The organism is Mesorhizobium sp. M1004, from assembly GCF_040318795.1.
Lineage (GTDB): Bacteria > Pseudomonadota > Alphaproteobacteria > Rhizobiales > Rhizobiaceae > Mesorhizobium.
The window spans coordinates 1-56107 of sequence record NZ_JAMYNB010000023.1 but is presented as its reverse complement, the minus strand read 5'-3'; the positions used below and the strand labels follow the sequence as shown (position 1 = coordinate 56107).

Here is a 56107-nt window from a genome sequence, read left to right as displayed (position 1 = left end):
AAAGCGCCGCGCGATGCAGCCGCACGGCGCGACCCGGAGCGTAGAGGGCGGCCTTCTTTTGTCCGGTGCAACCGTGATAGTCGTCTTTGGGGCTGAATCAGATCGCGAGACCATGAGCATCCATACCGCACCCCCTGGAGATCAACTGAAGCGAGATCAACCGAAGCGCATCGTCGCCATCGATGTCGTACGCGGCATCGCGCTGATCGCCATGGCGAGCTACCACTTCACCTGGGATCTCGAAAATTTCCACTACACCGATCCCGGCCTCACCGCCGTCGGCTGGTGGAAGATCTATGCGCGCTGCATCGCCTCGACCTTCCTGTTCCTGGTCGGCGTCAGCCTGTTTCTCGCGCATGGCAGGCAGATCCGCTGGACCGGCTTCTGGAAACGTTTTGCCATGGTCGCCGTCGCGGCCGCCGCCATATCGGCGGTCACGTACTTCATCACGCCGGACAGCTTCATCTTCTTCGGCATCCTGCATCAGATCGCGCTGGCCAGCCTGCTCGGCCTTTTGTTCTTGCGGCTGCCGTCCTTGCTGGCGCTTGTCGTGGCGGCGGTGGTGATCGCCGGGCCGATCTATTTCCGATCCGAAGCCTTCGATCATCCGGCGCTGTGGTGGGTCGGCCTGTCGGCGATCAACCCGCGCTCCAACGATTACGTGCCGCTGTTTCCCTGGTTCGGCGCCGTGCTTCTCGGCATCGCCGCGGCAAAGTTTGCGTCCACCACCGGCCTGCTGGCGCGGCTGGCCACGCTGGGATCAGGAAGCTGGACCAGGCCGCTCACCTTCATCGGCCGCCACAGCCTGGCTTTCTATCTGATCCACCAGCCGCTGCTGTTCGGCTGCGTCTGGCTGTTCTCGCAGATCGCGCCGGCGCCGGTCGAGACACGGGAAGTAGTCTTCCTCAAGGAATGCCAGGTATCCTGCGAACAGCAGCGCGACACGGAGTTCTGCACCAGCTATTGTGTGTGCATGCTGGACACGCTGCAAAGCGAAGCGGCATTCGACCGGCTCTACAATGGTGACCAGACCCCGGAGTTCAAAGCGCATCTCGGTGAACTCGCCGGCATCTGCACCGCAAGGACGGAGGAGAGTCCGATGACGCAGGGAGGGCAACAATGACCGACAAGCTCACAAAACCCGGGCTGGCAAAACCCGATCTACCGAGACCACGGCTGATCCCATGGCCGCCGCTGATCTACATCGCCGCCATCGCCATCAGCATCGTGCTCGGCCTGTTCTATCCCCTGCCCTGGATCGGCGACCTCTTGGGCGACCTTTTGTTTGCCGCCGGCTTTGTGGTGCTGTTTGCCGTCGCAGCCCTCTGGTTCACCGCTATCCGCGCCATGATCCGGGCCAAAACGACGATGAACCCCAATGGCGTGCCGGAGCATCTGGTGACGTCTGGCCCGTTCGGCGTCACGCGCAACCCGATGTATCTGGCCAACACGCTGCTTTTGATCGGCGTCGCCTTCGTCTCGGGGATCGTATGGTTCCTGCCGCTGGCCCTGATCGCGGCTTTTGCAACGCAGAAGGTCGCCATCGAGAGCGAGGAGAAGGTGCTGTTCGCCAAATTCGGCAAGAAGTACCGCGACTATGCGAAGCGGGTCGGGCGCTGGATCTGAGGCGACGTGGCAGGGGTGTATACCTTGGCGATTAGCTGGCGCATCCGTCTCTTCGTCATCCACGGGCGGAGCAAGGAGCGTAGCGACGCAGCACAGACCCGAGGATCCATGCCGCGACTCCAGAGCGTTGCTATGGTCCAGAATTCGCTACCGCTGCACTCCACGACCGATGTCACGGAATGGATTCTAGGGTCTCCGCGACGGAGCTTCGCTCCTGCTTCGCCCTAGAATGCCGAAGTGGGAAGGGCTCCGGCTAATCGCGAACGTTTGCGACGGGCGCGCAAACGCTCGGGGGTCCGCTCAGGTATTAACCCCCAGCTCCACCAGCCGCTCGACGCATGACTCCTCAGCCTGGTCGAGCTCCGCCAGCGTCTCCTCGAGATCGCGGCGCTTCTGGCGCAAATCCTCGCGCTTCTCCTCGATGCGCTTGATCATCAGCTTGAGTTGACCGACCTCGCCGGGCGGTTCCTTGTACATCTGGATGATTTCGCGGATCTCGTTGATCGAGAAGCCGAGCCGTTTCCCGCGCATGATCTGACGGATCAGATGCCGGTCCGACGGACGAAACAGCCTTGTGCGGCCCCGCCGCACGGGTTGCACCAGCCCCTCATCCTCGTAGAAGCGCAGCGTCCGCGTCGACACGTCGAATTCGCGGGTCAGTTCGGTGATCGAATAATATTCCCGCATCTTTGCTCCAAATGTCGGAACATCGGAAAACGCCCGGTCGCCCGGGATTTCCAACGCATTCCGATCAACCCCGTTCCAAGCCGGACTCGGCATGAAACCCCGCGCAAGCCTCGCACCACATTTACGTAAAAGTCAATTGAGCCCGCAACGCCTCTTTCTCAAGGGATAGCGAACCACCAGGTGGCCAGCCCCAGGAAGGCAAAGAAGCCAACGACGTCGGTGACGGTGGTGACGAAAACCGCCGACGCCACCGCCGGATCGATCTTGAACCGGTCGAGCAATAGCGGGATCAGGATACCGGCAAGGGCTGCCACGAACATGTTGATGATCATCGCCGCCGCTATGATGCCGCCCAGATTGGCATCGCGGAACCAGACGGCCGCGACGATGCCGATCAGCACGGCGAAGATGATGCCGTTGATGGAACCCACGCCCATTTCGCGGCGGATGATGCGGCCGGCATTGTAGATGTCGAGATCCCTGGTCGCCAGCGCGCGTACCGTGACGGTCATGGTCTGCGAACCGGCATTGCCGCCCATGCCGGCCACGATCGGCATCAGCACGGCCAGTGCCACGATGTGCTCGATGGTGCGGTCGAACAGGCCGATCACCGACGCCGCCAGGAACGCCGTCAACAGGTTGACCAGCAGCCAGGGAACTCGCGAGCGCGAGGTCGAAAGAATGCTGTCGGACAACTCTTCGTCGCCGACGCCGCCCATGCGCAGCAGATCTTCCTCGGCCTCCTGCTGGATGACGTCGACGACGTCGTCGATGGTCAGCACGCCGACCAGCCGCTCGTTCTCGTCGACGACGGCGGCGGACAGAAGATCGTATTGCTCGAAGTCCCGCGCCGCCTCTTCCTGGTCCATGGTGGCCGGAATGGCGTGCCTCGTCTCGTGCATCACGTCTCCGACCTTGGTCGTGCGCTTGGTGCGCAGGATCTGGTCGAGGTCGATGGCGCCGAGCAACTTGAAGCTTGGATCGATGACGAAGATCTGGCTGAACCGCTCGGGCAGGTTCTTGTCTTCGCGCATGTAGTCGATGGTCTGGCCTATGGTCCAGAACGGCGGCACGGCGACGAACTCGGTCTGCATGCGGCGGCCGGCGGTCTCTTCCGGGTAGTCGAGCGAGCGGCGCAGCCTGATCCGCTCGGTGAACGGCAGCTGCGACAGGATCTCGTCCTGGTCTTCCTTTTCAAGATCTTCGAGAATGTAGACCGCGTCGTCGGAATCGAGGTCCTGCATGCCCTGGGCAATTTGCTCATTGGGCATATTGTCGACGATATCGCGGCGGATCGCCTCGTCGACCTCGGTCAGCGACGAGAAGTCGAAGTCGGCGCCGAGCAGTTCGACAAGGGCGCGACGCTGTTCGGGGTGCAGGGCCTCGAGCAGATCGCCAAGTTCCGACTGGTGCAGGTCGTCGACTTCGCGCTTCAGCGTCAGCGTATCGCGATCGGCGATCGCCGCCCCGATCTGGGCGAGGAATGATGACAGAACGGCGCCGTCCTCGCCATAGATGTCGGCGTGGGCATCGTCAGCGGCTTTGGCGCCGGTCGTGTGGTCGTCCTGGCGTTCCACCAGCGGCTCCCGCCATGGGAATTTCGGAAAAGGTGCCTGTCAGGTCTAGCGCGCAACGCACGGTAATATCAAACGAAATGCGCCCCGCCCTGCATATGGGCGAGAGCGATTTCATCAGGATATGACGCCGCCCAGGATTCAGGCGGCGCGACAGCGCATGTCGCTGGGGAAAGAGCACCCCAGCACGGTTGGGGCAGAATTGTCATGATGCAGGTTCAGGCAAAGGCCGGACCCGCCCAGGCGACAACCAGAACAGCCGGAAGCCCTTGAAGATCAGGTCGCAGACGCAGAAAGCAATCGAGGAACGGCGCGTGCGCGTGGTCGTGGCCGAACGCAATCCGCTCGTGATATCGGCGCTGCGCGACATGCTGGACTGCGACGGGCGCTTCGAGCTCCTGGCCTGCGTGCAAAGCGGCAGGCATTTTCTTGAGTTGGCAGCGGAAGGCGAATTCGACGTCGCAATCATCGGGTGGAAGCTTGCCGACATGGACGGCGCCGATGTGCTGGCCGAGGTTCACAGCCGCAAGCTCGGCGTGCGCATCGCGGTGTTTTCCAACGACCACGACATCGGCATCCTGAAGCAGTGCGTGCGCCTCGGCGCCCAGGGCTACTGCTTCCAGTTCGACGATCCAGCGATCATCTTCGAGACCATCCTGGCCGTCGCGCATGGACGCATCTGCATCCCCTACATCGACATCAATAAGGTCAACGACACGCCCTTGTCGCTGCTCACCGTGCGCGAGCGCGAACTGCTGGCCGTGCTGTCCGACGGCTGGACCAATTTGCAGATCGCGACGCGTACGGGGATTTCCGAGAACACGGTGAAGTATCACCTCAAGAATCTCTACGACAAGCTCGACGTCCGCAACCGGGCGATGGCCGTCGCGCTCTATGCGCGCGAGCGGCGTACCCAGAAGCAGCCGTTCGGGTAGGAAAGCGATGAGCCGCGGGTAGGTCACCCGGGTAGGCAACCCCCACCCGCGCGCGGCAAGATGTTACCTCTTGAGGTGTTGTTGCCATTAGCCGTCGAAACGAAACTCCCCATCACCGCTTTGCTGGATCAGGAGGAGTTCGCGACATGGCCGGTTTCACCCATCTTTTCATTCCCGGACCGACCAACATTCCCGAACAGGTCCGCCAGGCGATGAACCTGCCGATGGAGGACATGCGTGCAGCATCCTTCCCCGATCTCACGCTACCGCTGTTCGAAGACATCAAGACGGTGTTCAAGAACGAGACCGGCCGCGTCTTCATCTATCCCTCCTCCGGCACCGGCGCCTGGGAAGCGGCGATGACCAATGTGCTCAGCCCCGGTGACCGCGTGCTGATGTCGCGCTTCGGCCAGTTCTCGCATCTGTGGGTCGACATGGCCGAACGGCTCGGCTTCGAGGTCGATGTCATCGACTGCGAATGGGGAACCGGCGTGCCGCTCGAGCTCTATGCCGAGCGGCTCAGGGCCGACAAGGCGCACCGCATCAAGGCAGTCTTCTGCACCCAAAACGAGACCGCGACCGGCGTGACCAGCGACGTCGCCGGCTGCCGCGCCGCGCTCGATGACGCCAACCACCCTGCTTTGCTCTTCGTCGACGGCGTCTCGTCGATCGGCTCGATCGACTTTCGCCAGGAGGAATGGGGCGTCGATTGCGCGGTCAGCGGCTCGCAGAAGGGTTTCATGCTGCCCGCCGGCCTCGGTTTCCTCTCCGTCAGCAAGAAGGCGCTGGTGGCCTCGCGGAGCGCCACCCACCGCCGCTGTTTCTTCTCCTTCGAAGATATGATCCGCGCCAACGACGCCGGCTATTTCCCTTATACGCCGGCTACTCAGCTGCTGCGCGGCCTGCGCGCCTCGCTCGACCTGATCGCCGAGGAAGGGCTGGAAAACATCTTCGCCCGTCACCATCGCCTCGCCGAAGGCGTGCGCAAGGCGGTCGACGCCTGGGGCCTGAAGCTCTGCGCCAAGACGCCTAAATGGCACTCCGACACCGTCAGCGCCATCCTGGTGCCGGACGGCGTCGACAGCGGCGATGTGGTCAAGCGCGCCTACCAGAAATACCAGACCGCGCTCGGCGGCGGCCTCAACAAGGTGATCGGCAAGGTCTTCCGCATCGGCCATCTCGGCTGGCTGAACGAGGTGATGGTGCTGGCCTCGCTCTCGGCCGCCGAAATGGCGCTGCTCGACTGCGGCGTACGGCTGGCGCCCGGCTCCGGCGTCGGCGCCGCCATCCAGCACTTCCGCGCCTCGGCCGCCGTGCCGGTCGCCGAAGCCGCCTGAGGAGCCGACAATGAGCCACACCATCAACCACCTCAAGAAATTACGGCTGCAGCGCAGCGAGCTGGCGGTTCCAGGCTCCAGCCCGGAAATGATCGACAAGGCGGCCAACAGCGCCGCCGACTTCATCTTCCTCGACATCGAGGATGCGGTCGCCCCGCCCGACAAGGAACGCGCCCGCAAGAACATCATCCAGGCGCTCAACGACATCGACTGGCGCGCCAAGGGCAAGACCGTCTCGGTGCGCATCAACGGCCTCGACACGCACTACATGTACCGCGACGTGGTTGACGTCATGGAGCAGGCCGGTGACCGGCTGGACACCATTTTGGTGCCGAAGGTCGGCGTGCCGGCCGACCTCTACATGGTCGAGGCCATGGTCAACCAGATCGAGATGGCAAAGGGTTTCAGGACCCGCGTCGGCCTCGAAGCGCTGATCGAGACCGCGCTCGGCATGGCCAATGTCGAGGCGATTGCCGCGACACCCGGCCGGCTGGAAGCCATGCATTTCGGCGTCGCCGACTATGCGGCAAGCTGCAAGGCGCGCACGGTCAACATTGGCGGCCTCAACCCCGACTATCCCGGCGATCAGTGGCATTTCGCTCTGTCGCGCATGACCGTCGCCTGCCGCGCCTATGGCTTGCGCGCCATTGACGGGCCGTTCGGCGACTTCTCCGATCCGGAGGGCTACATCGCTGGCGCCAGGCGCGCGGCGGCGCTGGGCATCGAAGGCAAGTGGGCGATCCACCCCTCGCAGATCGCGCTTGCCAACGACGTCTTCTCTCCACCGGAAAAAGAGGTCACCCGCGCCCGGCGCATCCTCGAAGTGCTGAAGGAGGCGGAGGCGCAGGGCAAGGGAGCGGCCGCACTCGACGGCAAGATGATCGACGCAGCGTCGGAACGCATGGCGCGCAATGTTCTGGTGGTCAACGAGGCAATCGAACGGGCCAGCCAATTCTCTAGCGAGCCGCGCGTCGCCACGCATTGACTGTTCAGGGAGGACAAAATGGACATCCACGAATATCAGGCCAAGGAACTGCTGGCACGCCACGGCGTGCATGTGCCGCGCGGCGGGCTGGCCTACAGCCCCGAGCAGGCGACCTACAGGGCCCGCGAGATCGGCGGCGCCAAATGGGTGCTGAAGGCGCAGGTGCATTCCGGCGCCCGCGGCAAGGCCGGCGGCATCAAACTGTGCGCCAATGACGAGGAGATTTCCAGCGCGGCCGAGGGCATGCTCGGCCGCAAGCTGGTGACACAGCAGACCGACCCGCGCGGCAAGCTGATTTCGCGCCTGTATCTCGAGGAAGCCGTCGATATCGCGCAGGAGCTCTATGTCGGCTTCGTGCTCGACCGCAAGGAAGAGCGCGTCATGATCGTGGCGTCCGCTGCCGGCGGCATGGAGATCGAGGACATCGTCGAGAAGGCACCGAACTCCATCCTGCGCACATCGGTCGATCCCGGCGTCGGCATGCAGCGTTTCCAGGCGCGCGAGATCGCCTTCGGGCTCGGCCTCGACCACAATCTGATCGGCAAGGCGACCGAAACCATCTTCGCCTGCTATCAGGTGTTCCGCGACTACGACGCCTCGATGCTGGAGATCAATCCGCTGGTGGTGACCCGCGACGGCAATCTGATCGCGCTCGACGCCAAAATGTCGTTCGACGAGAACGCGTTGTTCCGCCGGCCGGAAATCTCCGAGCTGCGCGACAAAAGCCAGGAAGATCCGCGCGAAACTTTTGCCAGCGACCGTGGCCTCTCCTATGTCGGCCTCGACGGCAACATCGGCTGCATCATCAATGGCGCAGGGCTCGCCATGGCGACCATGGACATGATCAAGATCGCCGGCGGCGAACCGGCCAACTTCCTCGACATCGGTGGCGGCGCCTCGCCGGAGCGGGTGGCGAAATCCTTCCGCGCCGTGCTCGGCGACAAGAATGTCGAGACCATCCTGGTCAACATCTTCGCCGGCATCAACCGCTGCGACTGGGTCGCCGAAGGCATCATCAAGGCGATACGCGAGGTCGGCGTCAACGTGCCGCTGGTGGTCCGTCTCTCCGGCACCAAGGCCGAGGAAGGCCGCCGCATCCTGGCCGATTCCGGCGAGGCGGTAATCGTTGCCGACACGCTGGCCGAAGCCGCCGAAAAAGCCGTCGCTGCCTGGCGCGCGGCCACCAAGAAAAAAGCAGCCTGAGGGAGGTCGAGAAAATGGCAATCCTGCTCAACCGCAGCACCCGCGTCATCGTCCAGGGGTTCACCGGCAAGATCGGCAGCTTCCATGCCGACGACATGAAACGCTATGGCACCAAGCTGGTCGGCGGCGTCACCCCCGGCAAAGGCGGCCAGAAGCATCTCGGCCTGCCTGTCTTCAACACGGTCAAGGGCGCGGTGCGCGAGACCCGCGCCGAGGCCAGCATCGTCTTCGTGCCGCCGCCCTTTGCCGCCGATTCCATCATGGAAGCGGCCGACGCCGGCATAAAACTCTGCGTCTGCATCACCGACGGCATCCCGTCGCAGGACATGATGCAGGTCAAGCGCTACATGCTGCGCTACCGCTACGAGGACCGCATGCGGCTGATCGGCCCGAACTGCGCCGGCGTCATCACGCCCGGACAGGCGCTGATGGGCATCATGCGCGGCAGCATCTATCTGCCTGGCCGCGTCGGCATTGTCGGCCGCTCCGGAACCCTGGGCTACGAGGCGGCGTCGCAGATGAAGTCGCTCGGCATCGGCGTCTCGACCAGCGTCGGCATTGGCGGCGACCCGATCAACGGCTCGTCCTTCAAGGACATGCTGAAACTGTTCGAACAGGATGACGACACCGACGCGGTGGTGATGATCGGCGAGATCGGCGGACCGCAGGAAGCCGAAGCCGCGATCTGGGCGCGCGATAATATGCGCAAGCCCCTGATCGCCTACATCGCCGGCCTCTCCGCCCCCAAAGGCCGCCGCATGGGCCACGCCGGCGCCATCATCTCGGCCTTCGGCGAGTCGGCGCAGGAAAAGGTGGAGATCCTCAAGGACGCCGGGGTGATCATCGTGCCGACGCCGTCGTCGTTTGGTGAGGTGGTTGCAGAGACGCTGGCGGGGATGAAGAAGGCCGCCTGAACAGCGGCCTTCGCGTTCGACCGCGCCTCATGCCGCCTTGTCGGCTGCCGGCTTCGCGACCTTGGTGCGGGTGGCGCTGCGGCGGCCGTCGACGCTGACCGGAATGTCGCCGTCGACCGTGGCGCGACGCACCACCCGGTGCTGGTCGCCGTAATCGTTGACGGCGTAGTGCTGCGTCGCGCGGTTATCCCAGATCGCCACATCGCCGGCCTTCCAGCGCCAGCGCACGGTGTTCTCCGGCGCCGTGACATAGGACTGGAACACCTCGTAGAGCTTCGCCGAATCGCTTTTGGAAAGACCGATCAGCCGTTGCACGAAATTGCCGAGCAGCAGCGAGCGCTCGCCTGTTTCGGGATGGACGCGGACAACGGGATGCTCGGTCTCGTAGATCGTCGAGGTGAAGATTTCCTCGAAGTGCTTCTTTTCCGCGGCGCTCGCACGCGGCCGCACCGCGGCGTAATCGTAGGCGTTGCTGTGCACCGCCCAGAGATTGTCGGCCAGCAGCTTCAACGGCTCGGGCAGGTCCTGATAGGCGGCCGCGGTGTTCGACCAGATGGTGTCGCCGCCGGCCGGCGGTATGACGACGCCGCGAAGAACGGAGAATTTCGGATAGGCGTCGACGAAGGTGACATCGGTATGCCATTGGTCGGCGCGACCGCCGCCACGGCTGGAATCGAGTTCGAGAATGGACGCCGTTCCCTTGACGGGACCTTGGGTCGGATGCGGGACGAGGTCGCCGAGACGCTGGGCAAAGCGCTCCTGCTCGGCATCGTCGAGATGCGCCTGGTCGCGGAAGAACACCACCTTGTGCCGCAACAGGATCTGGTTGATCGCCGCGACCGTCTGCTGCGGCAGGTCGCCGGAGAGCCGAATGTTCCTGATCTCTGCGCCGACGCGTCCGGTAAGCGGGACAATATCGGCATCCGGGATGATCTGCTCTACGGGGGTAAGTCTGGTCATGGGAACCTCTTCCTCTAAAGCCGCGGGCTGGTGGCAATGCTCCGCCGTCTGCCGGCCGCATAGCGATCGGCGGAGCAACTCCCTCATCGGGAGCCGACTTGCTTGGCAACGAGAGCACTGATCTCAACTCAGGAGGCGAAGGCCGCCAAGGCTTGCGAGCAGTACCGAGATCCCATTCAAAGCGTAATTCTACAAATTCCATAGACATTTCTTTTCAAAGTTCGGCGGCCCTGAGAAAAATGCCTTCTGTCCAATTCGTTCGTGAGCGGCAGGCGGTGGAGCGCTGCGCGACGCGGCCCGCACCAGTAGTGACGCTGTCGTATCCCCTTCGATATTGGAGATGGCGGGTGAATTGCATGCCTGATATTGATGGCTTCCACGCATCACGCAGGCGCCGAGATGACAGACTCCGATAAGGCTGACGCTGTCGAGCAATTGCTCGATACGCCTGACCTCGCCACCGCGCTGGAAAGCGACCAGTTCAAGAAATTTCTCGACCAGATGCCGATCGCGATCGCCGTCTCGGAATTGATCGCGAAGGAACGTGTCGTCTACGCCAATCCCGAATTCGAGAAGCTCTCGGACCTCAAGGCGCCGAAGCTTGCGCGGGAAAACTGGGCGGCCCTTTCCGGCAGGGGGCTTCATCGGCAGAAGGACAGGCCGCTCGCCGAGGCTGTCGTTGAAGACACCGATTTCGTCGGCACGTTTCGCCTCGAGCGCGGCGAGGACAAGCCGGCAATCGTCGACGTTTATTCCAACGTTATCGAGGACGACAACGGCAAGCTCTGCTTCCGGCTGGTGGCGCTTGTCGACGTCACGGCACACGGTGAGACCGAGGACGCGCGACCCGCGGAGGAGCTCATCCGGGAGAAGGACACCCTGTTGCGCGAACTGCAGCATCGGGTGAAAAACAATCTGCAGATGATCACCGCTTTGATCCGGATGGAAACCCGCAACGCCACCGAACCGGACCAGAAGCGTTTCGAAAGGCTTGCCGGCCGGGTAGACGCATTGGCAATCCTCTACCAGACATTGTCGGCTGACCAGCAGAAGGATGAGGTGGATCTTGGCGTGTACCTTAGCCAGATCGCGTCCGCCGTCATGGCGTCGCACGGCGTCGAAGGTATCCGCCTCGACCTTAAGGTGGATACCTATCCGGTATCCATCAACGTTGCCATGCCGACAGGCCTGGTCGTCAATGAGTTGCTGACCAACGCTCTCAAACATGCATTCGTCGGGCGCGATGGCGGCACGATCACGCTGCACAGCGTCGTCAGCGGCGATGGTTGCCGGGTGACTGTCGCCGATGATGGGATCGGTCTGCCGACGGGTGAGACCTGGCCCAGGCCCGGCAAGCTCGGCTCCTTGATCGCGCGGTCGCTGACCGAAAATGCCAAGGCGCAATTCGACGTCAAGTCGAGTGCCGGCGAGGGAACCAGGGTCACCATCGTCTTCAAGCGATCGGCGGCGACGGACTGAGGCTATGCAACGGCGCGCCGGCAAATCCCGGCCGGACAGGTGCTTCGGGCGCTCGCGGGTGTGGCCTTAAGTCGCAAACGATTTGGCTGCAGAAGCGGGGCGCCGGGCTTCTTTGACGGTGCTATCAGCACCATATGTGGTCCACAGCCCTCCAAAACGAGAGAAGCTCGCTCCGACCGGTCGCATCGCGGCCGTCAGCCGGCAATGGCTATGAACCAGGAAACTGAAAACCATCATGCGTGAAAATATCAGACCAGCGTCGAGAGACGTCCCCCTCATTCAGCTAGGCCTGCACCAGTGCCGCTTCCCGGTGAGCGAAGACCGGTCGGTACCCGGTGGTTACCGGTTTTGTGCCGGGCCGACGTCGCCGGATCGCGTCTACTGCGATCACCACCACACCGTCGTGACGGCCGTTGACCCTCGTCGAGCCCGTCCGGGTCTCCATTTCCCGCAACGACGCGCCGCTTAGGTCAACCACATCCCCTGCCCCGCCACCGGCAAAGCCGGGGACTCAGGTGCAGGAGGCTGGCCGGTGCGAGCCAAGCGGCGTTCGCGTGCGGCTCTGCGACCTCTTGTTGCAACTCTGCTGCGGCCGGTTCAAGCGCCAAAGGCGATGATTTGGCGTCGACGGCCTGAGAAGCCGCAATGATTTCAATGGCCGAAAAATTATGGTGCGGTCGAGAAGACTCGAACTTCCACGGGTTGCCCCACAGCGACCTCAACGCTGCGCGTCTACCAATTCCGCCACGACCGCCCGTGGTAGGAGCCGGAACGAACCGGCTCGCGGCGTGTAGCAAATCGTTTCCTGCGAAACAAGGGCGCGGCGCGCAATAATCGCCGCGAATTGGCATATCGGCCTCTACAGCGCCGCGCGTCCTGTGGGACGCGCAAAGGACGCTGCAGCACTTTGATTTGGCGCATGATCCTTTCCGAAGATCGTTCCTATCTTCGGGGTCGTGCGCGAAGGCCGAAATGCGTGGCGAACTGGACGTTTCAGCCGGATACCGCCATATGAAGGGCAAATGCATTTGGCCCCAGAGCGCAAGGCGGTTTCGCCAAGCCGGCGTGCATCACGCGAAAAACGAAAAAGCCATGACCGAACGCAGCCAGATCGCCACGTCGTTCCTGCCCTTGCCGGGTTCGGCGCCGGTCGAATGGCGCATCGAGCCCGGCCTGACCGGCTACACCGATGCGCTGGCCCTGATGGAAGCGCGCGCCGAGGCGATCCGCGCGGGTGCAGCCGCCGAGATGGTCTGGCTGGTCGAGCATCCGCCGCTTTACACCGCCGGGACCAGCGCCCGCATCGAGGACCTGATCGACCCCGACCGTTTCCCGGTCTTTGCCGCCGGGCGCGGCGGCGAATACACCTATCACGGGCCGGGGCAGCGGGTTGCCTATGTCATGCTTGACCTGAAGCGCCGGCGTGAGGATGTGCGCGCCTTCGTCGCCGCGCTCGAGCAGTGGATCATCGGCACGCTTGCCGCCTTCAATGTACGCGGCGAACGCCGCGAGGACCGCGTCGGCGTCTGGGTGGTGCGGCCCGAGCGCCCGTCCCTGCCCGACGGCTCGCCGGCTGAAGACAAGATCGCGGCCATCGGCATCCGGCTGCGGCGCTGGGTGAGCTTTCATGGCATTGCCGTCAATGTCGAGCCGGATCTCAGCCATTTCAGCGGCATCGTGCCATGCGGCGTGCCGGATCACGGCGTCACCAGCCTCGTCGACCTCGGCCTGCCCGTAACCATGGCCGATTTCGACCTGGCGCTGAAATCCGCCTTCGAGGATGTTTTCGGGGCAGCGAAGTCAACTTCTACAGAACCGGCTCGCAAGGCCGGCTGAGTCTCGCCTCGACCAACGCTCAAAGCAACCGCGCCGAGGCCCACAACAGCCCGAAACCGTGAATGGCGAAGACGGCCAGCAGCGCGCCGGCCATGGCGAAACGATCGAAGATGCGGATCGGCTTCAATTCGTGGCGCGGTTTTACCCCGCTACCCACTGTCATCAGGCTGAGGATGGCAAAGACGGCGCCCGCCACCAGCAGAAAGCTTTGGGAAAAGCCGGCCAGCCAGCCAAGCCACAGCAAGGCCGAGAGCAGGGAAAACGAGGCGAGCGCCAGGGCGGCCGGCCCCGGGCAGATCTGGCGCAGCACCTGACCGCCGTCGAATTTCCAAACCGGCACCAGATTGGCGATGTTGAACAATGCGGCAAAGCCGGCAAGCGTCGCCAGAAGGGCCGCGGCAAGCCGATGTCCCTCGCCGGATGCGAGCCCGCTGGCGACGATCAGCAGCGGAACCAGGAACGCGGAAAAGCCGGCGCCCATCAGCGCCACGAAGGCGACCTCGAAGCGGCTGTCATAAGGCCGGCCACCAATGGCGAGGCCGCCGAGCAGCGGGATAAAGATCATCCGCGCCTTGCGATGACCGGTCAGCCGAAAGGCCGCCATGTGGCCGAGCTCATGCAGGGCGACCACCGAGGTCAGGATCGCGGCCAGCGCCAGGCCGCCGAGATTGAGCCCGAAGAACGGCCACAGGATGAAAGCCGAAAGAACGGCGAAACCGACCTGGCTCAGCGGATGCTCGAACCAACCGCCCTTGCGATATTGTCCGGTCCTCGCCCAGACCTCCAGCTTGCCGAGCTCGCGGCGCATGGCGAAGTAGCGGAACACCAAGAAGGCGACGCCGCGATAGCGATCGGTCTGGCTGAGCGTCACCCGCGTGCCGGCACCTTCCGAGGTGAGTTCAGTGGTCTCATAAAAATCCTTCCAGAACGACGCGTCGAGCGCGGTATCCTCGATGACCCGCATCGAAAAACGACTGCCTTCGACGACGTCCTCGAAGCGCGACCTTCGCTCGATCGGCTGGCCGTCCCGGCCCTCCCAGGACAGCAGGATGCGGGCCGTGCCCTGCCCGTCCAGCGGCTGGGCCGAGAGTATCTCGCCGGACCAGCCGGCATCGCTGCCGAGCGGCCACAGCGCCTGCCAGAGGCGCTGCCGGTCCATTGCGACCACGCGGCTGAGCCTCACCGTGCGCAAACCGAGCGGCGCAGTCATCAGAAGGAAAATCAGTCCGAGATTACCGGCCACCAGAAGGGCCGTCACGATCGGCGACACCTGAGGTTTTTGCTCCCTGTCTTGGCGGGGCAGCCTAGCGTCATGGCGGCAAGAAAGGCTTAACGGCACAGCGCCTTCCTGCCCGCCTAAAACAGTGCGGCGAACCGCAGTTGCATCACATGGCGCCGATCCAGACAGCCATGGAAACCAGAAACGCACTCATGCACACCAACGAAACGACGTCCTGAACAAGATCGCTCATAACTCTCTCCTGTTGTTGATATGTTCGTATTTTGTTCTAACTTTGTTCGAAAGTCAATGAGCGGAAAGCGGCAGGCCGACGAATCCTGACAGCCGGTTTGGGCAGGGTTAAGGAAAGGTTGACGGGGTGACGGCAGTGCTGACGCAGGGCGCATCGCATGCCTTTGCGATCGGGACACGCACCAATCACTTCGTGATCCTAGGGCGGAGCAAGGAGCGCAGCGACGCGGCGCAGACCCTAGGATGAGGAAGTTGGGGCCTACAACGGAACGACCTTGCCATCCGCCAACGTCACCCGGCGGTCCATGCGCGAGGCGAGTTCGTGATTGTGGGTCGCGATCAGCGCGGCAAGGCCGGACTGCTTGACCAGCGCGCCAAGCGCCTCGAAGACATAGGAGGCGGTGACCGGGTCGAGATTGCCGGTCGGCTCGTCGGCGAGCAGCAGCAAGGGCGCATTGGCGACCGCGCGGGCAATGGCGACGCGCTGCTGCTCGCCGCCGGACAGCTCCGACGGACGGTGCGACGCGCGCTTGCCGATCTGCATATAGTCGAGCAGCTGTGCTGCGCGCTCCGACGCCTCCTTGCGCGAAAGCCCTTTGATCAGCTGCGGCATCATGATGTTTTCCAGTGCCGAAAACTCCGGCAGCAGATGATGGAACTGATAGACGAAGCCGACATCGTTGCGGCGGATTGCCGTGCGTTCGTCGTCGGAGAGCCGTCCGCAGGCGCGGCCGGCCAGAATGACGTCACCGGCGTCGGGGCGCTCGAGCAGGCCCGCCGTATGGAGCAGCGTCGACTTGCCGGTGCCCGACGGCGCCACCAGCGCCACCATCTCGCCGCGCTTCAGCGAAAAGTCGGCGCCGTTCAAAATGGTGAGCTTGCGCGGCCCCTGGACATAGTGCCGCTCGACGCTCTTCAGCTCGATAATGATCTCGGACTTCATTCGTATCTCAAGGCCTCGACCGGATCGAGCCGTGCGGCGCGCCATGCCGGAAACACCGTTGCTAGGAAGGACAGGCCGAGCGCCATCATGATGACATAGGTGGTCTCGCGCGGGTCCATCTTTGCCGGCAGCTGGCTGAGGAAATAGAGCTCCGGGTTGAACAGCACCTTGCCGGTCATCCAGGAGAAGAACTGGCGGATCGATTCGATGTTGGTGCAGATGAGCACCCCGAGCAGCACGCCGGCCAGCGTGCCGGTGACGCCGATCGCAGCACCCGTCATCAGGAAGATGCGCAGGATGGCGCCGCGCGAGGCGCCCATTGTGCGCAGGATGGCGATATCGTGGCCCTTGTCCTTCACCAGCATGATCAGGCCGGAGATGATGTTGAGCGCCGCCACCAGCACGATCAGCGTCAGGATCATGAACATGACGTTGCGCTCGACCTGCAGCGCCGAAAAGAACGTCTCGTTGCGCTGGCGCCAGTCGACCATGTCGATCGGGCGTTGCGCCGCCGCATCGACCAGCGGTTTCAGCGCGTCGACATTATCGGGGTTGTCGACATAGATCTCGATCGTCTGCGCCCTGCCGTCCATGTTGAAATAGAGCTGCGCTTCGGAAAACGGCATGTAGACGATGGAGCTGTCATACTCCGACATGCCGACCTCGAAGATCGCCGCCACCTTGTAGCCCTTCAGCCGCGGCGTCGTGCCCATCGGCGTCACATCGCCGTCCGGCGAGATCAGCGTGATGGTGTCGCCGAGCACAAGGCCGAGATTCTCCGCCATGCGCTTGCCGATGGCGACGCCATCGCCGGAGTCGAAGCCGTCAAGCGTGCCTTGCTTGACGTTCTGGGCGACGATGGCGATCTTGCCGAGGTCTTCGGCCCTGATACCGCGCACCAGCGCGCCCATGCCGCCGCCGACATTGCCTTGCGCCAGCACCTGGCCGTCGATCAGCGGGATCGCGTATTTGACGCCGGCCACGCCGTTGATGCGGGCTGCGACCTGCGCATAGTCCTCAAGCGGCGAATCCAGCGGCTGCACGATCAGATGGCCGTTGACGCCGAGGATGCGGGTCAGAAGTTCGGCTCGAAACCCGTTCATGACAGCCATGACGACGATCAGCGTGGCGACGCCCAGCATTATGCCAAGGAAGGAGATCGAGGCGATGACCGAGATCACCGTCTCCTTGCGGCGCGACCGCAAATAACGCCAGGCGACCATGCGTTCGAACATGGAGAACGGGCCGGCGACCGGAGACTTGGCGACCGGAGATTTGGCGACCGGAGACTTGCCAACCGGAGACTGGGCTACCGAAGACTTCGCTGCCGCGGCTTCGCTCATGCGGTTGCACCGAAGCGTTTCCTGGCCTCCGCGACCGGCAGCGTCTCGCGCTCGCCGGTCCGGCGGTTCTTGATCTCGATCTCGCCGGCGGCCACGCCGCGCGGCCCGACGATCACCTGCCAGGGCAGGCCGATCAGGTCGGCGGTGGCGAACTTGCCGCCCGGCCGCTGGTCGGTGTCGTCGTAAAGCACATCCTTGCCGGCGCCGGTGAAGGCGGCGTAGAGCTCGCCGCAGACGCGGTCGCACTCGGCGTCGCCGGCCTTCATGTTGATCAGGCCGATGTCGAACGGCGTCACCGCTTCCGGCCAGATGATGCCGTTATCGTCATGGCTGGCCTCGATGATCGCCGCCACCAGCCGCGACGGACCGATACCGTAGGAGCCGCCGGAAACGAAATGATCCTTGCCGTCGGGCCCGGTCACCTTGGCGCCCATGGGCTTGGAATATTTGTCGCCGAAATGGAAGATGTGGCCGACCTCGATGCCGCGTGCCGAGACCCGGTCGGCTTCGCCAAGCTTGTCCCAGGCCGCCTCGTCATGCATCTCGTCGGTGGCGGCGTAAGGCGTCGTCCACGTCTTGACGATGTCGGCGATCTCGCCGTCATTGCCGAAGTCGGTTTTCTCGCCGGGCACCTGCAGCGACAGATATTCGCGGTCGCAATAGACCTGGCTCTCGCCGGTGTCGGCCAGGATGATGAATTCATGGCTGAGATCGCCGCCGATCGGCCCGGTGTCGGCCCGCATCGGAATGGCCTGCAGCCCCATGCGCGTGAACGTCCTGAGATAGGATACGAACATGCGGTTATAGGCGGCCTTCGCGCCCTCGAAATCGAGGTCGAAGGAATAGGCATCCTTCATCAGGAATTCGCGCGAGCGCATAACGCCGAAGCGCGGCCGCACCTCGTCGCGGAACTTCCACTGGATGTGGTAGAGGTTTAGCGGCAAGTCCTTGTAGGACTTGACGTAGGCGCGCACGATCTCGGTGACCACTTCCTCATTGGTCGGACCGTAAAGCATGTCGCGGTCCTGCCGGTCCTTGATGCGCAGCATCTCCTTGCCGTAATCGTCATAGCGGCCGCTTTCGCGCCACAGATCGGCCGACTGGATGGTCGGCATCAGGATTTCCAGCGCGCCGGCGCGGTTCTGCTCCTCGCGGATGATGCGGCAGACCTTGTCGAGCACCAGCTTGCCCAGCGGCAGCCAGGAAAAGCTGCCCTGCCCCTGCTGGCGGATCATGCCGGCACGCAGCATCAGCCGGTGCGAGACGATCTCGGCCTCGCGCGGATTTTCTTTCAGGATGGGCAGGAAAAACTGCGACAAACGCATGGACAGGTCCGTGAGAGAGGAGGCTGCGCCGGAATCGGCGCGGCTGGCTTGCTTGCCCCGGCTTCATAGCTATTTCGTGACGGAATGGAAACCCGACCGGTCGCATCGGTCCGAAATCGCAAAAATCGATTCTTCTTCCAAAGACCTTCGCACCGAAAACGATAATGCTTCTGACGCAAAGTGATCGCCTGACTGCAAAGTCCTCACACACGCTTTGCGCGTCCGGGCTACGCGGCACACCTGGCCCCATTAATGCGGCAGCCCCGGCGTTGTTCGTTTCGCAAGCAAAGCCTGCCGCACTATTGTGCACTGCAGCACAGATTGCCCGATTGCGGGCAAAATTCTGCGTGACAATTTCATCAGGGTTAGGCTAGTGTGCCCCGATAACCGAGAGGGTGGAGAAAAATCTGCTCTCCTACGCGGTCAAAGTCTTGGGAGGATGCGATCTAGGCGCGGTTACCCGCTGCCGCCGGAAACCGGAAAACAGATCGGAACGCGTTTAAATTGCAAGGCCTTGTGCCTTGCATTTTTTTTGCCCGATCATCTGGTTAGATCAACCTGTTCCCAAATCACGTGAGCTTGCGTCAGCCTGACACCAAGGCGTGATTCTAATGCGGGTGGGCCATGCCTGGCCGCCTATTGCGCATCGCAGGCTGGCGAGACAAAATCTGAGTTTGGCGCTCCGAAACAAACACAAACATCCCAGCCGATCTGCCGGCGGGAAAGTGGTTAGTTAGCCGGGTGCCTGGCTGGCTTCGGGGATGATGTGCGGGACTTCGTCGAGGCTGTAGCCCAGCCCGTGCGTCAGGCTGTAGAAAACCCCCATGACGACAGCCGTGACGATAGTGGTGCGGATCACGGCGCGCAGCATATGCGGTCCGCGCGGCGCGCTCGCAACCGTGCCCAGCGTCACGTCATGGTCGTCATCCTGCGTCTTGACGCTGAACGGCAGCACGATGAACAGCATCAGCCACCAGGTGATGAAGAACAGCGCGGCAAACGAAATCCAGCTCATGCCTGCTCCAGTTCGACCAGCGTGCCGAAGAAATCCTTGGGATGCAGGAACAGCACCGGCTTGCCGTGGGCGCCGGTTTTGGGATTGCCGTCGCCCAGCACGCGGGCGCCGCTCGCTTTGAGGTGATCGCGCGCGACAAGGATGTCGTCGACCTCGTAGCAGACATGATGCATGCCACCCGAGGGGTTCTTCGCCAGAAAGGCCGCGATCGGCGACCGTTCGCCCAGCGGCTCCAGGAGTTCGATCTTGGTGTTGCCGACATCGACGAACACCACCGTCACGCCATGCTCGGGCAAAGCCTGCGGCGCAGTCACCCGCGCGCCAAGTGTATCGCGATAGGCCGCAATCGCCGCGGCCAGGTCCGGTACGGCAAGTGCTACATGGTTCAGGCGTCCCAGCATGAAGTGCTCCACAAGTTAAGGGAGTAGGGAATAGGCAGCAGGCAGTAGTGATACATCCGCATTTTTCTCCACTGCCTACCGCCTACTGCCTATTCCCTCACCTCGTCACAAACACCGTCACCAGCGGCTTCTTGCCCCAGGCTTCGTTGGCGGCGCCGCGCACGGCGCGGCGCACCGCTTCCTGCACCAGATCGAGGTCCTTGCGGCGCTGGCGAGGGATCGAGTCAACCGCGCCGACGGCCGCGTCGAGCATCAGATCTTCCATGTTTTCGCCACGGGCATCGGCCTCGGCGACGCCGATGGCGACCAGATCGGGATCGCCGGCGAGCTCATATTTGTCGTCGAGCACGACATTGACCGCGACATGGCCGGCAAAGGATAGCTTCCGCCGGTCGCGTATGCCCATCGCCTGGTCGGTGCCGATCAGCCTGCCGTCCTTGTAGATGCGGCCGAACGGCACCTGGTCGATGATCGTGGCCGGACCCGGCGCCAGCCGCAGCATGTCGCCGTCGCGCACTTGCGCCACCTGGCCGATGCCCGACGTCGACATCAGCGACCCTTGCGCCACCAGATGCGCGGCTTCGCCGTGCACGGGAACGCCGATCTGCGGCCGCACCCATTCATACATCCTGCGCAATTCGCTGCGGCGGGGATGGCCGGAGACATGCACAAGCGCGTCGCCATCCTCGATGATCTTGATGCCGAGGTCGATGAGGCGGTTCTTGATCTCGAGGATCGCCTTCTCGTTGCCGGGAATGGTGCGTGAGGAAAACACCACCGTGTCGCCGGCCGTCAGCGACACCGATTTCATCTCGTCGCGCGACAGTTTTGCCAGTGCCGCCAGCGCCTCGCCCTGGCTGCCGGTGCAGATGATGACCAGGTTCTCGCGCGGGATGAAGCCGAAATCCTCCTCGGCGATGAACTCCGGCAGCCCGTCCATGTAGCCGAGTTCGCCGGCGACATCGATGACCCGCTTCAGCGAGCGGCCGAGCACCAGGCACTGGCGGCCGGCATCGCGCGCCGCCTTGGCGATGGAGACGATGCGTCCGACATTGGAGGAGAAGGTGGTGACGGCGACACGGCCGACAGCGCTCTGGATGACGCCCCTGAGGCCTTCGCCCACCGCCACTTCCGACGGCGATTCGCCTTCGCGCAGCGCATTGGTGGAATCGCAGATCAGCGCCAGCACACCCTTGTCGCCATAGGCGCGAAACCGCGCCTCGTCGGTTTTCGGACCGATCGTCGGTTCCGGATCGATCTTCCAGTCGCCGGTATGGATGACGGTGCCGGCCGGCGAGGTGATCGCCAGCGACATCGGCTCGGGGATCGAGTGCGCCACCGGAATGGCCTCGATCGAGAACGGGCCGACAGTGAATGTTTCGCCTGCCCGGTAGATCGTCACCGGAATTTTCTTCGGCGCGCCCTGCTCGCCCTGGCGCTTGGCGTCCAGCAGTCCGGCGCTGAACGGTGTCATCCACACCGGCGCCTTCAGCTTCGGCCAGATGTCGAGCAGCGCCCCGTAATGGTCTTCATGCGCGTGGGTGATGATGATGCCGCGCAGGCCGGCGAGGTTCTCCTCGATGAAGCGCGTATCGGGCAGGATCAGGTCGACGCCAGGATGCGCCGCATCGGGAAAAGTCACGCCGACATCGACGACGATCCACTCGCGCGCGCTAGGCGGCCCATAGCCGTAAAGGGCGAAGTTCATGCCGATCTCGCCGACGCCGCCGAGCGGCACGAAGACGAGTTCGGCGTTTTGCGCTTTCGCCATCAATTTTCCCTTCCCGGCCCTTGCGACCAGCTCTAAATCTTTGCCGACGCGACGGCGCCGAAATGCACGTCGCCGGCGGCTACCGTCACGACCGACCCCTCATCATCGCGGATCACGAAACGGCAGTCCGCGTCAATGGTCTCGAAGGTACCGCGCACCACATTCCCGTCAATCCTGACAGCAACCTCGCCGCCAAGCCCCGCCGCGCGCGCCAGCCAGCGACGCCGGATGGCGTCGAGCCCGCGTCCGTCATCCCACAGCCGGGCATTGTCGGTCCAGGCATCGGACAGCGCCAAGAACAGCGTTTCGGCGTCGCATGTCGCGCCCAGCGCCTGAAGCGATGTCGCCGGATACGGCAAATCCGGCGGATGCGCCACCACATTGACGCCGATGCCCACCGCCACCGCGAAACGGCCGCCATCGAGAATGGCCGATTCCAGCAGGATGCCGGCCAGTTTGGCGCCGGAGGCAAGCACATCGTTCGGCCATTTCAGCTCGAAGCGGTTCTGCCCTTGGCTGGCGCCGTCGAGGCCGATGGCGATCCTGCCCTTCGGCACCACGGCGTCAAGCGCATCGGCCAGCGACAGGCCGGCGACGAAGCCCAGCGTCGCCGCCAGACGCAACTCACCGCCGGTGATGACCAGCAATGTCGCCGCCAGATTGCCCTCGGGAGATACCCAGGCCCTGCCGCGGCGGCCACGGCCGCTTTCCTGCTTCTTGGAAACGACCCACAATTTGCCGGGGTCGCCTGCCCTTGCATGGTCCAGCGCAAGCGTGTTGGTGGAACCCACGCTGTCATGGGCCTCGAGCCGGAACCCTTCCGTCTCAGAGGTTGGAGCCAGCCGAAATGCCATCCGGTCAGAAAAATGTCTTGGCGGCGGCTTCGGCGTAGGTCGCGATCGGACCGCCGATCAACACATAGAACAGCACGAAAGCGCCGGAGACACCAAGCACGAGGCGCAGCTCAACCGCCATCGGCACGAAGCCACCGGCCGGTTCGTCGAACCACATGATCTTGATGATACGCAGATAGTAGAAAGCGCCCACGACGGAGGCCAGCACGCCGATGATCGCCAGCGCATAGAGGTTGGCGTTGATGGCGGCGAGGAACACGTACCATTTCCCCCAGAAACCGGCGAGCGGCGGGATGCCGGCCAGCGAGAACATCAGGATGGTCAGGATCGTCGCCATGATCGGGTTGGTCGACGACAGACCGGCGAGATCGCTGATCTGCTCGACATTGCCTTCCTTGCGCCGCATGGCGAGGATGAAGGCGAAGGTGCCGAGCGTCATGACGAGATAGATCAGCATGTAGATGGCGACGCCGCGCACGCCGGCCTGGCTGTTGGCGGCTAGGCCGACCAGCGCGTAGCCCATATGGCCGATCGAGGAGTACGCCATCAGCCGCTTGATGTTGGTTTGGCCGATCGCGGCGAAGGAGCCGAGCGCCATCGAGGCGATCGAGATGAAGACGATGATCTGCTGCCAGTCGGAAGCGATCGGCTTGAAGGCGCCCATGGTGACGCGCACGATCAGCGCCATTGCCGCCATTTTGGGGGCAGCCGCCAGGAAGGCGGTGACCGGCGTCGGCGCGCCCTCGTAGACATCGGGCGTCCACATGTGGAACGGCACCGCGGAAATCTTGAAGGCAAGACCGGCCAAAACGAAAACCAGGCCGACGACGAGGCCGAGCTGGCGCTCACCGCTGCCAAGCGCCGAGGCGATTTCCTGGAAGCCGACATTGCCGGTGTAGCCGTAAATGAGGCTGATTCCGTAAAGCAGCATGCCCGACGACAGCGCGCCGAGCACAAAATACTTCAAACCGGCCTCGGTCGAACGCAGATTGTCGCGATTGATCGCCGCCAGCACGTAAATCGCCAGCGACTGCAGTTCGAGGCCGAGATAGAGCCCGATCATGCCGTTGGCCGAGATCATCAGCATCATGCCGAGCGTGCACAACAGGATCAGCACCGGGTATTCGAACTTGTCGAAATGCTCCTGCCTGGCGAAGCGCATCGACATCACCAGCGTCACCGCCGAACCGATCAGCGACAGCACCTTCATGAAGCGGGAGAACGGATCCTGGATGAAGGCGTTGCCATAGGCTGCGCCCTGCCCCGTGGGAAAGATCAGCCATAGGCCTGCGATCACCAGCACGGCGACGGCAAGGACAGTCACCAGAATGGCAGTGTTGGCGCGCGAATAGGCGCCGACCATCAACAGCGCCAGCGCGCCGATGGCGAGGATCAGCTCCGGCGTCGAGAGCGAAAGGCTGGAATAAAGGTCCGGCGTCATGGTTCGCAAAACCTCTGGTCAGTTCGCCGCCGCGGTCTGCGCGGCGCCGATGGATGCGGTGACATTGGTGACGAGCGCCTTGACCGACTGGGCCGTGGCATCGAAGACGGGAGCGGGATAAACGCCGAAGAAGATGACCAGCACGACCAGCGGGTAGATGATTGCCTTCTCGCGCGTCGACAGATCGAGCAGGCCCTTCAGGCTTTCCTTGGTCAGCGCGCCGAAGATGACCCGGCGGTAGAGCCAGAGCGCGTAGGCCGCCGACAGGATGACGCCGGTGGCGGCGAAGAAAGCCACCCAGGTGTTGACCCGGAACACGCCGAGCATGGTCAGGAACTCGCCGACGAAGCCTGACGTGCCGGGCAAGCCGACATTGGCCATGGTGAAGATCAGGAACACGGTTGCGTATTTCGGCATGTTGTTGACCAAGCCGCCATAGGCGTCGATCTCTCGCGTGTGCATGCGGTCGTAAATGACGCCGACGCACAGGAACAGTGCGCCCGAGACGAGGCCGTGGCTCAGCATCTGGAAGATCGCGCCCTGCACGCCTTCCTGGTTCATGGCGAAGATGCCCATGGTGACGAAGCCCATATGGGCGACGGAGGAATAGGCGATCAGCTTCTTCATGTCCTCCTGCATCAGCGCCACCAGCGAGGTGTAGATGATGGCGACGACCGACAGCGTGAACACCAGCGGTGCGAACATTTCCGACGCCAGCGGGAACATCGGCAGGGAGAAGCGCAGGAAGCCGTACCCGCCCATTTTCAACAGTATGCCCGCCAGGATCACCGAGCCCGCCGTCGGCGCTTCGACGTGCGCATCGGGCAGCCAGGTGTGCACCGGCCACATCGGCATCTTCACCGCGAAGGAGGCGAAGAAGGCCAGAAATAGCCATGTCTGCATGTGGGCCGGGAAGTTGTGGGTCAGCAGCGTCGGGATGTCGGTGGTGCCCGCCTGGAAGAACATCGCCATGATGGCGAGCAGCATCAGCACCGAGCCGGCCAACGTGTAGAGGAAGAACTTGAACGAGGCATAGACGCGGCGCTTGCCGCCCCAGACGCCGATGATGATGAACATCGGGATCAGGCCGGCCTCGAAGAAGACGTAGAACAGCACGATGTCGAGCGCGCAGAACACGCCGATCATCAGCGTTTCCAAGAGCAGGAAGGCAATCATGTAGGCCTTGACGCGCTTGTCGATCGCTTCCCACGACGCCAGGATGCAGGGCGGCATGAGGAACGTCGTCAGGATGACGAACAGCATCGAAATGCCGTCGACGCCCATATGGTAGGAGATGCCGGAATCCAACCAGGCAAACTTCTCGACGAACTGGAAGCCGGCTTGCGAATTGTCGAAGCCGGTCCAGATGAACAGGGAGATGATGAAGGTGGCCGCTGTCGTCGTGAACGCGATGGCGCGGATGTTGCGACGCGCATTCGGGCTGTCATCCCTGATGAACAGGATCAGCAGCACACCTACGAGCGGCAGGAAGGTGACCAGCGAGAGGATTGGCCAGGCGGTCATCAGAGCATCATCCAGGTGACGAGTGCGGCCACGCCGATCAGCATGGCGAATGCATAGTGATAGAGATAGCCGGTCTGCAGCTTGACGACGCGGTCGGTGACGTCGACGACGCGCGCCGAAATGCCGTCAGGACCGAGCCCGTCGATGATGGTGCCGTCGCCGGTCTTCCACAAGAACCTGCCCAGCGCCTTTGCCGGCCGCACGAACAGGACGTCGTAGAGCTCGTCAAAGTACCATTTGTTGAGCAGGAAGGCATAGAGCAGCCGATGGTTGGCGGCGACGCTCCGGGGCAGTTCCGGCGAGCGGATGTAGAACTTCCAGGCGACGGCAAAGCCGATGACCATGGCGACGAACGGTGCCAGCTCGACCCACAGCGGCAATTCATGGATCTCGTGCAGGATGTGGTTGTCCGGCAGCGTGAACAGCGACGCCTTCCAGAATTCGGCATAGGCTTCGCCGATGAAGGCGCCATGAAAGATAACGCCGGCAAACAGCGCGCCCGCGGCCAGGATGAACAGCGGCACCAGCATCACCGGCGGCGATTCATGGACATGGTGCATGACGTCGTGGCTCGCCCGCGGCTCGCCGTGGAAGGTCATGAAGATCAGCCGCCAGGAGTAGAAGGAGGTGAAGCAGGCGGCGATGACCAGCAGGACAAAAGCGAGGCCGGCGACCGAATTGTGGCCGGCAAAGGCAGCCTCGATGATGGCATCCTTGGAGAAGAAGCCGGCGGTGCCGATGACGGTCACCGGAATGCCGACGCCGGTCAGTGCCAGCGTGCCGATCACCATCATCCAGTAGGTCTTCGGAATGAGCTTCCGCAGGCCACCCATCTTGCGCATGTCCTGCTCGTCGGACACGGCATGGATGACCGAGCCGGAGCCCAGGAACAGCAGCGCCTTGAAGAAGGCATGCGTGAACAGATGGAAGATCGCCGCGCCATAGGCGCCGACGCCGAGCGCGACGAACATGTAGCCGAGCTGCGAGCAGGTCGAATAGGCGATGACGCGCTTGATGTCGTTCTGGACCAGGCCGACGGTCGCCGCGAAGAAGGCGGTGAAGGCGCCGATGAAGGTCACCACGGTCAGCGCCGAATGCGACAGTTCGAACAGCGGCGACAGCCGGGCCAGCATGAACACGCCGGCCGTAACCATGGTGGCGGCATGGATCAGCGCGGAAACCGGCGTCGGGCCTTCCATGGCGTCCGGCAGCCAGGTGTGCAGCGGCACCTGCGCCGACTTGCCCATGGCGCCCATGAACAGCAGCAGGCAGACGATGGTCATGGCCGCCTGCTTGTCCAGCGCATAGCCGAGGAAGGTCAGCACGGCGGCGCCTTGTGGTGCGCCTTCGGCCGGAATGAACGTCGCGGCATTGGCGAAGATGGTGCCGAGATTGACCGAGCCGAACAAAACGAAGACGCCGAAAATGCCGAGCGCAAAGCCGAAATCGCCGACGCGGTTGACGACGAAGGCCTTGATCGCAGCGGCATTGGCCGACGGCTTCTTGTACCAGAAGCCGATCAGCAAATAGGAGGCGAGACCCACCCCTTCCCAGCCGAAGAACATCTGCACCAGATTGTCGGCCGTCACCAGCATCAGCATGGCGAAGGTGAACAGCGACAGATAGGCAAAGAAGCGGGGCCGGTTCGGATCGTGGTGCATGTAGCCGATCGAATAGATGTGGACCAGCGCCGACACCGTGTTGACCACCACCAGCATGACCACCGTCAGCGTGTCGATCCTGAGCGCCCAGGACGCGTCCAAGCCGCCGGATTGGATCCAGCGCAGTACCGGCACGGTGAACACCTCGCCTTCGCCGAAGCCGACGGAGAAGAAGGCGACCCAGGACAGCACGGCCGAGATCACCAGGAAGCCCGAGGTGATGTATTCCGATGCCTTGGCGCCCAGCGAATTGCCGAACAGACCGACGATCAGGAAGCCGAGCAGCGGAAGGAAGACGATCGCTTGATACATGTTAGCCCCGTCAACCCTTCATCTGGTTCACGTCTTCGACCGCGATCGAGCCGCGGTTGCGGAAGAAGACGACGAGAATGGCAAGACCGATGGCCGCTTCGGCGGCGGCGACCGTCAGCACGAACAGGGCAAACACCTGGCCGACGAGATCGCCCAATGCCGCCGAGAAGGCAACGAAATTGATGTTGACCGCCAAAAGAATCAGCTCGATCGACATCAGGATGACGATGATGTTCCTGCGGTTCAGGAAGATGCCGAACACGCCCAGCGTGAACAGGATCGCCGATACGGTCAGGTAATGTGCGATGCCGACGACCATGGCCAGATCAAACCTTTCCCGGCATTTGTTGAATCATTGAACGCGCGGATACGATGGCGTCCAAAAGGCTGTCTATGGCAGAAGGCTCGAAGATAACTGTTGCATCATTCCGGCCTGCCCCCTGAACGTATGTGAAATCTTCGCTCTTGATGTTCAGCGTAAGATTCCCGTCGCGATTCCAGACGAATACCCAGGCCTTCTCAGTCGAATCAACCCGCCAAGAGGCAACCTGCTCTCCCCAGTATTTTTTCTTCAAACGACCGAACATCGTCAGAGCCCCTCGCCCGACTTGACCTTGCGGATTTCCATGCCTGTCGCCGGCGTGCGGCCGACCTGGGCTGCGATCGACTGCCGCTTGATCCCTTCCTTGTGGCGCAGCGTCAGCACGATGGCGCCGATCATGGCGACCAGCAGGATGAGGCCCGAAATCTGGAAGTAGTAGAGGTAGTCGGTATAGAGGATGTCGCCGAGTGCTGCGGTGTTTGTCCGCGCGGCAAGATCCGGGATGGGTTTGGAGACCGTCGAGGCCAGTTGCGGCGCGAAGGTGTAGCCGCCGAGCACCACGATCAGCTCGGCCGCCAGGATCAGCCCGACCAGCGCGCCGATCGGCGCATATTGCAGGGCGCCTTCCTTCATCTCGGCGAAGTCGACATCGAGCATCATGACGACGAACAGGAACAGCACCATGACCGCGCCGACATAGACGACAAGCAGGATCATCGCCAGGAACTCGGCGCCGGTCAGCATGAACAGGCCGGCGGCGTTGAAGAAGGTCAGGATCAGGAACAGCACGGAATGCACGGGGTTGCGCGACGAAATGACCATGAAGGCCGACGCCACCGCGACAAAGGCGAAGAGGTAGAAAAAGGCCGCCTCTAGTCCACTCAGCATTGGGGATCCCCCGGGTTCCTGTCCAAACAGGACATCCGTCCTGTTTGATTTCTGCGACCGCCTCCGGTCGGCAAGTTGCGTTGTCCTTAGACGAGGCCCCTCGCCCCGTCCATGCGTCAAATGTCAGCGATAGGGCGAGTCCAGCGAGATGTTGCGCGCCAGTTCGCGCTCCCAGCGGTCGCCATTCGCCAGCAGCCTGTCCTTGTCGTAGTAAAGCTCCTCGCGCGTCTCCGTCGCGAACTCGAAATTCGGCCCCTCGACGATGGCGTCGACCGGGCAGGCTTCCTGGCAGAAGCCGCAATAGATGCACTTCACCATGTCGATGTCGTAGCGCACGGTGCGGCGAGTGCCGTCATTGCGGCGCGGGCCGGCCTCGATGGTGATCGCCTGCGCCGGACAGATCGCTTCGCACAATTTGCAGGCGATGCAGCGTTCCTCGCCATTGGGATAGCGGCGCAGCGCATGCTCGCCACGGAAGCGCGGGCTGGTCGGCCCTTTCTCGTGCGGATAGTTGATCGTCTCCTTCGGCGCGAAGAACTGGCGCATCGACAGGAAAAAGGCGCTGACGAAATCCTGCAGCAGCAGCGATTTGGCGGCCTGGCCAAAAGCGGACATCACGCAAACCCCGTGATCTTGAGGAAGGCCGCGGTGGCAACGACCATGAATAGCGAAATCGGCAGGAACACTTTCCAGCCAAGGCGCATCAGCTGGTCGTAGCGGTAGCGCGGCACGAAGGCCTTCACCATCGAGAACATGAAGAACATCAGGCAGATCTTGAGCACGAACCAGATCACGCCGGGCACCCAGGTGAAGGGGGCGAAGTCGAAGGGCGGCAGCCAGCCGCCGAGGAACAGGATGGTGGCCAGCGCGCACATCATCACCACGGCGACATATTCGCCGAGGAAGAACAACAGGAACGGCGTCGACGAATATTCGACCATATGGCCGGCGACCAATTCGGACTCGGCTTCCACCAGGTCGAAGGGCGGGCGGTTGGTCTCGGCCAGCGCCGAGATGAAGAAAATGACGAACATCGGGAACAGCGCCAGCCAGTGCCAGTCGAGGAAGCTGTTGGGCAGGCCAAGCTTGGTGCCCAGCCCATCCTGCTGCGACAGCACGATGTCCGACAGGTTGAGCGAGCCGACGCAGAGCAGCACGGTGACGATGACGAAGCCGATCGAGACTTCGTAGGACACCATCTGCGCCGCCGAGCGCAGCGCGCCGAGGAACGGGTATTTCGAATTGGACGCCCAGCCGCCCATTATCACGCCATAGACCTCGAGCGAGGAGATGGCGAAGACGTAGAGGATGCCGACATTGACGTTGGCGATCCCCCAGCCGGCATTGACGGGAATGACCGCCCAGGCCGAGATTGCCAGCACGGCCGACACCAGCGGCGCCAGCAGGAACACGCCCTTGTTGGCGCCGGACGGAATGACCGGTTCCTTGAAGACGAATTTTAGCAGATCGGCGAAAGCCTGCAGCGTGCCCCACGGGCCGACGACGTTCGGGCCGCGGCGCAATTGCACCGCCGCCCAGATCTTGCGGTCGGCGTAAAGCAGGTAGGCAACCCCGATCAGCAAAACGACGATCAGCACGACCGACTTTAAAAGGATGATCAGCGTCGGCAGCACGTAGAAGGAGAAGAAGGTGTCCATGTCTACTCTGCCGCCTGCCTGAAGCCGTTTTTCGCCAGCGCCGAGCATTCCGCCATGACGGCGGAGGCCCGCGCAATCGGGTTGGTCAGATAGAAATCCGTGACCGGCGAGGTGAAAGTGCCCTTGTTCAGCCGCCCGCCGAGCTTCGCCACCCTGGCGATGTCGTCGGGGTTGCCTGAGACAACATGATCGATGCGGGCGAGATGCGGGTATTCGCCATAGAGTTTGGCGCGCAACTGCTGCAGCGAATCGAAGGGTAGTTTCTTGCCCAGCACATCGGACAATGCCCTCAGGATCGCCCAGTCCTCGCGCGCATCGCCCGGCGCGAAGCCGGCGCGGTTGGTCTGCTGCACGCGTCCCTCGGTGTTGACATAGGTGCCGGACTTTTCGGTGTAGGCGGCTCCCGGCAGGATGACATTGGCGCGGTGCGCACCGGCGTCGCCATGCGTTCCGACATAGACAACGAAGGCGCCGCCGGTCTTGGACATGTCGATCTCGTCGGCGCCGAGCAGGAACAGAACCTCGCTCTCCCCCAGCATGCCGGCAACGTTCTTGCCGCCCTTGCCAGGCACGAAGCCGACATCGAGACCGCCGACGCGCGCGGCCGCAGTGTGCAGCACGGCAAAGCCGTTCCAGTCGGCGCGGGCAGCGTTCACGGCCGTGGCGAGTTTCGCCGCCTGGCCGAGCACCGCCGCGCCGTCGGCACGCGATAGTGCGCCCTGGCCGACGATGATCAGCGGATGCGTCGCCTTCTTCAGCACCTGGAAGAACTTGCCGTTGCCATCGGCCAAGTCTTTCAGCGACTCCGGACCGGCGCCGAGCTGTTCATAGTCGTAACGCGTGTCGCCGACCTCGCCGATGACGCCGACCGGCAGATTGCCGATCCGCCAGCGCTTGCGGATGCGGGCATTGAGCACCGAGGCCTCGAAGCGCGGATTGCCGCCGATGATCAGCACCGCGTCGGCCTGCTCGATGCCCTCGATGGTGGGGTTGAAGATGTAGCTGGCGCGGCCGAGCGCGGGATCGAGTGCGGCGCCGTCCTGGCGGCAATCGGTGTTCTTCGAGCCCAACGCAGCCATAAGCTGCTTAAGCGCGTAGATTTCCTCGACGGCGGCAAGATCGCCCGCAATCGCGCCGATTTTCTCGGGCGCCGCATTCGACACCGCATCCCTGATCGCAACGAACGCTTCGGCCCAGCTGGCCGGCGCCAGCTTTCCGTCCTTGCGGACATAGGGGCGGTCGAGGCGCTGCGTGCGCAATCCGTCCCAGATGAAGCGGGTCTTGTCGGAAATCCACTCCTCGTTCACCGCTTCATTGACGCGCGGCAGGATGCGCATCACCTCGCGGCCACGGCTGTCGACGCGGATTGCCGAGCCGACGGCGTCCATGACGTCGATGGATTCTGTCTTGGTCAGCTCCCACGGCCGCGCCTGGAAGGCGAACGGCTTCGACGTCAGCGCGCCGACCGGGCAGAGGTCGATGACATTGCCCTGCAGCTCCGAGGTCATGGCGCTTTCGAGATAGGTGGTGATCTCGGCATCCTCGCCGCGGCCGATCAGGCCAAGCTCGGAAATGCCCGCAACTTCCGTGGTGAAGCGAACGCAGCGCGTGCAGTGGATGCAGCGGTTCATAACCGTCTTGACCAGTGGGCCGATATACTTGTCTTCGACCGCGCGCTTGTTCTCGTGATAGCGCGAGGAATCGACGCCGAAGGCCATCGCCTGGTCCTGCAGGTCGCATTCGCCGCCCTGGTCGCAGATCGGGCAATCCAGCGGATGGTTGATCAGCAGGAATTCCATCACGCCTTCGCGGGCCTTCTTGACCATCGGCGTGTTGGTGAAGATTTCAGGCGCCTCGCCATTGGGTCCCGGACGCAGGTCGCGCACATTCATGGCGCAGGAGGCCTGCGGCTTGGGCGGCCCGCCCTTCACCTCGATCAGGCACATGCGGCAATTGCCGGCAATCGACAGCCGCTCATGGAAGCAGAAGCGCGGCACTTCCGCGCCGGCGTCCTCGGCCGCCTGCAGCAGCGTGTAGTGGTCGGGTACAGTGATCTCTTTCCCGTCGACCTTGAGCTTTGCCATCAATTGCCCCCGGCGGTCTGCGCCGTCTCATATGCCTGAAACAGATCGCTCAGCCTGATGCCATTGATCATCATGCCGGCGACTTCAGCGTTTTCTATCTTCAGATTGCTCATATTCACATTGCTGAAAAACGCGTTCGAGAGGTTCGCGTCGTCCACCACGGCCGCCGACAGGTCGACGTTGTGAAACTGCGTGTTCGACAAGTTCACATCGTCAAATCTGGAGTTGCTGACGATGGCATTGCGCACATCGAGAACATCGCTCCTGTCGTGGATCTCCATGCCTGCCACCCCTACTTCTTCGCCTTGGCAGCCAGCGTCAGCGCCGCGGCCTGGCGGGTCCACTCGTCGCGGCCGATGCGGCCGGTGAGCGACAGGTAGTCCTCGACCCAGGCGATCTCTTCCGGCGTCCACGCCGCGATCTGGGCAAAGGTCCAGATGCCGAGGCCGTTCAGCACCTTTTCCAGCTTCGGCCCAACGCCGGTGATCGCCTTGAGATCCGACGGCTTGGCCGGACGCGCCATGGCCTTGGGCTGTCTGAAATCCTCCGGCATCAATCCGATCGTCGCGCCTTCGGCGACGGCATCGGTCTTCTCCGGCTCGGCATCGACGGTGCGAGCGGCAATATCGGTCACATCCTGGGCAAAACTCTGCGCCTCGGCGATCAGGGTTCTGGTCGCCGCGCGCGCCTTGGTGGCCGGCGCGGTCTCGGAGAACTCTTGGGTGCGCTGCTCGAAATCGTCGATGATCGGCTGGAAAATCCGCTGCGATGCCTCGGCAGCACCCGACAAGGCGCCGAGCCACACGCCAAATGCATGGTTGGCAAGGCCGAAGCCCAGCGCCGACATCGCGGCGGCACCAGCGACAGGATGCGCGAGAAGGTTGACGGCGCTGGCCATCTCCTTCGGCATCATCCTGGTCAAATCCTGGTTCATCTTTTCAAGCTGGTCCAAATTGGGCATCAAAGGGTTCGAATACTGCGCCATAGACATCTCCTGGTCGTTTCTTCGCTTGCCCCGCCCCGCTGTGTCAGTCCCGGGCTTGCGCCCGTATTTCAAATCTACTCAGCCGCCACCATCACCGGTTCGGCCCGGTGCGCGTTGCGCGAAAACTCGTCGATGCGCCGCTCCACCTCGCCGCGGAAATGCCGCATCAGGCCCTGGATCGGCCATGCCGCGGCATCGCCCAGCGCGCAGATCGTATGACCCTCCACCTGTTTGGTGACGTCGAGCAGCATGTCGATCTCGCGCTTCTGCGCCTCGCCGCGCACCAGCCGCTCCATCACCCGCCACATCCAGCCGGTGCCTTCGCGGCATGGCGTGCACTGGCCGCAGCTCTCATGCTTGTAGAAATAGGAAAGCCTGGCGATCGCCTTCACGATATCGGTCGATTTGTCCATGACGATGACAGCCGCCGTGCCGAGGCCGGATTTCAGGTCGCGCAAAGCATCGAAATCCATCGGCGCATCGATGATCTGCTCGGCCGGCACCAGCGGCACCGAAGCGCCGCCCGGAATGACCGCGAGGAGATTGTCCCAGCCGCCGCGAATGCCACCGCAATGCGTCTCGATCAGCTCGCGGAACGGGATCGACATCGCCTCTTCGACGGTGCACGGATTGTTGACATGGCCCGAGATGCAAAACAGCTTGGTGCCGACATTGTTGGGGCGGCCGAAGGACGAGAACCAGGCGGCGCCACGGCGCAAAATGGTCGGCGCGACCGCGATTGACTCGACATTGTTCACGGTAGTCGGACAACCGTACAAGCCGACATTGGCTGGGAATGGCGGCTTCAGCCGGGGCTGGCCCTTCTTGCCTTCGAGGCTTTCGAGAAGTGCTGTTTCCTCGCCACATATATAGGCGCCGGCGCCGTGATGCATGTAGATGTCGAAATCGTATCCGGACGTGTTGTTCTTGCCGATCAGCCTGGCCTCGTAGGCCTCGTCGATGGCGCGCTGCAGCGCCTCGCGCTCACGGATGAACTCGCCGCGCACATAGATGTAGGCGGCGACCGCGCCCATGGCGAAGCCGGCGATGAACGAGCCCTCGACCAGGGTGTGCGGATCGTTGCGCAGGATATCGCGGTCCTTGCACGTGCCGGGCTCGGACTCGTCGGCGTTGACAACGAGATAACTCGGCCTTCCATCGCTCTGCTTGGGCATGAACGACCATTTCAGCCCGGTCGGGAAGCCGGCGCCGCCACGGCCGCGCAGGCCGGACGCCTTCATCTCATTGACGATCCACTCTCGCCCCTTGGCGATGATGCCGGGCGTGTTGTCCCAGGCGCCGCGCGCCATCGCGCCGGCCAGTGACTTGTCGAAGAGCCCGTAGATGTTGTTGAAGATGCGGTCTTTGTCAGCCAGCATGACTTACCTCTTTCCCCGCAAGACGATCGAGACCCACACCAGCGCGCCTATGCCGGTCGCGGCCATCGATTCCAGGGTATCCGAAAACGGCAATTCGACGAGGCGCCGAAGCCCCTCCAGAAGGATGTTGGCAGCAGCGATGCAGACAACGCCGATGACAATGCTGCGCAGCGACAGCAAAGATCCGGTGCTTTGCGCTTCAGCCATCAACGTGGCTCCTTGCCGAAGACGCGGATGTATTCGGCGACGCCGCCCTTGGCGAGCGCCTTGGCCTGCTTGCCCCAGTCGTCGCGCTCGATGCGGCCCTGGAAAGCGAGATATCCATCCACCCAGTCGCGCTCGGCCTTATTCCAGGATGCGACCTGTGTGAAGGTGAAGATGCCAAGCGAATGAAGGATGCCCTCGATCTTCGGGCCAATGCCCGAGATCAGCTTGAGATCGTCGACCGCAGCCGGCCTGTCGATTCCGGCCGGACGGTTCTTGTCCTCGAGCGACGGCTTTGCGGGTCTGGCTGTCGGCGCCTTGACGGTCGGGGCCACCGGGGCGTTGGCCGCTGGCGCCTTGAATTCCGGAGCGATGAAGGCAGCTGCCGGCGTGGAGGTGGTCTTCGGGCCATTACGCTGCTTGGCGACCTTCTCGACTTCAGGCGCCGCGGTGTTGGCGTTGGCGGCCGAATGCAGGGGCGCCGGGACGCTCGCCGCTTTTTCCGCCGCCGGTGCAACCTTGGCCCTGGAGGGCGACTTCAACGCCGAGCTGGTTTCCGGCGCATCGGTTTTCGGTTTGCCGGCGTTGGATGGCGCGACCGGGGCGGCCGCTGCAGGAGCGGCAGGAGCCGGAACAGGCGCCGCAATGATTGCGTCGGGCGCCGCGTGGGCAGCCTTGCTCGCCGCCCTGGCTTCCTTGTCGCGCGTTGCTTTGAGGATCGCCTTTTCGCTCTTCAGCGTCGTCAGGCCAGGCGCCGGCTCCGAGCCGGTTCTGCCGTTTTGCGGTCCCGTGGGAACCGAGGCGCCCTTGCCCGCATCGTAAAGATCGATGATTTCGGCCAGCCGCTCGGGGGTGAGATCCTCGAACGTATCCTTGAAGACCATCACCATCGGCGCGTTGACGCAGGCGCCGAGGCATTCGACTTCCTCCCACGACAGTGTGCCCTTGTCGTTGGTGTGGAATTGGTCGTGATGGATTTTCGAGCGGCACACATCCATCAGCGCTTCCGAGCCGCGCAGCATGCAGGGCGTGGTGCCGCAGACCTGGATATGTGCGCGCGTGCCGACCGGATTGAGCTGGTACTGCGTGTAGAAGGTCGCGACTTCGAGGCCGCGAATGCGCGGCATGCCGAGCATGTCCGAAATCGTCTCGATCGCCGCCTTGGTGACCCAGCCTTCCTGCTCCTGCGCAATCATCAGCAAGGGAATGATCGCCGACTGCTCGCGGCCCTTCGGATATTTCTTGATCCATTGCTTCGCAACCGCCGCATTCGCCCGGTTGAAGGCGAAGGAGGCTGGCTGGACGCTTGCTTCTGCGAGACGGCGGACTGACATTTAGCGATCGGGCCCCTGCTCTGCTACGAGAGCTATTGCGGTTTCACATTCTTTCTGATGAGAAAACGGAATGCGTTCGGCAGATCGAGCAACACTCGCAAATCGCTCTGCGGGCAACATGTATTGCCACAGCCCCAGAACAGTTTGCCTTACTTGAGGCGAGATCCATGCCATGACCGCATCAGCGTCGATGTCATCGTCGAACAAGTGCTCGTAAAAAGCGACACCAGCCGCATTCCAAATCTGTTTGTTCGGGTGAACGGCAGCCCATTGGGCGAACCCGTGCATTCTACCCAGCTTGTCGACGTCATTGTCGCGGTGGGCAAGGCGCGTCTTGGGTAGCAGGGTAAAAAAGAAGTCATAGATCGAACAGTGCTGAGTCGAGTTGTAAGAAGCCTCTGCGAACTCGACCGGCAGCATGGCTTTTGCCAATTCGCGCCACCGCGGTAGGGCAGCGTCGGCATTCCCTCGAACACCGACCTGAGAGCGCACTGTAGGATTGGCTGCCGCCATCACCGATCAACCTCCCCGAAGACGATATCGAGGGAACCCAGGACGGCAGTGACGTCGGCCAGCATGTGGCCGCGGCAGAGGAAATCCATGGCTTGCAGATGCGCGAAGCCGGGCGCGCGCAGCTTGCAGCGATAGGGCTTGTTGGTGCCGTCGGAGACGAGATAGACACCGAACTCGCCCTTCGGCGCCTCGACGGCAGCATAGACCTCGCCGGCCGGCACGCGATAGCCCTCGGTGTAGAGCTTGAAATGATGGATCAGCGCTTCCATCGAGCGCTTCATCGCCTGGCGCTTCGGCGGCACCACCTTGCCGTCGAGGTTCGACACCGGCCCGGTGCTCTCCTTGCCGAGCAGAAGGTCGACGCACTGGCGCATGATTTTCGCCGACTGGCGCATCTCTTCCATGCGCACGAGATAACGGTCGTAGCAGTCGCCGTTCTTGCCGATCGGGATGTCGAAATCCATCTCGGAATAGCATTCATAAGGCTGCGACTTGCGCAAATCCCAGGCCGCACCCGAGCCGCGCACCATGACGCCGGAAAAGCCCCAGGCCCAGGCGTCGGCAAGCGACACGATACCGATATCGACATTGCGTTGCTTGAAGATGCGGTTGCCGGTAAGCAGCCTGTCGAGGTCGTCAAGCGACTTCAGGAACGGGTCGATCCACTTGCCGATGTCCTCGACCAGCTTCGCCGGCAGATCCTGGTGCACGCCGCCGGGACGGAAATAGGCCGCATGCATGCGCGAACCGGAAGCGCGCTCATAAAACACCATCAGCTTTTCGCGTTCGACGAAACCCCACAGCGGCGGCGTCAGCGCGCCGATATCCAGCGCCTGCGTCGTCACATTGAGGATGTGCGACATGATGCGGCTGAGCTCGGAATAGAGCACGCGGATCAACTGGCCGCGCTTCGGCACTTCGATGCCGAGCAACCGCTCGGTGGCGAGCGCGAAGGCATGCTCCTGGTTCATCGGTGCGCAATAGTCGAGCCGGTCGAGATAGGGCACTGCCTGCAGATAGGTTTTGTGCTCGATCAGCTTTTCGGTGCCGCGATGCAGCAAGCCGATATGCGGATCGACGCGGTCGACCACCTCGCCGTCAAGCTCCAGCACAAGACGCAAAACACCGTGCGCCGCAGGGTGCTGCGGTCCGAAGTTGATGTTAAAGTTGCGGACGGAGGTTTCAGCCATTCTGGCGCCTCTGGCGAAGAGTCAGTAGTGAGTAGTGAGTAGTGATCATCAATCTCAATGCCTGCTTCATTCCGCCTGCTTGGCCTGCACCGTTCGGATAAGAGATCTCATCTATTTTTCCAATCTCTTCGCATCGCAGCGGCAGCTCAATCTCATTGTCTTTTCGCAGCAGGCCAACCCGACATGCCAGCAGTATGTGTGTCTCCAGTTCCTTCAACGAGCCTTGCGCCATGCGCAAAAATTGAACGAACGACCCTCTGTTCTCCCGACCGTATCCCTCCGCGACGTTCGCTGCGACCGAAACCGCCGATCGGCGCATCTGAGAGGTCATGCCGTAAATCTCATCCCTCGGAAACTCTTTGGTGAAACGGTAGCAATCCTCAGCAAGCGTCATCGCCGATTGCCACACCTTCAAGTCGCGATAAGATTCGATCCGTTGCTCCAAATCTTTTGCTACTGGCTACTCACTACTTCCTACTCACTGTTTCGCCTTCTCATCGCCCGGCAGGACGTAGTCCGTCCCTTCCCATGGCGAGAGAAAATCGAAGTTCCTGAATTCCTGCTTCAATTCCACCGGCTCGTAGATCACGCGCTTGGCTTCGTCGTCGTAGCGCACCTCGACGAAACCGGTCAGCGGGAAGTCCTTGCGCAGGGGATGGCCCTCGAAACCGTAGTCCGTGAGGATGCGGCGCAGGTCCGGATGGCCGGAGAACAGCACGCCATAGAGATCGTAGGCCTCGCGCTCATACCAGTCGGCGCCGGGATAGACAGCGGTGAGCGACGGCACCAGCGTCTCTTCGTCGGCCTGCACCTTGATGCGGATGCGCAAATTCTGCTTCGGCGAAAGCAAATGATAGACGACATCGAAACGCTTGACGCGCGACGGGTAGTCGGCGCCGCAGATATCGATGATCGAAATGAACTGGCAGCCCGAATTGTCACGCAGGAAGCTTGTCACCTCGATCAGATTGTCTGTAGCAACCGAGATCGTCAGTTCGCCATAGGCAAGCACCGCATCGGTGACGCGGCCCGGCAGCTTTTCGCCGAGATAGGTCGACAGTTCGCTCAGGGATGCGGCCATGGGTCTACCGTTCGATCGTGCCGGTGCGGCGGATCTTCTTCTGCAGGAGAAGAATGCCGTAGAGCAGCGCTTCGGCGCTCGGCGGGCAGCCGGGCACATAGATGTCGACCGGCACGATGCGGTCGCAGCCGCGCACCACCGAATAGGAATAGTGATAATAGCCGCCGCCATTGGCGCAGGAGCCCATCGAGATGACGTAGCGCGGCTCCGGCATCTGGTCGTAGACCTTGCGCAAAGCGGGGGCCATCTTGTTGGTCAGCGTTCCCGCCACGATCATTATGTCCGACTGGCGCGGCGACGCGCGAGGAGCCACGCCAAACCGCTCCGAATCATAGCGCGGCATCGAGGTGTGGATCATCTCGACGGCACAGCAGGCGAGACCGAAGGTCATGAACATCAGCGAGCCGCTGCGTGCCCAGGTGATCAGCGCCTCGGTCGAGGTGACCAGAAAACCCTTGTCGGCCAGTTCATTGTTGATCTCGAGGAAGAACGGATCGTCGGAACCGACCGGACGTCCGGTATTGGGGTCGATCAGGCCTTTGGGCTTCGGCGCGACGAGCGTTCCGGAACTGTCGTTCAATCCCATTCCAGCGCTCCTTTTTTCCACTCATAGGCAAAGCCGATGGTCAGCACCGCCAAAAACACCATCATCGACCAGAAACCGAGCATGCCGATCTTCGAGAACGACACCGCCCACGGAAACAGGAAGGCCACTTCCAGATCGAAGATGATGAACAGGATCGACACCAGGTAGAAGCGGATGTCGAATTTCATCCGGGCATCGTCGAACGAGTTGAACCCGCACTCGTAGGCGGAAAGCTTCTCCGGATCGGGATTGCGATAAGCCACCAGGAACGGCGCGATGATAAGCGCCAGGCCTACAACTGCGGCCACGGCGATGAAGAGGACGATGGGCAGGTATGAACTGAGGAGTACGTTCATGCTCGGCTTTCCGTTGGCGGCCAATCCACTTTGATTACAGCAACCAACCCTAATGCGGAAGCGCGACAGTTTAACCGCTGAACCGTTTTAGGTGCCTTTGCTGCAACGCGGCGAGGGTTAGCGCACGGCTTTCAGCGAAGCAAGTCAAACCTTGTTCAAAAGACAGTGCTGGACGGCAGGCCGGGAAAAACTGGTCCGATCTCCTCCTGTTTGATTTCCTTCATCTTTCACTCCACTTTTGTCTCCTGACACATCTCCCGCCATTTGCCTGCTAGCATGACCGGAATCGCCGGCTAAAGTCGGGAAAATGGTTCGAGGCAAGACACTTTGACGAAGGACAAAATCTCACTCCCCGCGGCCAGGCGCATCGCGCTCGCCGCGCAAGGATTTCTCGATCCCCGCCCGGTCGGCACGCCCGATCGCCGCCACCTCGCCCGCGTGCTGTCGCGCACCGGCTTGCTGCAGATCGATTCCGTCAGCGCGGTGGTGCGCGCCCACTATATGCCGCTCTATTCGCGGCTTGGCCCCTACCCGCTGGCTTTGCTCGACAATGCGGCCATCACCCGCAAACGCACGGTGTTCGAATACTGGGCGCATGAGGCCTCGTTCCTGCCGGTCGAGACCTACCCGCTGATGCGCTGGCGCATGCAGCGGGCCGAGCAAGGCGACGAAATGTATCTCGGCCTCGCCAAATGGGGCCGCGAGCACGCCGCCTATATCGAAGAGATCTACCGCGCGGTCGCCGAGCGCGGCCCGATTGCCGCTTCGGCACTGGAAGGCCAGAAAGGTTCGGGCGGCTGGTGGGGCTGGAGCCACGCCAAGCACGCCTTCGAATGGCTCTTCTGGGCCGGACGCATCACCACGGCGCACCGCCGTGGCTTCGAACGCTTCTATGACCTGCCCGAGCGCGTGCTGCCGCAGGCGATCCTCGATCTGCCGGTGCCGACCGCCGAGGACGCGCACCGCGAATTGCTGCGCATTTCTGCCCGCGCCCACGGCATCGCGACGTCGGGTGACCTGCGCGATTATTTCCGCTTGTCGCCGGCCGACATGAAGGGCCGGTTGGAGGAACTGGTCGAGATGGGCGAGTTGCTGCCGGTAAACGTCGAAGGTTGGGACAAGCCGGCTTACCTCTATAGGGACGCCCGCCTGCCGCGAAAGATCGAGGCCCGCGCCTTGCTGGCCCCCTTCGATCCGGTGGTCTTCGAGCGCGCGCGCACCGAGCGTCTCTTCGATTTCCGCTACCGCATCGAGATCTACACCCCGGCCGACAAGCGGCAATATGGCTATTACGTGCTGCCTTTCTTGCTCGGCGACAAGATCGTCGCCCGCGTCGACCTCAAGGCCGACCGGCCTGCGAGTGTCTTACGCGTCCACGCCGCCTATGCCGAAGCAGGCGCACCGCCTGAGACCACCGCACAGCTTTTCGAGGAACTAAAGGAGATGCAGGGCTGGCTTGGCCTTGAGCGCATCGAAGTGACGCCGGCCGGCAATCTGGGGCCGGCATTGGCTAGCGAGAGAGATGGCCAACCCTTGCAGCGTCTGTCATAGACGCCTCAATAAGCCTCGTAGGTTGTGCAATGGCATCGGACAAAGTGCTCGACATGATCCATGGCGCCCTCATTGCGCATGGAATAGATGCAGTCCGCAGAGATAGGGACGTCATGCTCCAATCGAAGCAGCTTCGGTTTGAGGCTGAGGTGTTCGAGACGAGTTCTGACCGGCTGGTCCTGGAAATCTACATTTTTTCTCCGCTGCTTGATGTTCAGCCGGTCATTGAATCCTTTGCTGGCTTCGGCGACACGCGCGAACAGGAACTGAACCAGGCGTTTGAAAAGTTTCTCCGTGGTGTTTTCCATGTGGCCATTGAGGGACTGGCCGATCACGTCTGCGAGAACATGCAGGCCGAAATAGAGCTTTGGCAGCGAAGCAGCGCCAGTTGGAAGATCTGGCGAAAAGATGCCCGCTGGAAAATCTATAGCGGCCCGGTCATTTCCCAGGCCACAACCGAGCTATGCTCGCTGACACCAGGCTATCCAGCATTCTATGCCAAGCTGGAAAAGCTGTTCACAGCTTCGGTACCCCCCGGAAGCCATTTTGTCCGGACCTTTCTGGCAGGCTTGAAGGGCACGCTGATTAGTGCCGAAGTCCTTCTGGACAACGCGGTTTGGCATGAGGGACAGAATCTGGCTGTCGGTCATGACTGGGACTATAGCGATGGCTATCAAGCTATCCGACAGGTCATCCTGGCACTGCCGGAAGCCGGGACATGACAGCCCCTGCCGACATCGCCATGTCGTAGCCGTGCGTTGACACCGCTGCCTGCAAAAGCCTAAAATCCGCTCCAGACGGTCCCCTGCCCCGCAACGGCAAGGGCCAAGAGGGAATGCGGTGCGGGACGAAAAAATCCCAAATCCGCGGCTGTCCCCGCAACTGTAAGCGAAGAGCCAAGGCCGAAAGCCACTGGGTAACACCGGGAAGGCGGCTAACCAAGGCAATGACTCGCGAGCCAGGAGACCTGCCGTCTGAGACAAAGTATCCGATCGCCTGGCGGGTTTCCGGGCAAGGAGCACGGTTTTTGGACCAGAACAGCAGTTTTTCGGCTGGCACAACGGACATTGCGTCCGGCGACAACGACGCCCTGACCGGCGTGACCGTCATCGTCTGCGCCTCCTGCCGCGATGAGACCGGTTCCGACGCCCATCCGCGCGCCGGCGAATTGCTGGCTGAGGACACAGGCCGCGCCGCTGCCGGCGATATCCGGGTCCGCACCGCCGAATGTCTCGGCAATTGCAAGCGCCGCCTCAGCGCCGCGATCCTGCGCGATGGCTGCTGGAGCTATGTCTTCGGCGATCTGACCGCAACCAGCGGCGCCGACCTCGTTACCGGCGCAAAGCTCTTCGCGACTTCGGCCGACGGCCTCATCCCGTGGCGCGGCCGGCCCGATAGCCTCAAGCGCGGCCTCGTTGCCCGCATCCCACCCCTCGACATGCTGAAGGACTGACGATGAACGCTTCAAACCCGGCCGCCAACCTCTCCCGTGTTCCCTGCACTGTCGTTACAGGCTTCCTCGGCGCCGGCAAGACGACGCTGGTCCGCCATCTCCTGGAAAATGCCGGCGGCAAGCGCATCGCCATCATCGTCAACGAGTTCGGCGACATCGGCATCGACGGGGAAATCCTGAAAGGCTGCGGCATCGACACCTGCCCCGAGGAAAACATCGTCGAACTGGCCAATGGCTGCATCTGCTGTACAGTCGCCGACGATTTCGTGCCCGCCCTCGACAAGATCCTCGCGCTGACACCGAAGGTTGACCACATCCTGATCGAGACCTCGGGCCTGGCTCTGCCCAAGCCGCTGGTCCAGGCGTTCCAGTGGCCGAGCGTGAAGAGCCGGGTAACCGTCGACGGTGTCATCGCCGTGGTAGACGGCCCGGCGCTGGCCGAAGGCCGCGTCGCCAACGACATGGACGCTTTGCAGGCACAGCGCGCTCAGGACGAGACGCTCGACCATGACGATCCTGTCGAAGAAGTGTTCGAGGACCAGATCGCCTGCGCCGATTTGATCATCCTGTCGAAGAGCGATCTGATGGACGCCCCCGGTTCGGCCCGCGCCAACGCCATCATCAATGAACATTCCGCCCGCGCGGTAAAAATCGTGCCGACTGCGCATGGCAAGGTCGACCCGTCGGTGCTGCTTGGCCTCGGTCTCACCGTCGAAGACGACATCGAGAACCGCAAGTCGCATCACGACGGCGCTTTCGATCATGAGCATGACGATTTCGACACCTTCATCGTCGACATCCCCTCGATCGCCAATCCCGACGACCTGGCCAAGCGCGTCGCCACCGCCGCCGAACAGGAAAACGTGTTGCGTGTAAAAGGCTTCGTCGATGTCGGCGGCAAGCCGATGCGGCTTTTGCTGCAGGCCGTCGGCCCGCGCGTCAATCATTACTATGACCGCGCCTGGGCGGCTGAGGACGACCGCCGCTCGCGTCTTGTCGTCATTGGCCTGAAAGGACTGAACCGCCCGGCGATCGAGCGTATACTCGCCGGCTGATCCAAACCACGAGCCGAAATGCATATACTCACCACCACATCCGCCTCGCTCGACGATCTCGCCGAGCCCGTCGATCTCGGGCAGACGCCGGCGGATATCGTGGCGCTGTCCTTCACCGACAGCGACCTCGCCGGCCTCGCGGCGGCGTGGAAGGCCGATGCCGCCCGCCTGCCGTCGATGCGGCTGGCGGCGCTGCGCGACCTGCGCCATCCCATGTCCGTGGACCTCTGGATCGACAGCGTCGCCCGCCACGCCAAGGTGATTTTGGTGCGCATCCTCGGCGGCTACGACTGGTGGCGCTATGGCTGCGACCAGCTTGCCGCGACTGCCCGTGCGAACGGCATCAAGCTGGCGCTGCTGCCGGGCGAGAGCCACGACGAGGATCTCAGGCTGATCGAAGCCTCGACGCTGCCCCGCGCGGAGCTGGACGGCCTGCTGGGCTATTTCCGCGAGGGCGGGCCGGAGAATATGGCAGCGCTGATGCAGCGGCTGGCGGGGTTGGCTGGGCAGGATGCGGCGGCGGCTGAGCCGGTCAGCGTGCCGAAAGCTGGTTACTACGAGCCTGGCCGCGGCGTCGTAGGCAAGTTGGATTTTGCCGATGTCGGCGTTCCTTCACACCCCCCTCTGTCCTGCCGGACATCTCCCCCGCAAGGGGGGAGATCAGCCGGCGCGGACCTCGGCACTTTTTCTGCCCAGCCGATAATAGATTCCTCTGCAACATCCCCGATTGGCGAAAGCGTCGATGAGAGCACAATCTCCCCCCTTGCGGGGGAGATGTCCGGCAGGACAGAGGGGGGTGGGCGGGAACTCGGCGCAGACAACATCAACTCTCCCATCATCCCCATCCTCTTCTACCGCTCGATGCTGCTGGCCGCCGATGTCGCGCCAATCGATGCCCTCTTTGATGCACTCCGCCAGCGCGGCATGAGACCGGTCCCGATCTTCGTCTCCAGCCTCAAAGACCCGACCTCCCTGGCCTTCGTCGAAACCGCACTGGCCTCGCTCAACCCCGCCGCCATCATCACCGCAACCGCCTTCGCCTCCGGCGCCGAACCCGGCGTCCAAACCCTGTTCGACCGCGCCGGCGTGCCGGTCTTCCAGGTCATCGTCGCCACCACCCGCCGCGACGTCTGGGACAACAACCAGCGCGGCCTGGCGCCCGCCGACCTCGCCATGCATGTCGTGCTGCCCGAACTCGACGGCCGTATCCTTGCCGGCGCGATTTCCTTCAAGGGCGAGAGCGAGACCGACCCGGCGCTCGGCCACCGCGCTTTCGCCAACCGCCCGGAACCGGATCGCGTGGCGCAAGTGGCGGACAGGCTAGCGGCGTTCACACGGTTGCAGCAGACGCCCCGCGCGACGCGTAAGTTGGCGATCCTCATTCCGGACTATCCGAGCGCGCCCGGCCGCACTGGCTATGCAGTGGGCCTGGATGTGCCGTCCAGCGTGCTGGCCATGCTGCATGACCTGAAGGAGCAGGGCTATCGCGTTGACGGGATTCCAGAAACGCCGCGTGCGCTGCTGGATGCGTTGGGGCGGAGCGATGGTGGGCTGGGGCTGGATGAGTATCTGGACTTCTCAAAGGATTTGCCGGCTGAGGCACTGGCTGCAGTCGAGGCGGCATGGGGCGCTCCTTCACCCTCCCCCTTGTGGGGAGGGTCGGTTCGCGACATTCGCGAAGCGGATAGCGCGAAACGGGGTGGGGGTAGCGGTGCACCACCCCCACCCGGCGCTGCGGGCCACCCTCCCCACAAGGGGGAGGGTAAGAGCGGCTTCCCCTTCCGCGCCGCCACCTTCGGCAACATCACTGTCGCTCTCGCCCCCGACCGTGGCCGCTCGGCCGACCGCCGCGCCGATTACCACGACCCGACGCTCCCTCCCCGCCACAACCTCATCGCCTTCGGCCTGTGGCTGCGCAAATCGCTCCGCATCCATGCTCTCATCCATGTCGGCGCTCATGGCACGCTGGAATGGCTGCCCGGCAAGACGGTAGCGCTCTCACAAAACTGCTTCCCCGAGATCGTCACCGGCTCGTTGCCCGTCATTTACCCCTTCATCGTCTCCAATCCCGGCGAAGCGGCGCAGGCGAAGCGGCGTATCGCCGCCGTCACGCTTGGCCATCTGCCGCCGCCGTTGACCGGTGCCGGCCTCGACGAAGGGCAGCACAAGCTCGAACGCCTCGTCGACGAATACGCCCAGGCCGACGGCCTCGACCGCCGCCGCCGCGATCGTCTGGCCAAGCTGATCGTCGACACGGCGCAAAAGACCGGCTTCGCCTCCGAAGCCGGCGTCGCCGGAACCGATGCGCCCGACGAGGCGCTGCGCCGCATCGACGCCTGGCTCTGCGACCTCAAGGATTTCGCCATCAAGGACGGCCTGCACATCTATGGCCGCGCTCCCGACGACGAGCCCGACGCCATGCGCGTGCAAAGCGCGGAGGCCGAGAAAGCCGCGCTGCTGGCGGCGCTCGACGGCCGCCACGTCAAGGCCGGCCCGGCCGGGGCGCCTGCGCGTGGCCGCTCCGACGTGCTGCCCACCGGCCGCAATCTCTTCACCTCCGATCCGCGCACCATGCCGACGCCGACCGCCTATGATCTGGGCCGATCGGCAGCGGAAGAAGTCGTGCGCGGCTACATGCAATCGCATGGCGACTGGCCGCGCTCGCTGGTCATCGACCTCTGGGGCTCGGCCTCGCTGCGCACTGGCGGCGAGGAGATCGCGCAAGGCCTGGCGCTGATGGGCTGCCGGCCGCAATGGGACAGTGCCACCGGCCGCATCACCGGCATCGAAGTGCTGCCGCCGGCCACGCTCGGTCGCCCGCGCGTCGATGTCACCTGGCGCATTTCGGGCCTGTTCCGCGACATGTTCCCGACCCAGATCGCGCTGATCGACGCCGCTGCCAACGCCGTTGCCGCGCGCGACGAGGACGATTCGGAAAACCCGCTCGCCGCCAGAACCCGTGCCGATGGCAAGATCGGCCCGCGCATCTTCGGCACCTCGCCCGGCACCTATGGCGCCGGCGTCGAGGACCTGTTGTCGAGTGGCGACTGGGCCGCGCGCGAAGAAATCGGCCGCGCCTATCTCGATGCGACATCGCATGCCTATGGCGGCGCCGAGGGCGAAGGCATCGCCTCCCCCGGCGCTTTCGAGACCCGCATCGCCGAGGCCGATCTGCTGGTCCACACCGGCGACGATCCCGGCCGCGACATTCTCGAGGGCTCCGCCGACGTCGCCTTCATCGGCGGCTTTTCGGCCGCCCTTGCGGCATTGGGCCGAAATGCCGACGTCATCGTGCTCGACACCACCGACCCGCAAAAGCCGCAGCCGCGCTCGGTCGGCGAGGCTGTGTCGCGGGTTGTGCGGGCGCGAGCCGTCAATGCGCGTTTCATCGCCGGCCAGATGCGGCACGGCCCACGCGGCGCCTCGGAATTCGCCGAGACCGTCGACCGTCTCATCGGTTTCGCCGAAACCACCCACGCCATTTCAGGCGCGGTGATCGAGGCTGTGCATGACGCCTATGTCGGCGACGCCAATGTTCGCGCTTTCATCCTGCGCGAAAACCCGGCCGCAGCCAAAGTCATCGCCGAACGCTTCCTGTCGGCGCGCCGGCGCGGGCTGTGGCATCCCTTGCGCAACGCGATCGACGACGATCTCGCGGCGTTGATCGCCGAGGCCGAGGCGCTCGGAGTCGCGGCATGAACGCCTTCTCGCGCCGCGGCGCCTGTCCGGCTCTCTCGGCGCCGATGCAGACCGGCGATGGCCTGCTGGTGCGGCTTAATCCTGTAGCTGGAGGTCTTTCGCCCAAGCTTTTGATCCGACTCGCCGAATCCGCCCTGCGGCACGGCAACGGCATCATGGAAGTGACCGCACGAGGCAGCCTGCAGATACGCGGCCTGACAGCGGAAAGTGCTGGGCTGCTGGCGGCGGAGGTGGATGCGCTGGGCATCGCCGTGCGTACCGGCGTGCCGGTCGAGACCGGGCCGCTGGCCGGCATCGATCCGCGGGAGATTGCCGATCCGCGAGCTTTGGCTGAGCGGATCAGGGCTGCGGTCGAGGAAGCTGGGCTGACGCCAAGGCTCGGACCGAAGGTGTCGGTGGTTGTCGATGGTGGCGGGCAGCTGACGATGGATGGGGTGACGGCTGATGTCAGGCTGAAGGCGGTGCGGGTGGGCGGCAACGTTATGTGGGCTTTGTCTGTTGCCGGCGACGGTCAAAGCGCGAGGCCGCTTGCGACGGCCGATGAGGATGCAGCGCGCGATATTGCGGTTGCTGTGCTGAGGATGGTTGCCGAGAAGGGGCGTGACGCACATTCTCGGGATTTGTCGGAGAGGCAATTGGCCTCTCTTGCAAGCTGGCATTCCTTCGCGCCCCCCTCTGTCCTGCCGGACATCTCCCCCTCAAGGGGGGAGATCAGCAGGGTCGCCGGCGGCTCTCCACTTTCCACGCTGAAAATTGGCGAAATCGCCCACGAAGACGCAATCTCCCCCCTTGAGGGGGAGATGTCCGGCAGGACAGAGGGGGGTGTGCAGGATCGCCGGCCTATCGGTCTTTTCCCCTTATCCAACGACACCACCGCTCTCGGCATAGCCCTCCCCTATGGCAGCATGCCGGCCGAAAAACTCATCGCCCTCGCCCAAAGCGCCCTGTCCCTCGGCGTCGCCGAAATCCGCCTCGCCCCAGGCCGCGCCTTGCTGTTCCTCGGCCAACCGTCGTCCGCAAACCACCCCCTGCGAGCCACCGCCGCCGCCCTTGGCTTCGTTACCACCGCCGCCGACCCGCGCACCCGCATCGCCGCCTGCCCCGGCACTCCTGCCTGCGCATCCGGACAAATCGCCACGCGCGATATTGCCGAGACAATCGCCGCCGAAAACGCTGATATCCTCGACTTCACACTGCACATTTCCGGCTGCGCCAAGGGCTGCGCTCACCCCGGCTCTGCCGCGCTAACAATCGTCGGCGGCGAAAACGGAGCCGGACTTGTCGTGAACGCGACGGCAAAGGCCCTTCCTGCGGGCTACAGGCCGGGCTATGACGCCGCACGCGGCGTCAGCAGCGTCGCGGCGATGGTCCGCAGCGCACGATTTCAGGGCGAAACCGCCGCCGCTTGCCTGACAAGGCTCGGGCCGGCGGCAATCGCCGAAAGCTACCGACAGGAATAAGCATGGCCGCCTACGATTACATCCATGACGGCAACGCCATCTATGAGCGCTCTTTTGCCATCATCCGCGCCGAGGCCGATTTGTCCCGCTTTTCCGAGGCCGAGGCCGACGTTGCCATCCGCATGATCCATGCCTGCGGCCAGGTCGAAGCATCAAGTCATTTTGTTTTCTCCAGCGATTTCGTCGCCGCCGCCCGCAGCGCCTTGACGGCCGGCGCACCGATCTTCTGCGACGCCGAAATGGTCTCGCATGGCGTCACCCGCGCCCGGTTGCCGGCCGGCAACGAGGTGATCTGCACCTTGCGCGACCCGCGCACGCACGACATCGCCAGGCAGATCGGCAACACCCGCTCGGCCGCGGCAATCGATCTGTGGGGCGAGCGTATGGCCGGTTCGGTGGTCGCCATTGGCAATGCGCCGACGGCACTGTTCTATCTCCTGGAAAAATTGCGCGACGGCGCGCCGAAGCCGGCAGCCATCATCGGCATGCCGGTCGGCTTCGTCGGTGCCGCCGAATCCAAGGATGCGCTGGCCGAAAACTCCTATGGAGTGCCCTACGCCATCGTGCGCGGCAGGCTTGGCGGCAGCGCCATGACCGCAGCCGCGCTCAATTCGCTGGCGAGGCCCGGCCTGTGAACGCAGCTGTCAAAGAAGATCTGGCAAAAGGCCGCCTCGTCGGCGTCGGCACGGGGCCTGGCGACCCCGAGCTGCTGACGCTGAAGGCCGCGCGCGTTCTGGCCGAGGCCGATGTCGTCGCCTACTTCGCCAAGCGCGGCAACAACAGCAATGCGCGCGCCATCGTCGAGGCGCGCTTCCGGCCGGATATGCTGGAACTGCCGCTGCTCTACCCCGTCACCACCGAGATCGACAAGGATCACGACGACTACCGTTCGCAGATCACCGATTTCTACGAGGAGTCGGCCGAGAAGGTCGCCGACCACCTCGAAGCCGGCCGGATGGTCGCCGTGCTCTCCGAAGGCGACCCGCTGTTCTACGGCTCCTACATGCACCTGCATGTCCGGCTGGCACACCGCTTCCCGACCGAAGTCATCCCCGGCGTCACCGCCATGTCGGGCTGCTGGTCGCAGACCGGCGTGCCGATCGTCCAGGGCGACGATGTGCTGACGGTTTTGCCCGGCACGATGAGCGAGTTCGAGCTGACGCGCCGTCTCGCCGACACCGACGCCGCCGTCATCATGAAGGTCGGCCGCAACCTGCCCAAGATCAGGCGGGCGCTGGAGGCCACCGGCAAGATCGCCCGCGCCGTCTATGTCGAGCGCGGCACCATGGCCGGTAGCATCTCGATGAAGCTTGCCGACAAGCCGGACGACAAGGCCCCCTATTTCGCCATCGTGCTGGTCGCCGGCTGGTCCGGCCGGCCTGGCGTTATGGGAGCCAAGCCATGAGCGGCCGCCTCACCGTCATCGGCCTTGGGCCCGGCAATGCCGATCAGGTGACGCCGGAGGCGAGCCGGGCCGTGGCGCAGGCAAAATTCTTCTATGGCTACAAACCTTATCTCGACCGGCTTGATCTTCGCACCGACCAAACCCGCGTCGCCTCGGACAATCGCGAGGAACTCGCCCGCTCCAAGGACGCGCTGGTCAAGGCCGCCGAGGGCCATGACGTCGCCGTCGTTTCCGGCGGCGATCCCGGCGTCTTTGCCATGGCCGCCGCGGTCTGTGAGGCGATCGAGGCCGGTCCGGCCGAGTGGCGCGCGGTCGATGTCGCCGTCGTGCCGGGCATCACTGCGATGCTGGCTGTCGCCGCCCGCATCGGCGCCCCGCTCGGCCATGATTTCTGCGCCATCTCGCTATCCGACAATCTGAAGCCGTGGGAGCTGATCGAACTGCGCCTGCTCGCTGCCGCCGGCGCCGGCTTCGTCATCGCGCTCTACAATCCGATCAGCAAGGCGCGCCCCTGGCAGCTCGGCCGTGCCTTCGAATGCCTGCGCGCCATCCTGCCCGGCACCACGCCGGTCATCTTCGGCCGCGCCGCCGGCCGCCCGGACGAGCGCATCGAGGTTTTTCTGTTGGCCGATGTCGAGGCGGAAAGGGCCGACATGGCGACCTGCATCATCATCGGCTCGCCGGAGACACGGATCATCAAGCGCGGTGACAAACCGGCGCTGGTCTACACACCGCGTTCCGCGACGGGGTCGAGACCATGATCGATCATCGCGGCCAATGCTTCGACAGTTTCGGCCGACGGCACCTCCGGCAGGATGGGCCTGCGCACCATCACCACCTCGATACCGAGCGCCCGCGCCGCCGCGATCTTGCCGTAGGTGGCCTCGCCGCCGCTGTTCTTGGATACGACGACATCGATGCGGTGCTCCTCGAGCAGCGCGCGTTCATCCGCCTCGCGAAACGGCCCACGCGCCAGCAGGTAGGTCGCATCCGGCACCGCCAGTTTCGGCTCGACCGGATCGACGCTGCGGACAAGGTAATGATGCTGCGGCGCCGCCTCGAAAGCCGCGACCTCCTGCCGGCCGAGCGCCAGGAAGGCACGGCGCGGCGGCGATCCAAGCGCGTGCACCGCATCGCCTGTCGTATCGACCTGCGTCCAGCGGTCGCCATCTATTGGCTCCCAGCCAGGGCGGCGCAAAGCAAGGATCGGCACAACCGAAGTGCGCGCGGCTTGCGCCGCATTGGCGGAAATTCGCGCGGCATAGGGATGCGTCGCGTCGATCAGCAGATCGGTTCGCGTCTCCTTCAGATAGGCCGCCAGCCCGTCGGCGCCGCCAAAGCCGCCGCTGCGCACCGGCACGCCTTGCGCGACCGGGCTTTCGGTACGGCCGGCCAGCGACAGGGTGACGAGGAAATCTTCCACCAGTTTTCCGGCCAATTGGCGCGCTTCTGTCGTGCCGCCAAGGATCAGAATCTTCTTCATGAGCACCATGTTGAACAGCGTCTGCGCTGCCCCTCACCCCTACCCTCTCCCCCTGAAGAACGGGGAGAGGGAGGCGTCAGCGCCGGAGCGTCTCCCTTCTCCCCGTCACTACACGGGGAGAAGGTGCCGGCAGGCGGATGAGGGGCGGCGCGACATGTCAAAAAAACAGCCCACGCCAAAATGGCTTGCAATCGTCGGCATCGGCGAGGACGGTTTAGCGAGTCTCGGCGACGAGGCCAAGCGGCAGATCGCTGACGCCGAGACCGTCTTCGGCGGCAAGCGGCATTTGGCGCTGGTGGCTTCGCTCATCAAGGGTGAGCAGCGCCCATGGCCGGTGCCATTCGATGCCGGCATGGCAGACGTGCTGGCGCTGGCCGGCCGGCGCGTCTGCGTGCTCGCCTCCGGTGATCCATTCTTCCACGGGGTCGGCGCCACCCTTGCCCGCAAGGTCAAGCCTGAAGAGATGCATGTCATCCCCGCGCCATCGGCGATTTCGCTGGCTGCCGCCCGGCTCGGCTGGGCGTTGCAGGACATCGAGACGATCTCGCTGCATGGAAGGCCGCTCGACCTGATCCGGCCGCTGCTGCATCCCAGGGCGCGCATCCTGGCGCTGACATCGGACGGCGACGCACCAGCGACAATAGCGCGCCTGCTCGTAGAGCTCGACTTCGGCGCTTCGCGGCTGACGGTTTTGGAAGCGCTGGGCGGACCGAACGAGAAGCTTCGCTCGGCACGTGCCGACGCTTTCGACGTCAGAGACATCAATCCGCTCAACGTGCTGGCGCTTGAGCTTGAATCGACACAAGAGGCCCGCATCCTGCCGCTGAGCGTTGGCCGCGCCGACCATCTGTTCGAGCATGACGGCCAGATCACCAAGCACGACATCCGCGCCATGACGCTTGCGGCGCTGGCGCCGAGGCGTGGCGAATTGCTGTGGGACATCGGCGCCGGTTCCGGCGCCATCGGCATCGAATGGATGCTCGCTCACCCCTCGATGCGCGCCATCGCCATCGAGGCCAACAGCGACCGCGCCGCCCGCATCGTCCGCAACGCCGCGCATTGCGGCGTGCCCGGTCTTGTCGTGGTGGAAGGGTCGGCGCCCAAGGCACTGGCCGGGCTGGACACGCCGGATGCGATCTTCATCGGCGGAGGTGGCAGCGACGCCGGCGTACTGAACGCCGCCATCAAGGCGCTGCCATCCCGTGGCCGTCTCGTTGCCAATGCGGTGACGCTGGAGATGGAGGCGCTGCTTCTCGCGGAGCACATCAAGCGCGGCGGCGACCTTACCCGCATCACCATTTCCCGCGCTTCTCCTGTCGGTTCGATGCAGGCCTGGCGCCCGGCCATGCCGGTCACCCAGTGGAGCTGGGTGAAGCCATGATGGTGGCGGGCATCGGCAGCCGGAAGGGCGTGAGCGTCGAAGACGTGCTCGCGGCGATCGAAACCGCCCTCGAAGCGCACGGGCTGGCGATAACGGCGCTGTCGGCCTTGGCGACCGCCGCGCTCAAGAAAGACGAAGAAGCGATCTCTGCCGCTGGCCGCACGCTCAACCTTCCCGTCATCATCGTTGATGACGCAGCACTTCAGGCCGTCTCGTCGGAGGCACTCAGCAAATCCGATCTCTCGCAGGATCTCGCCGGCACACCCTCCGTCTCAGAAGCCTCCGCCCTTGCCGTTGCCGGCCCCGGTGCAAAGCTGCTTGGTCCACGCACCGTGCTCGGCCCGGTCACCTGCGCCATCGCCATCAGCGGAGACGCGCCATGACCGTGCATTTCATCGGCGCCGGTCCCGGCGCCCCCGACCTCATCACACTGCGCGGCGCCAAGCTGCTGGCAAGCTGCCCGGTCTGTCTGCATGCCGGCTCGATCGTCGCGCCGGAATTGCTGCAACACTGCGCACCGGGGACCAAACTGATCGATACGGCGCCGATGTCACTCGACGAAATCGAGGTCGAATATGTGACAGCCCACCAGGCCGGCCACGATGTCGCCCGCCTGCATTCCGGCGACCTCTCGGTGTGGAGCGCCGTGGCCGAGCAGATCCGCCGGCTGGAAAAACACGGCATTCCTTACACGCTGACGCCGGGCGTTCCCTCTTTCGCCGCCGCAGCCGCAGCCCTTCGCCGCGAACTGACCATTCCCGAGGTGGCGCAAAGCCTGGTGCTGACCCGCGTCTCCGGCCGCGCCTCGAAAATGCCGCCGGGCGAAACGCTGGCCGGCTTCGGCCGCACCGGCGCCACACTGGCCATTCATCTCGCCATCCACGCCATCGATCGCATCGTCGCCGAATTGTCGCCGCATTATGGCGGCGATTGCCCGGTGGCGATCGTCTTTCGCGCTTCATGGCCGGACGAGCGCGTGCTGACCGGCACGCTAGCGACCATCGAGGCACTGCTCGCCGCCGACCCGATGGAGCGCACGGCGATCATCTTCGTCGGCCGCTCGCTGGCAGCGGAAGGTTTTGGCGAGAGTTCATTGTACGACGCCCACTATCAGCGGCGTTTCCGGGGACGGGACGGATTGTGAGCGGTAAAAGCGAAAACACCACGCTCGAACAGGCCCTTGCCCGGCTGAACTTCAAGCCGCGCCGGCTTGAGCCGGGCCATGTCTGGCTGGCCGGCGCCGGCCCCGGCGATCCCGGCTGCCTGACGCTGGAAGTGCTGGCGGCATTGGCCGAGGCCGACGCTGTGGTCTATGACGCGCTGGTCTCCTCTGACGTTGTCGCCGTTGCGGACAATGCCCAGCTGTTCTTTGCGGGAAAGCGCGGCGGCAAGCCGTCGATGAAGCAGGACGACATCACCGCTTTGCTGGTGCGGCTGGCGCGCGATGGCCGCCGCGTCATCAGGCTGAAGGGTGGCGATCCCTATATTTTCGGCCGTGGCGGCGAAGAGGCGCTGGCGCTGGCGCGCGAAAAAATCCCGTTCCGCGTCCTGCCCGGCCTGACATCGGGGCTGAGCGCGCTGGCCGCCACCGGCATTCCCGCAACCATGCGCGGCATCAACAAGGCGATCATCCTGGCGACAGGTCATGCCGCCGGCACAGATGACGATCTCGACTGGGGCGCGATCGCCCGCACCGGCCAGCCGGTGGTCATCTATATGGGCATGGCCAATCTGCCTGTTATCGCCGCGTCGCTGCTCGAAGGCGGGCTGGCGCCGTCGACGCCGGCGGCTGTCATCGTTTCGGCGACGACACCGCAGGAGCGGACCGTCGTCGCGACACTCGCCACCATTTCCGAAGCGGCCGCCGCGGCGGAATTGGCCTCGCCGGCCCTCATTGTCGTCGGCGGCATCGTCGCCATGCGCGCAGCACTGGCGGGTAACGCATGACCCGCGCCATCATCATCGGCGCGCCGCGTTCCGGCTCCGGCAAGACCAGCGTCACCATCGGCATTTTGCGCGCGCTCGCCCGGCGCGGCATCAAGGTGCGCGGCGCCAAGTCCGGCCCCGACTATATCGATCCGGGTTTTCATACCGCCGCAACTGGCCTGTCCGGCGTCAACCTGGACAGCTGGGCGATGTCGCCTGACCTGCTCAACGCGTTGGCCGGCAATGCCACCGAGGATGCCGATTTTATCTTCCTCGAAAGCGCGATGGGCCTATTCGACGGCATCCCGGCCGGACAAGGCCGCACCGGCTCGGCCGCCGATCTGGCGCGGCTCTACCACCTGCCGGTGCTTTTGGTGCTCGACGTCTCGGGACAGTCGACGCCCGCGGGCCCCCGCGCCCAACCGTTTTGGAACCAACCCCCCCCGGGTGGGCGGGGCGGCGAAGTGGGCACGCCCGAACGCCCCGCGCCCCCCCCCCCCGCGGAAATAAACAACAA

56 protein-coding genes, 1 tRNA gene and 1 riboswitch are annotated in these 56107 nt (G+C 63.6%); of the genes, 24 read left to right on the top strand and 33 right to left on the bottom strand.

Translation table 11 applies throughout. The features are described 5' to 3' along the window. Positions 1-112 precede the first annotated feature (112 nt). Positions 113-1123 (top strand): heparan-alpha-glucosaminide N-acetyltransferase, encoded by a 1011-nt coding sequence (locus tag NKH54_RS30245; protein ID WP_023733796.1) that lies wholly within the window; start codon positions 113-115, stop codon positions 1121-1123. Then, positions 1120-1626, top strand: coding sequence for a methyltransferase family protein (locus tag NKH54_RS30240; protein ID WP_353029552.1), 507 nt, complete (start codon positions 1120-1122; stop codon positions 1624-1626). Before NKH54_RS30245 ends, NKH54_RS30240 begins: the two co-directional genes overlap by 4 nt. A 300-nt stretch (positions 1627-1926) precedes the next feature. Here the strand turns inward: NKH54_RS30240 and NKH54_RS30235 are convergent, their stop codons facing one another. Continuing rightward, the gene (locus NKH54_RS30235) at positions 1927-2313 is read right to left on the bottom strand and encodes a MerR family transcriptional regulator (protein WP_006203215.1); all 387 of its coding nucleotides are present in this window, start codon (positions 2311-2313) and stop codon (positions 1927-1929) included. A 158-nt stretch (positions 2314-2471) separates the two neighbouring features. Then, the gene (gene mgtE / locus NKH54_RS30230) at positions 2472-3890 is read right to left on the bottom strand and encodes a magnesium transporter (protein ID WP_023670790.1); all 1419 of its coding nucleotides are present in this window, start codon (positions 3888-3890) and stop codon (positions 2472-2474) included. A 266-nt stretch (positions 3891-4156) separates the two neighbouring features. Between mgtE and NKH54_RS30225 the strand changes: the two genes are divergently transcribed. The 5 genes from NKH54_RS30225 (at position 4157) to sucD (ending at position 9261) form a co-directional block, all read left to right on the top strand. Further along, a complete protein-coding gene (locus NKH54_RS30225; RefSeq protein WP_023670791.1) occupies positions 4157-4822 on the top strand; it encodes a response regulator transcription factor in 666 nt (221 codons plus the stop codon). 146 nt (positions 4823-4968) lie between these two features. Beyond that, entirely contained in the window at positions 4969-6159 is a 1191-nt protein-coding gene (locus NKH54_RS30220; RefSeq protein ID WP_023731220.1) for an aminotransferase class V-fold PLP-dependent enzyme, read from the top strand. A 10-nt stretch (positions 6160-6169) separates the two neighbouring features. Further along, entirely contained in the window at positions 6170-7144 is a 975-nt protein-coding gene (locus NKH54_RS30215; protein WP_023670793.1) for an HpcH/HpaI aldolase/citrate lyase family protein, read from the top strand. Positions 7145-7162: 18 nt separating this feature from the next. Then, positions 7163-8347: a malate--CoA ligase subunit beta gene (locus tag NKH54_RS30210; protein ID WP_023712720.1), complete on the top strand. Its 1185-nt coding sequence runs from the start codon at positions 7163-7165 to the stop codon at positions 8345-8347. Between the two features lie 14 nt (positions 8348-8361). Next, positions 8362-9261, top strand: coding sequence for a succinate--CoA ligase subunit alpha (sucD, locus tag NKH54_RS30205; RefSeq protein WP_023690296.1), 900 nt, complete (start codon positions 8362-8364; stop codon positions 9259-9261). A 27-nt stretch (positions 9262-9288) separates the two neighbouring features. Here the strand turns inward: sucD and NKH54_RS30200 are convergent, their stop codons facing one another. Further along, the gene (locus NKH54_RS30200) at positions 9289-10221 is read right to left on the bottom strand and encodes a TauD/TfdA dioxygenase family protein (RefSeq protein WP_023685215.1); all 933 of its coding nucleotides are present in this window, start codon (positions 10219-10221) and stop codon (positions 9289-9291) included. Between the two features lie 399 nt (positions 10222-10620). Between NKH54_RS30200 and NKH54_RS30195 the strand changes: the two genes are divergently transcribed. Then, entirely contained in the window at positions 10621-11700 is a 1080-nt protein-coding gene (locus NKH54_RS30195; RefSeq protein WP_353029551.1) for a sensor histidine kinase, read from the top strand. Between the two features lie 235 nt (positions 11701-11935). Continuing rightward, entirely contained in the window at positions 11936-12169 is a 234-nt protein-coding gene (locus tag NKH54_RS30190) for a GcrA family cell cycle regulator (RefSeq protein WP_081726058.1), read from the top strand. Between the two features lie 200 nt (positions 12170-12369). Here the strand turns inward: NKH54_RS30190 and NKH54_RS30185 are convergent. Beyond that, a tRNA-Leu gene (locus NKH54_RS30185) sits at positions 12370-12454 on the bottom strand. Positions 12455-12792: 338 nt separating this feature from the next. On the opposite strand from NKH54_RS30185, the gene lipB reads away from it, so the two are divergent. Further along, positions 12793-13536: a lipoyl(octanoyl) transferase LipB gene (lipB, locus tag NKH54_RS30180; protein ID WP_023735909.1), complete on the top strand. Its 744-nt coding sequence runs from the start codon at positions 12793-12795 to the stop codon at positions 13534-13536. Between the two features lie 19 nt (positions 13537-13555). Here lipB and NKH54_RS30175 read toward each other — a convergent pair whose 3' ends face one another. The 28 genes from NKH54_RS30175 to NKH54_RS30040 all read right to left on the bottom strand — a co-directional run bounded on the left by NKH54_RS30175 (position 13556) and on the right by NKH54_RS30040 (position 40177). Further along, on the bottom strand, positions 13556-14806 hold the full coding sequence (locus NKH54_RS30175; protein ID WP_023735910.1) for a peptidase M50: 1251 nt from the start codon (positions 14804-14806) through the stop codon (positions 13556-13558). A 460-nt stretch (positions 14807-15266) separates the two neighbouring features. Further along, on the bottom strand, positions 15267-15950 hold the full coding sequence (locus NKH54_RS30170) for an ABC transporter ATP-binding protein (protein WP_023685211.1): 684 nt from the start codon (positions 15948-15950) through the stop codon (positions 15267-15269). Then, a complete protein-coding gene (locus NKH54_RS30165) occupies positions 15947-17185 on the bottom strand; it encodes a lipoprotein-releasing ABC transporter permease subunit (protein ID WP_031203284.1) in 1239 nt (412 codons plus the stop codon). Before NKH54_RS30165 ends, NKH54_RS30170 begins: the two co-directional genes overlap by 4 nt. A 104-nt stretch (positions 17186-17289) precedes the next feature. Beyond that, positions 17290-18618, bottom strand: a complete 1329-nt coding sequence (gene proS / locus NKH54_RS30160; RefSeq protein WP_023735912.1) for a proline--tRNA ligase — start codon at positions 18616-18618, stop codon at positions 17290-17292. A gap of 733 nt (positions 18619-19351) precedes the next feature. Beyond that, positions 19352-19633 carry a DUF1467 family protein gene (locus tag NKH54_RS30155; RefSeq protein ID WP_023739139.1) on the bottom strand — a complete coding sequence of 94 codons (282 nt, stop codon included), beginning with the start codon at positions 19631-19633 and terminating at the stop codon, positions 19352-19354. Continuing rightward, positions 19630-20034: a methylmalonyl-CoA epimerase gene (gene mce, locus NKH54_RS30150; RefSeq protein ID WP_023739140.1), complete on the bottom strand. Its 405-nt coding sequence runs from the start codon at positions 20032-20034 to the stop codon at positions 19630-19632. The genes NKH54_RS30155 and mce overlap by 4 nt, the downstream gene beginning before the upstream one ends. 97 nt (positions 20035-20131) lie before the next feature. Beyond that, on the bottom strand, positions 20132-21805 hold the full coding sequence (locus NKH54_RS30145; RefSeq protein ID WP_023739141.1) for a ribonuclease J: 1674 nt from the start codon (positions 21803-21805) through the stop codon (positions 20132-20134). A 32-nt stretch (positions 21806-21837) separates the two neighbouring features. Next, on the bottom strand, positions 21838-22659 hold the full coding sequence (locus NKH54_RS30140; protein ID WP_023670806.1) for a biotin--[acetyl-CoA-carboxylase] ligase: 822 nt from the start codon (positions 22657-22659) through the stop codon (positions 21838-21840). 4 nt (positions 22660-22663) lie between these two features. Continuing rightward, on the bottom strand, positions 22664-24100 hold the full coding sequence (nuoN, locus tag NKH54_RS30135; protein ID WP_023706136.1) for an NADH-quinone oxidoreductase subunit NuoN: 1437 nt from the start codon (positions 24098-24100) through the stop codon (positions 22664-22666). A gap of 18 nt (positions 24101-24118) precedes the next feature. Continuing rightward, positions 24119-25624 carry an NADH-quinone oxidoreductase subunit M gene (locus NKH54_RS30130; RefSeq protein ID WP_023822172.1) on the bottom strand — a complete coding sequence of 502 codons (1506 nt, stop codon included), beginning with the start codon at positions 25622-25624 and terminating at the stop codon, positions 24119-24121. Next, positions 25624-27597 carry an NADH-quinone oxidoreductase subunit L gene (gene nuoL, locus NKH54_RS30125; protein WP_023733803.1) on the bottom strand — a complete coding sequence of 658 codons (1974 nt, stop codon included), beginning with the start codon at positions 27595-27597 and terminating at the stop codon, positions 25624-25626. The genes NKH54_RS30130 and nuoL overlap by 1 nt, the downstream gene beginning before the upstream one ends. A gap of 10 nt (positions 27598-27607) precedes the next feature. After that, positions 27608-27916 (bottom strand): NADH-quinone oxidoreductase subunit NuoK, encoded by a 309-nt coding sequence (gene nuoK, locus NKH54_RS30120; RefSeq protein WP_023670810.1) that lies wholly within the window; start codon positions 27914-27916, stop codon positions 27608-27610. Positions 27917-27923: 7 nt separating this feature from the next. Then, on the bottom strand, positions 27924-28184 hold the full coding sequence (locus NKH54_RS30115; protein WP_023670811.1) for a hypothetical protein: 261 nt from the start codon (positions 28182-28184) through the stop codon (positions 27924-27926). Positions 28185-28186: 2 nt separating this feature from the next. Next, on the bottom strand, positions 28187-28807 hold the full coding sequence (locus NKH54_RS30110) for an NADH-quinone oxidoreductase subunit J (protein WP_023670812.1): 621 nt from the start codon (positions 28805-28807) through the stop codon (positions 28187-28189). A gap of 123 nt (positions 28808-28930) precedes the next feature. Continuing rightward, positions 28931-29422, bottom strand: a complete 492-nt coding sequence (gene nuoI / locus NKH54_RS30105; protein WP_023685203.1) for an NADH-quinone oxidoreductase subunit NuoI — start codon at positions 29420-29422, stop codon at positions 28931-28933. Then, on the bottom strand, positions 29422-30465 hold the full coding sequence (gene nuoH, locus NKH54_RS30100) for an NADH-quinone oxidoreductase subunit NuoH (RefSeq protein ID WP_023685202.1): 1044 nt from the start codon (positions 30463-30465) through the stop codon (positions 29422-29424). The genes nuoI and nuoH overlap by 1 nt, the downstream gene beginning before the upstream one ends. 2 nt (positions 30466-30467) lie before the next feature. Continuing rightward, on the bottom strand, positions 30468-32549 hold the full coding sequence (nuoG, locus tag NKH54_RS30095) for an NADH-quinone oxidoreductase subunit NuoG (RefSeq protein WP_023735919.1): 2082 nt from the start codon (positions 32547-32549) through the stop codon (positions 30468-30470). Further along, on the bottom strand, positions 32549-32830 hold the full coding sequence (locus tag NKH54_RS30090) for a pentapeptide repeat-containing protein (RefSeq protein WP_023685200.1): 282 nt from the start codon (positions 32828-32830) through the stop codon (positions 32549-32551). Before NKH54_RS30090 ends, nuoG begins: the two co-directional genes overlap by 1 nt. An 11-nt stretch (positions 32831-32841) precedes the next feature. Further along, the gene (locus NKH54_RS30085; protein WP_023685199.1) at positions 32842-33534 is read right to left on the bottom strand and encodes a helix-hairpin-helix domain-containing protein; all 693 of its coding nucleotides are present in this window, start codon (positions 33532-33534) and stop codon (positions 32842-32844) included. 74 nt (positions 33535-33608) lie between these two features. Next, the gene (gene nuoF, locus NKH54_RS30080; protein ID WP_023670819.1) at positions 33609-34913 is read right to left on the bottom strand and encodes an NADH-quinone oxidoreductase subunit NuoF; all 1305 of its coding nucleotides are present in this window, start codon (positions 34911-34913) and stop codon (positions 33609-33611) included. Between the two features lie 3 nt (positions 34914-34916). Then, on the bottom strand, positions 34917-35120 hold the full coding sequence (locus NKH54_RS30075) for a hypothetical protein (protein WP_353029549.1): 204 nt from the start codon (positions 35118-35120) through the stop codon (positions 34917-34919). Beyond that, positions 35120-36451 (bottom strand): NADH-quinone oxidoreductase subunit E, encoded by a 1332-nt coding sequence (locus NKH54_RS30070; protein ID WP_023670821.1) that lies wholly within the window; start codon positions 36449-36451, stop codon positions 35120-35122. Before NKH54_RS30070 ends, NKH54_RS30075 begins: the two co-directional genes overlap by 1 nt. Beyond that, complete coding sequence (locus NKH54_RS30065) at positions 36452-36964, bottom strand: DUF7674 family protein (RefSeq protein WP_023700376.1); 513 nt, start codon at positions 36962-36964, stop codon at positions 36452-36454. After that, complete coding sequence (locus NKH54_RS30060; protein WP_023685196.1) at positions 36964-38154, bottom strand: NADH-quinone oxidoreductase subunit D; 1191 nt, start codon at positions 38152-38154, stop codon at positions 36964-36966. Before NKH54_RS30060 ends, NKH54_RS30065 begins: the two co-directional genes overlap by 1 nt. After that, positions 38147-38599, bottom strand: a complete 453-nt coding sequence (locus NKH54_RS30055; RefSeq protein ID WP_353029548.1) for a four helix bundle protein — start codon at positions 38597-38599, stop codon at positions 38147-38149. The genes NKH54_RS30060 and NKH54_RS30055 overlap by 8 nt, the downstream gene beginning before the upstream one ends. Before the next feature lie 33 nt (positions 38600-38632). After that, positions 38633-39235 (bottom strand): NADH-quinone oxidoreductase subunit C, encoded by a 603-nt coding sequence (locus tag NKH54_RS30050; protein WP_023685194.1) that lies wholly within the window; start codon positions 39233-39235, stop codon positions 38633-38635. Positions 39236-39239: 4 nt separating this feature from the next. Continuing rightward, complete coding sequence (locus NKH54_RS30045) at positions 39240-39821, bottom strand: NuoB/complex I 20 kDa subunit family protein (protein WP_023670824.1); 582 nt, start codon at positions 39819-39821, stop codon at positions 39240-39242. Continuing rightward, positions 39812-40177 (bottom strand): NADH-quinone oxidoreductase subunit A, encoded by a 366-nt coding sequence (locus NKH54_RS30040; RefSeq protein WP_023670825.1) that lies wholly within the window; start codon positions 40175-40177, stop codon positions 39812-39814. The genes NKH54_RS30045 and NKH54_RS30040 overlap by 10 nt, the downstream gene beginning before the upstream one ends. Before the next feature lie 327 nt (positions 40178-40504). Here NKH54_RS30040 and NKH54_RS30035 point away from each other — a divergent pair, with 327 nt between their 5' ends. The 9 genes from NKH54_RS30035 to NKH54_RS29995 all read left to right on the top strand — a co-directional run bounded on the left by NKH54_RS30035 (position 40505) and on the right by NKH54_RS29995 (position 51561). Next, positions 40505-41728 (top strand): winged helix-turn-helix domain-containing protein, encoded by a 1224-nt coding sequence (locus tag NKH54_RS30035; RefSeq protein ID WP_352629119.1) that lies wholly within the window; start codon positions 40505-40507, stop codon positions 41726-41728. A 29-nt stretch (positions 41729-41757) separates the two neighbouring features. Beyond that, the gene (locus NKH54_RS30030) at positions 41758-42450 is read left to right on the top strand and encodes a DUF6348 family protein (RefSeq protein ID WP_023690307.1); all 693 of its coding nucleotides are present in this window, start codon (positions 41758-41760) and stop codon (positions 42448-42450) included. Positions 42451-42509: 59 nt separating this feature from the next. Next, a riboswitch (cobalamin riboswitch) is annotated at positions 42510-42717 on the top strand. A gap of 38 nt (positions 42718-42755) precedes the next feature. Continuing rightward, positions 42756-43181, top strand: a complete 426-nt coding sequence (locus NKH54_RS30025) for a DUF1636 family protein (RefSeq protein ID WP_023685191.1) — start codon at positions 42756-42758, stop codon at positions 43179-43181. A gap of 2 nt (positions 43182-43183) precedes the next feature. Continuing rightward, positions 43184-44236 carry a cobalamin biosynthesis protein CobW gene (cobW, locus tag NKH54_RS30020; RefSeq protein WP_023685190.1) on the top strand — a complete coding sequence of 351 codons (1053 nt, stop codon included), beginning with the start codon at positions 43184-43186 and terminating at the stop codon, positions 44234-44236. An 18-nt stretch (positions 44237-44254) separates the two neighbouring features. Next, the gene (cobN, locus tag NKH54_RS30015) at positions 44255-47935 is read left to right on the top strand and encodes a cobaltochelatase subunit CobN (RefSeq protein ID WP_353029547.1); all 3681 of its coding nucleotides are present in this window, start codon (positions 44255-44257) and stop codon (positions 47933-47935) included. Further along, on the top strand, positions 47932-49395 hold the full coding sequence (gene cobG / locus NKH54_RS30010) for a precorrin-3B synthase (protein ID WP_353029546.1): 1464 nt from the start codon (positions 47932-47934) through the stop codon (positions 49393-49395). The genes cobN and cobG overlap by 4 nt, the downstream gene beginning before the upstream one ends. A gap of 2 nt (positions 49396-49397) precedes the next feature. Next, positions 49398-50030: a precorrin-8X methylmutase gene (locus NKH54_RS30005; protein WP_353029545.1), complete on the top strand. Its 633-nt coding sequence runs from the start codon at positions 49398-49400 to the stop codon at positions 50028-50030. Further along, positions 50027-50800: a precorrin-2 C(20)-methyltransferase gene (locus tag NKH54_RS30000; protein ID WP_031251632.1), complete on the top strand. Its 774-nt coding sequence runs from the start codon at positions 50027-50029 to the stop codon at positions 50798-50800. Before NKH54_RS30005 ends, NKH54_RS30000 begins: the two co-directional genes overlap by 4 nt. Then, the gene (locus NKH54_RS29995; protein ID WP_023727701.1) at positions 50797-51561 is read left to right on the top strand and encodes a precorrin-3B C(17)-methyltransferase; all 765 of its coding nucleotides are present in this window, start codon (positions 50797-50799) and stop codon (positions 51559-51561) included. Before NKH54_RS30000 ends, NKH54_RS29995 begins: the two co-directional genes overlap by 4 nt. Here the strand turns inward: NKH54_RS29995 and NKH54_RS29990 are convergent. Beyond that, entirely contained in the window at positions 51525-52283 is a 759-nt protein-coding gene (locus NKH54_RS29990; RefSeq protein WP_032905140.1) for a cobalt-precorrin-6A reductase, read from the bottom strand. The two genes, NKH54_RS29995 and NKH54_RS29990, sit on opposite strands and share 37 nt — an antisense overlap. Before the next feature lie 154 nt (positions 52284-52437). Between NKH54_RS29990 and NKH54_RS29985 the strand changes: the two genes are divergently transcribed. The 5 genes from NKH54_RS29985 to NKH54_RS29965 all read left to right on the top strand — a co-directional run. Beyond that, positions 52438-53664: a bifunctional cobalt-precorrin-7 (C(5))-methyltransferase/cobalt-precorrin-6B (C(15))-methyltransferase gene (locus NKH54_RS29985; protein ID WP_023733815.1), complete on the top strand. Its 1227-nt coding sequence runs from the start codon at positions 52438-52440 to the stop codon at positions 53662-53664. Continuing rightward, a complete protein-coding gene (locus NKH54_RS29980; protein WP_023690940.1) occupies positions 53661-54047 on the top strand; it encodes a cobalamin biosynthesis protein in 387 nt (128 codons plus the stop codon). Before NKH54_RS29985 ends, NKH54_RS29980 begins: the two co-directional genes overlap by 4 nt. Beyond that, positions 54044-54808 (top strand): precorrin-4 C(11)-methyltransferase, encoded by a 765-nt coding sequence (gene cobM, locus NKH54_RS29975; RefSeq protein ID WP_353029544.1) that lies wholly within the window; start codon positions 54044-54046, stop codon positions 54806-54808. Before NKH54_RS29980 ends, cobM begins: the two co-directional genes overlap by 4 nt. Beyond that, positions 54805-55611, top strand: coding sequence for a uroporphyrinogen-III C-methyltransferase (gene cobA / locus NKH54_RS29970; RefSeq protein ID WP_023746870.1), 807 nt, complete (start codon positions 54805-54807; stop codon positions 55609-55611). The genes cobM and cobA overlap by 4 nt, the downstream gene beginning before the upstream one ends. Next, positions 55608-56107, top strand: a 500-nt coding sequence (locus tag NKH54_RS29965) for a nucleotide-binding protein (protein WP_502907579.1), incomplete at its 3' end; no start/stop codon positions are given. The genes cobA and NKH54_RS29965, both read left to right, overlap by 4 nt.

What these genes read in the sequence shown, in the direction of transcription:
- NKH54_RS30240 (WP_353029552.1), top strand. Translation starts at nt 1,120, where the DNA reads ATGACCGACAAGCTCACAAAACCCGGGCTGGCAAAACCCGATCTACCG.
- NKH54_RS30195 (WP_353029551.1), top strand. Translation starts at nt 10,621, where the DNA reads ATGACAGACTCCGATAAGGCTGACGCTGTCGAGCAATTGCTCGATACG.
- NKH54_RS30190 (WP_081726058.1), top strand. Translation starts at nt 11,936, where the DNA reads ATGCGTGAAAATATCAGACCAGCGTCGAGAGACGTCCCCCTCATTCAG.
- NKH54_RS30215 (WP_023670793.1), top strand. Translation starts at nt 6,170, where the DNA reads ATGAGCCACACCATCAACCACCTCAAGAAATTACGGCTGCAGCGCAGC.
- nuoF (WP_023670819.1), bottom strand. Translation starts at nt 34,913, where the DNA reads ATGCTGGCTGACAAAGACCGCATCTTCAACAACATCTACGGGCTCTTC.
- NKH54_RS30170 (WP_023685211.1), bottom strand. Translation starts at nt 15,950, where the DNA reads ATGAAGTCCGAGATCATTATCGAGCTGAAGAGCGTCGAGCGGCACTAT.
- NKH54_RS30220 (WP_023731220.1), top strand. Translation starts at nt 4,969, where the DNA reads ATGGCCGGTTTCACCCATCTTTTCATTCCCGGACCGACCAACATTCCC.
- NKH54_RS30060 (WP_023685196.1), bottom strand. Translation starts at nt 38,154, where the DNA reads ATGGCTGAAACCTCCGTCCGCAACTTTAACATCAACTTCGGACCGCAG.
- cobM (WP_353029544.1), top strand. Translation starts at nt 54,044, where the DNA reads ATGACCGTGCATTTCATCGGCGCCGGTCCCGGCGCCCCCGACCTCATC.
- NKH54_RS30210 (WP_023712720.1), top strand. Translation starts at nt 7,163, where the DNA reads ATGGACATCCACGAATATCAGGCCAAGGAACTGCTGGCACGCCACGGC.
- NKH54_RS30155 (WP_023739139.1), bottom strand. Translation starts at nt 19,633, where the DNA reads ATGAGCTGGATTTCGTTTGCCGCGCTGTTCTTCATCACCTGGTGGCTG.
- proS (WP_023735912.1), bottom strand. Translation starts at nt 18,618, where the DNA reads ATGCGTTTGTCGCAGTTTTTCCTGCCCATCCTGAAAGAAAATCCGCGC.
- NKH54_RS30115 (WP_023670811.1), bottom strand. Translation starts at nt 28,184, where the DNA reads ATGTTCGGTCGTTTGAAGAAAAAATACTGGGGAGAGCAGGTTGCCTCT.
- NKH54_RS30090 (WP_023685200.1), bottom strand. Translation starts at nt 32,830, where the DNA reads ATGGAGATCCACGACAGGAGCGATGTTCTCGATGTGCGCAATGCCATC.
- NKH54_RS30050 (WP_023685194.1), bottom strand. Translation starts at nt 39,235, where the DNA reads ATGGCCGCATCCCTGAGCGAACTGTCGACCTATCTCGGCGAAAAGCTG.
- cobG (WP_353029546.1), top strand. Translation starts at nt 47,932, where the DNA reads ATGAACGCCTTCTCGCGCCGCGGCGCCTGTCCGGCTCTCTCGGCGCCG.
- NKH54_RS30045 (WP_023670824.1), bottom strand. Translation starts at nt 39,821, where the DNA reads ATGGGATTGAACGACAGTTCCGGAACGCTCGTCGCGCCGAAGCCCAAA.
- NKH54_RS30235 (WP_006203215.1), bottom strand. Translation starts at nt 2,313, where the DNA reads ATGCGGGAATATTATTCGATCACCGAACTGACCCGCGAATTCGACGTG.
- NKH54_RS30040 (WP_023670825.1), bottom strand. Translation starts at nt 40,177, where the DNA reads ATGAACGTACTCCTCAGTTCATACCTGCCCATCGTCCTCTTCATCGCC.
- NKH54_RS30200 (WP_023685215.1), bottom strand. Translation starts at nt 10,221, where the DNA reads ATGACCAGACTTACCCCCGTAGAGCAGATCATCCCGGATGCCGATATT.
- nuoG (WP_023735919.1), bottom strand. Translation starts at nt 32,549, where the DNA reads ATGGCAAAGCTCAAGGTCGACGGGAAAGAGATCACTGTACCCGACCAC.
- NKH54_RS30130 (WP_023822172.1), bottom strand. Translation starts at nt 25,624, where the DNA reads ATGACCGCCTGGCCAATCCTCTCGCTGGTCACCTTCCTGCCGCTCGTA.
- lipB (WP_023735909.1), top strand. Translation starts at nt 12,793, where the DNA reads ATGACCGAACGCAGCCAGATCGCCACGTCGTTCCTGCCCTTGCCGGGT.
- NKH54_RS30165 (WP_031203284.1), bottom strand. Translation starts at nt 17,185, where the DNA reads ATGTTCGAACGCATGGTCGCCTGGCGTTATTTGCGGTCGCGCCGCAAG.
- cobW (WP_023685190.1), top strand. Translation starts at nt 43,184, where the DNA reads ATGAACGCTTCAAACCCGGCCGCCAACCTCTCCCGTGTTCCCTGCACT.
- NKH54_RS30110 (WP_023670812.1), bottom strand. Translation starts at nt 28,807, where the DNA reads ATGCTGAGTGGACTAGAGGCGGCCTTTTTCTACCTCTTCGCCTTTGTC.
- NKH54_RS30070 (WP_023670821.1), bottom strand. Translation starts at nt 36,451, where the DNA reads ATGTCAGTCCGCCGTCTCGCAGAAGCAAGCGTCCAGCCAGCCTCCTTC.
- NKH54_RS29995 (WP_023727701.1), top strand. Translation starts at nt 50,797, where the DNA reads ATGAGCGGCCGCCTCACCGTCATCGGCCTTGGGCCCGGCAATGCCGAT.
- NKH54_RS30145 (WP_023739141.1), bottom strand. Translation starts at nt 21,805, where the DNA reads ATGGCGAAAGCGCAAAACGCCGAACTCGTCTTCGTGCCGCTCGGCGGC.
- NKH54_RS29980 (WP_023690940.1), top strand. Translation starts at nt 53,661, where the DNA reads ATGATGGTGGCGGGCATCGGCAGCCGGAAGGGCGTGAGCGTCGAAGAC.
- NKH54_RS30005 (WP_353029545.1), top strand. Translation starts at nt 49,398, where the DNA reads ATGGCCGCCTACGATTACATCCATGACGGCAACGCCATCTATGAGCGC.
- nuoL (WP_023733803.1), bottom strand. Translation starts at nt 27,597, where the DNA reads ATGTATCAAGCGATCGTCTTCCTTCCGCTGCTCGGCTTCCTGATCGTC.
- nuoI (WP_023685203.1), bottom strand. Translation starts at nt 29,422, where the DNA reads ATGTCCGCTTTTGGCCAGGCCGCCAAATCGCTGCTGCTGCAGGATTTC.
- NKH54_RS30065 (WP_023700376.1), bottom strand. Translation starts at nt 36,964, where the DNA reads ATGGCGGCAGCCAATCCTACAGTGCGCTCTCAGGTCGGTGTTCGAGGG.
- nuoK (WP_023670810.1), bottom strand. Translation starts at nt 27,916, where the DNA reads ATGGTCGTCGGCATCGCACATTACCTGACCGTATCGGCGATCCTGTTC.
- NKH54_RS30030 (WP_023690307.1), top strand. Translation starts at nt 41,758, where the DNA reads ATGGCATCGGACAAAGTGCTCGACATGATCCATGGCGCCCTCATTGCG.
- nuoN (WP_023706136.1), bottom strand. Translation starts at nt 24,100, where the DNA reads ATGACGCCGGACCTTTATTCCAGCCTTTCGCTCTCGACGCCGGAGCTG.
- mce (WP_023739140.1), bottom strand. Translation starts at nt 20,034, where the DNA reads ATGCTGGGACGCCTGAACCATGTAGCACTTGCCGTACCGGACCTGGCC.
- NKH54_RS30085 (WP_023685199.1), bottom strand. Translation starts at nt 33,534, where the DNA reads ATGGCGCAGTATTCGAACCCTTTGATGCCCAATTTGGACCAGCTTGAA.
- NKH54_RS30140 (WP_023670806.1), bottom strand. Translation starts at nt 22,659, where the DNA reads ATGGCATTTCGGCTGGCTCCAACCTCTGAGACGGAAGGGTTCCGGCTC.
- NKH54_RS30075 (WP_353029549.1), bottom strand. Translation starts at nt 35,120, where the DNA reads ATGGCTGAAGCGCAAAGCACCGGATCTTTGCTGTCGCTGCGCAGCATT.
- sucD (WP_023690296.1), top strand. Translation starts at nt 8,362, where the DNA reads ATGGCAATCCTGCTCAACCGCAGCACCCGCGTCATCGTCCAGGGGTTC.
- NKH54_RS30245 (WP_023733796.1), top strand. Translation starts at nt 113, where the DNA reads ATGAGCATCCATACCGCACCCCCTGGAGATCAACTGAAGCGAGATCAA.
- NKH54_RS29985 (WP_023733815.1), top strand. Translation starts at nt 52,438, where the DNA reads ATGTCAAAAAAACAGCCCACGCCAAAATGGCTTGCAATCGTCGGCATC.
- NKH54_RS29990 (WP_032905140.1), bottom strand. Translation starts at nt 52,283, where the DNA reads ATGAAGAAGATTCTGATCCTTGGCGGCACGACAGAAGCGCGCCAATTG.
- cobN (WP_353029547.1), top strand. Translation starts at nt 44,255, where the DNA reads ATGCATATACTCACCACCACATCCGCCTCGCTCGACGATCTCGCCGAG.
- nuoH (WP_023685202.1), bottom strand. Translation starts at nt 30,465, where the DNA reads ATGGACACCTTCTTCTCCTTCTACGTGCTGCCGACGCTGATCATCCTT.